55 protein-coding genes (1 of these 55 only partly in view) are annotated in these 57,671 nt (G+C 33.0%); 26 read left to right on the plus strand and 29 right to left on the minus strand.

The features are described 5' to 3' along the window. Positions 1–144 precede the first annotated feature (144 nt). The gene (locus ACM55K_RS14500; RefSeq protein WP_416851067.1) at positions 145–549 is read right to left on the minus strand and encodes a glyoxalase; all 405 of its coding nucleotides are present in this window, start codon (positions 547–549) and stop codon (positions 145–147) included. A 69-nt stretch (positions 550–618) separates the two neighbouring features. Between ACM55K_RS14500 and ACM55K_RS14505 the strand changes: the two genes are divergently transcribed. Continuing rightward, positions 619–1,002, plus strand: a complete 384-nt coding sequence (locus tag ACM55K_RS14505) for an acyl-CoA thioesterase (RefSeq protein WP_035672571.1) — start codon at positions 619–621, stop codon at positions 1,000–1,002. Positions 1,003–1,009: 7 nt separating this feature from the next. Here ACM55K_RS14505 and ACM55K_RS14510 read toward each other — a convergent pair whose 3' ends face one another. Next, complete coding sequence (locus tag ACM55K_RS14510; RefSeq protein ID WP_416850985.1) at positions 1,010–2,266, minus strand: mechanosensitive ion channel family protein; 1,257 nt, start codon at positions 2,264–2,266, stop codon at positions 1,010–1,012. Then, positions 2,259–2,543 carry a DUF3817 domain-containing protein gene (locus ACM55K_RS14515; protein ID WP_416850986.1) on the minus strand — a complete coding sequence of 95 codons (285 nt, stop codon included), beginning with the start codon at positions 2,541–2,543 and terminating at the stop codon, positions 2,259–2,261. Before ACM55K_RS14515 ends, ACM55K_RS14510 begins: the two co-directional genes overlap by 8 nt. Positions 2,544–2,689: 146 nt before the next feature. On the opposite strand from ACM55K_RS14515, the gene ACM55K_RS14520 reads away from it, so the two are divergent. From ACM55K_RS14520 to ACM55K_RS14535, 4 genes are all read left to right on the plus strand, one after another. Continuing rightward, entirely contained in the window at positions 2,690–3,217 is a 528-nt protein-coding gene (locus tag ACM55K_RS14520; protein ID WP_416850987.1) for a DUF6155 family protein, read from the plus strand. A gap of 107 nt (positions 3,218–3,324) precedes the next feature. After that, positions 3,325–4,869, plus strand: a complete 1,545-nt coding sequence (locus ACM55K_RS14525) for a DEAD/DEAH box helicase (RefSeq protein WP_416850988.1) — start codon at positions 3,325–3,327, stop codon at positions 4,867–4,869. 139 nt (positions 4,870–5,008) lie between these two features. Continuing rightward, positions 5,009–6,346, plus strand: coding sequence for a DEAD/DEAH box helicase (locus tag ACM55K_RS14530; protein ID WP_416850989.1), 1,338 nt, complete (start codon positions 5,009–5,011; stop codon positions 6,344–6,346). 352 nt (positions 6,347–6,698) lie between these two features. Continuing rightward, complete coding sequence (locus ACM55K_RS14535) at positions 6,699–7,976, plus strand: NAD(P)/FAD-dependent oxidoreductase (RefSeq protein WP_416850990.1); 1,278 nt, start codon at positions 6,699–6,701, stop codon at positions 7,974–7,976. A 13-nt stretch (positions 7,977–7,989) separates the two neighbouring features. On the opposite strand, the gene ACM55K_RS14540 is transcribed toward ACM55K_RS14535, so the two are convergent. Both ACM55K_RS14540 and ACM55K_RS14545 read right to left on the minus strand, forming a co-directional pair. Next, entirely contained in the window at positions 7,990–9,219 is a 1,230-nt protein-coding gene (locus tag ACM55K_RS14540) for a multidrug effflux MFS transporter (RefSeq protein ID WP_416851068.1), read from the minus strand. 128 nt (positions 9,220–9,347) lie between these two features. After that, entirely contained in the window at positions 9,348–10,136 is a 789-nt protein-coding gene (locus ACM55K_RS14545; protein WP_416850991.1) for an NUDIX hydrolase, read from the minus strand. 420 nt (positions 10,137–10,556) lie between these two features. Between ACM55K_RS14545 and ACM55K_RS14550 the strand changes: the two genes are divergently transcribed. The 4 genes from ACM55K_RS14550 (at position 10,557) to fucP (ending at position 15,195) form a co-directional block, all read left to right on the plus strand. Then, complete coding sequence (locus tag ACM55K_RS14550) at positions 10,557–11,939, plus strand: carbohydrate porin (RefSeq protein ID WP_416850992.1); 1,383 nt, start codon at positions 10,557–10,559, stop codon at positions 11,937–11,939. A gap of 46 nt (positions 11,940–11,985) precedes the next feature. After that, entirely contained in the window at positions 11,986–12,831 is an 846-nt protein-coding gene (locus tag ACM55K_RS14555) for a sugar phosphate isomerase/epimerase family protein (RefSeq protein ID WP_416850993.1), read from the plus strand. 61 nt (positions 12,832–12,892) lie between these two features. Further along, a complete protein-coding gene (locus ACM55K_RS14560; protein WP_416850994.1) occupies positions 12,893–13,822 on the plus strand; it encodes a carbohydrate kinase family protein in 930 nt (309 codons plus the stop codon). Positions 13,823–13,830: 8 nt separating this feature from the next. Then, positions 13,831–15,195: an L-fucose:H+ symporter permease gene (gene fucP / locus ACM55K_RS14565; RefSeq protein WP_416850995.1), complete on the plus strand. Its 1,365-nt coding sequence runs from the start codon at positions 13,831–13,833 to the stop codon at positions 15,193–15,195. Between the two features lie 218 nt (positions 15,196–15,413). Here fucP and ACM55K_RS14570 read toward each other — a convergent pair whose 3' ends face one another. Beyond that, positions 15,414–15,917 carry a DUF2911 domain-containing protein gene (locus tag ACM55K_RS14570; RefSeq protein ID WP_416850996.1) on the minus strand — a complete coding sequence of 168 codons (504 nt, stop codon included), beginning with the start codon at positions 15,915–15,917 and terminating at the stop codon, positions 15,414–15,416. 185 nt (positions 15,918–16,102) lie between these two features. Between ACM55K_RS14570 and ACM55K_RS14575 the strand changes: the two genes are divergently transcribed. Next, positions 16,103–18,019: a DUF294 nucleotidyltransferase-like domain-containing protein gene (locus ACM55K_RS14575; RefSeq protein WP_416850997.1), complete on the plus strand. Its 1,917-nt coding sequence runs from the start codon at positions 16,103–16,105 to the stop codon at positions 18,017–18,019. A gap of 2 nt (positions 18,020–18,021) precedes the next feature. Next, a complete protein-coding gene (locus ACM55K_RS14580; RefSeq protein WP_416850998.1) occupies positions 18,022–18,618 on the plus strand; it encodes a 3'-5' exonuclease in 597 nt (198 codons plus the stop codon). Positions 18,619–18,669: 51 nt separating this feature from the next. On the opposite strand, the gene ACM55K_RS14585 is transcribed toward ACM55K_RS14580, so the two are convergent. From ACM55K_RS14585 to ACM55K_RS14650, 14 genes are all read right to left on the minus strand, one after another. Next, entirely contained in the window at positions 18,670–19,161 is a 492-nt protein-coding gene (locus ACM55K_RS14585; protein ID WP_416850999.1) for a 4'-phosphopantetheinyl transferase family protein, read from the minus strand. A gap of 70 nt (positions 19,162–19,231) precedes the next feature. Next, entirely contained in the window at positions 19,232–19,480 is a 249-nt protein-coding gene (locus ACM55K_RS14590) for an acyl carrier protein (RefSeq protein ID WP_416851000.1), read from the minus strand. A gap of 94 nt (positions 19,481–19,574) precedes the next feature. After that, positions 19,575–20,894 carry a beta-ketoacyl-[acyl-carrier-protein] synthase family protein gene (locus tag ACM55K_RS14595; protein ID WP_416851001.1) on the minus strand — a complete coding sequence of 440 codons (1,320 nt, stop codon included), beginning with the start codon at positions 20,892–20,894 and terminating at the stop codon, positions 19,575–19,577. A 39-nt stretch (positions 20,895–20,933) separates the two neighbouring features. Then, positions 20,934–21,407 (minus strand): 3-hydroxyacyl-ACP dehydratase FabZ family protein, encoded by a 474-nt coding sequence (locus ACM55K_RS14600; RefSeq protein WP_416851002.1) that lies wholly within the window; start codon positions 21,405–21,407, stop codon positions 20,934–20,936. A gap of 49 nt (positions 21,408–21,456) precedes the next feature. Then, complete coding sequence (locus ACM55K_RS14605; RefSeq protein WP_416851069.1) at positions 21,457–22,509, minus strand: type III polyketide synthase; 1,053 nt, start codon at positions 22,507–22,509, stop codon at positions 21,457–21,459. Then, on the minus strand, positions 22,506–23,219 hold the full coding sequence (locus ACM55K_RS14610) for a methyltransferase domain-containing protein (RefSeq protein ID WP_416851003.1): 714 nt from the start codon (positions 23,217–23,219) through the stop codon (positions 22,506–22,508). The genes ACM55K_RS14605 and ACM55K_RS14610 overlap by 4 nt, the downstream gene beginning before the upstream one ends. Beyond that, positions 23,220–24,347 (minus strand): NAD(P)/FAD-dependent oxidoreductase, encoded by a 1,128-nt coding sequence (locus ACM55K_RS14615; RefSeq protein WP_416851004.1) that lies wholly within the window; start codon positions 24,345–24,347, stop codon positions 23,220–23,222. It lies immediately after the preceding gene. Between the two features lie 167 nt (positions 24,348–24,514). Further along, on the minus strand, positions 24,515–26,422 hold the full coding sequence (acs, locus tag ACM55K_RS14620) for an acetate--CoA ligase (protein ID WP_416851005.1): 1,908 nt from the start codon (positions 26,420–26,422) through the stop codon (positions 24,515–24,517). 478 nt (positions 26,423–26,900) lie between these two features. Beyond that, positions 26,901–28,370, minus strand: a complete 1,470-nt coding sequence (gene ilvC / locus ACM55K_RS14625) for a ketol-acid reductoisomerase (protein ID WP_416851006.1) — start codon at positions 28,368–28,370, stop codon at positions 26,901–26,903. Between the two features lie 84 nt (positions 28,371–28,454). Beyond that, complete coding sequence (gene ilvN / locus ACM55K_RS14630) at positions 28,455–28,976, minus strand: acetolactate synthase small subunit (protein ID WP_379858263.1); 522 nt, start codon at positions 28,974–28,976, stop codon at positions 28,455–28,457. A 4-nt stretch (positions 28,977–28,980) separates the two neighbouring features. Next, positions 28,981–30,675, minus strand: a complete 1,695-nt coding sequence (gene ilvB / locus ACM55K_RS14635; RefSeq protein WP_416851007.1) for a biosynthetic-type acetolactate synthase large subunit — start codon at positions 30,673–30,675, stop codon at positions 28,981–28,983. A 150-nt stretch (positions 30,676–30,825) separates the two neighbouring features. Next, a complete protein-coding gene (ilvD, locus tag ACM55K_RS14640) occupies positions 30,826–32,499 on the minus strand; it encodes a dihydroxy-acid dehydratase (protein ID WP_416851008.1) in 1,674 nt (557 codons plus the stop codon). A 272-nt stretch (positions 32,500–32,771) separates the two neighbouring features. Beyond that, positions 32,772–33,887 carry a 3-isopropylmalate dehydrogenase gene (gene leuB, locus ACM55K_RS14645; protein ID WP_416851009.1) on the minus strand — a complete coding sequence of 372 codons (1,116 nt, stop codon included), beginning with the start codon at positions 33,885–33,887 and terminating at the stop codon, positions 32,772–32,774. A 48-nt stretch (positions 33,888–33,935) separates the two neighbouring features. After that, a complete protein-coding gene (locus ACM55K_RS14650) occupies positions 33,936–35,111 on the minus strand; it encodes a 2-isopropylmalate synthase (RefSeq protein WP_081897885.1) in 1,176 nt (391 codons plus the stop codon). 154 nt (positions 35,112–35,265) lie between these two features. Between ACM55K_RS14650 and ACM55K_RS14655 the strand changes: the two genes are divergently transcribed. After that, positions 35,266–36,810 (plus strand): hypothetical protein, encoded by a 1,545-nt coding sequence (locus ACM55K_RS14655; protein WP_416851010.1) that lies wholly within the window; start codon positions 35,266–35,268, stop codon positions 36,808–36,810. 83 nt (positions 36,811–36,893) lie between these two features. Here ACM55K_RS14655 and ACM55K_RS14660 read toward each other — a convergent pair whose 3' ends face one another. Next, positions 36,894–37,184 (minus strand): putative quinol monooxygenase, encoded by a 291-nt coding sequence (locus tag ACM55K_RS14660; RefSeq protein WP_416851011.1) that lies wholly within the window; start codon positions 37,182–37,184, stop codon positions 36,894–36,896. A gap of 2 nt (positions 37,185–37,186) precedes the next feature. Further along, positions 37,187–37,780 (minus strand): NAD(P)H-dependent oxidoreductase, encoded by a 594-nt coding sequence (locus ACM55K_RS14665; RefSeq protein ID WP_416851012.1) that lies wholly within the window; start codon positions 37,778–37,780, stop codon positions 37,187–37,189. 96 nt (positions 37,781–37,876) lie between these two features. Between ACM55K_RS14665 and ACM55K_RS14670 the strand changes: the two genes are divergently transcribed. Continuing rightward, positions 37,877–38,770, plus strand: coding sequence for a LysR family transcriptional regulator (locus tag ACM55K_RS14670; protein ID WP_416851013.1), 894 nt, complete (start codon positions 37,877–37,879; stop codon positions 38,768–38,770). 207 nt (positions 38,771–38,977) lie between these two features. On the opposite strand, the gene ACM55K_RS14675 is transcribed toward ACM55K_RS14670, so the two are convergent. Continuing rightward, on the minus strand, positions 38,978–40,954 hold the full coding sequence (locus ACM55K_RS14675; RefSeq protein ID WP_416851014.1) for an alpha-ketoacid dehydrogenase subunit alpha/beta: 1,977 nt from the start codon (positions 40,952–40,954) through the stop codon (positions 38,978–38,980). Between the two features lie 172 nt (positions 40,955–41,126). Here ACM55K_RS14675 and ACM55K_RS14680 point away from each other — a divergent pair, with 172 nt between their 5' ends. From ACM55K_RS14680 to ACM55K_RS14720, 9 genes are all read left to right on the plus strand, one after another. After that, positions 41,127–42,077 (plus strand): isopenicillin N synthase family dioxygenase, encoded by a 951-nt coding sequence (locus tag ACM55K_RS14680; RefSeq protein WP_416851015.1) that lies wholly within the window; start codon positions 41,127–41,129, stop codon positions 42,075–42,077. A gap of 140 nt (positions 42,078–42,217) precedes the next feature. Continuing rightward, positions 42,218–42,547, plus strand: coding sequence for a translation initiation factor (locus ACM55K_RS14685; protein WP_416851016.1), 330 nt, complete (start codon positions 42,218–42,220; stop codon positions 42,545–42,547). A gap of 73 nt (positions 42,548–42,620) precedes the next feature. Next, on the plus strand, positions 42,621–43,487 hold the full coding sequence (locus tag ACM55K_RS14690) for a nucleoside phosphorylase (protein WP_416851017.1): 867 nt from the start codon (positions 42,621–42,623) through the stop codon (positions 43,485–43,487). 53 nt (positions 43,488–43,540) lie between these two features. Beyond that, positions 43,541–43,936: a VOC family protein gene (locus ACM55K_RS14695; protein ID WP_416851018.1), complete on the plus strand. Its 396-nt coding sequence runs from the start codon at positions 43,541–43,543 to the stop codon at positions 43,934–43,936. Between the two features lie 92 nt (positions 43,937–44,028). Next, entirely contained in the window at positions 44,029–45,153 is a 1,125-nt protein-coding gene (locus ACM55K_RS14700; protein ID WP_416851019.1) for an SDR family oxidoreductase, read from the plus strand. A 112-nt stretch (positions 45,154–45,265) separates the two neighbouring features. Continuing rightward, a complete protein-coding gene (locus ACM55K_RS14705; RefSeq protein WP_416851020.1) occupies positions 45,266–46,117 on the plus strand; it encodes a substrate-binding domain-containing protein in 852 nt (283 codons plus the stop codon). Positions 46,118–46,138: 21 nt separating this feature from the next. After that, on the plus strand, positions 46,139–47,071 hold the full coding sequence (locus tag ACM55K_RS14710; RefSeq protein WP_416851021.1) for a transglutaminase: 933 nt from the start codon (positions 46,139–46,141) through the stop codon (positions 47,069–47,071). A 201-nt stretch (positions 47,072–47,272) separates the two neighbouring features. Continuing rightward, complete coding sequence (locus tag ACM55K_RS14715) at positions 47,273–47,689, plus strand: thiol-disulfide oxidoreductase DCC family protein (RefSeq protein WP_416851022.1); 417 nt, start codon at positions 47,273–47,275, stop codon at positions 47,687–47,689. Between the two features lie 77 nt (positions 47,690–47,766). Continuing rightward, complete coding sequence (locus ACM55K_RS14720) at positions 47,767–47,895, plus strand: hypothetical protein (protein ID WP_416851023.1); 129 nt, start codon at positions 47,767–47,769, stop codon at positions 47,893–47,895. A 63-nt stretch (positions 47,896–47,958) separates the two neighbouring features. Here the strand turns inward: ACM55K_RS14720 and ettA are convergent, their stop codons facing one another. The 3 genes from ettA to holA form a co-directional block, all read right to left on the minus strand. Continuing rightward, complete coding sequence (gene ettA, locus ACM55K_RS14725) at positions 47,959–49,653, minus strand: energy-dependent translational throttle protein EttA (protein WP_416851024.1); 1,695 nt, start codon at positions 49,651–49,653, stop codon at positions 47,959–47,961. A gap of 43 nt (positions 49,654–49,696) precedes the next feature. After that, positions 49,697–49,879 (minus strand): CAL67264 family membrane protein, encoded by a 183-nt coding sequence (locus ACM55K_RS14730; protein ID WP_416851025.1) that lies wholly within the window; start codon positions 49,877–49,879, stop codon positions 49,697–49,699. A gap of 61 nt (positions 49,880–49,940) precedes the next feature. Next, complete coding sequence (holA, locus tag ACM55K_RS14735; protein ID WP_416851026.1) at positions 49,941–50,945, minus strand: DNA polymerase III subunit delta; 1,005 nt, start codon at positions 50,943–50,945, stop codon at positions 49,941–49,943. A gap of 91 nt (positions 50,946–51,036) precedes the next feature. On the opposite strand from holA, the gene ACM55K_RS14740 reads away from it, so the two are divergent. The 3 genes from ACM55K_RS14740 (at position 51,037) to ACM55K_RS14750 (ending at position 53,393) form a co-directional block, all read left to right on the plus strand. Then, the gene (locus ACM55K_RS14740; RefSeq protein WP_416851027.1) at positions 51,037–51,486 is read left to right on the plus strand and encodes a type I restriction enzyme HsdR N-terminal domain-containing protein; all 450 of its coding nucleotides are present in this window, start codon (positions 51,037–51,039) and stop codon (positions 51,484–51,486) included. A 12-nt stretch (positions 51,487–51,498) separates the two neighbouring features. Beyond that, entirely contained in the window at positions 51,499–52,485 is a 987-nt protein-coding gene (locus tag ACM55K_RS14745) for a glycosyltransferase family 2 protein (RefSeq protein WP_416851028.1), read from the plus strand. Positions 52,486–52,559: 74 nt separating this feature from the next. Then, positions 52,560–53,393: an OmpA/MotB family protein gene (locus ACM55K_RS14750; RefSeq protein WP_416851029.1), complete on the plus strand. Its 834-nt coding sequence runs from the start codon at positions 52,560–52,562 to the stop codon at positions 53,391–53,393. Between the two features lie 133 nt (positions 53,394–53,526). Here the strand turns inward: ACM55K_RS14750 and ACM55K_RS14755 are convergent, their stop codons facing one another. The 3 genes from ACM55K_RS14755 to ACM55K_RS14765 all read right to left on the minus strand — a co-directional run bounded on the left by ACM55K_RS14755 (position 53,527) and on the right by ACM55K_RS14765 (position 57,484). Continuing rightward, positions 53,527–54,147: an L-threonylcarbamoyladenylate synthase gene (locus ACM55K_RS14755; RefSeq protein WP_416851030.1), complete on the minus strand. Its 621-nt coding sequence runs from the start codon at positions 54,145–54,147 to the stop codon at positions 53,527–53,529. Between the two features lie 113 nt (positions 54,148–54,260). After that, positions 54,261–56,597, minus strand: coding sequence for an ATP-dependent helicase (locus tag ACM55K_RS14760; RefSeq protein WP_416851031.1), 2,337 nt, complete (start codon positions 56,595–56,597; stop codon positions 54,261–54,263). Positions 56,598–56,716: 119 nt separating this feature from the next. Next, complete coding sequence (locus ACM55K_RS14765) at positions 56,717–57,484, minus strand: sulfite exporter TauE/SafE family protein (protein ID WP_416851032.1); 768 nt, start codon at positions 57,482–57,484, stop codon at positions 56,717–56,719. 131 nt (positions 57,485–57,615) lie between these two features. On the opposite strand from ACM55K_RS14765, the gene ACM55K_RS14770 reads away from it, so the two are divergent. Beyond that, on the plus strand, positions 57,616–57,671 hold the beginning of the coding sequence (locus ACM55K_RS14770) for a DUF7935 family protein (RefSeq protein WP_416851033.1). The gene runs 466 nt beyond the window's last position; 56 of the gene's 522 nt are visible here — the first part of the coding sequence; its start codon is at positions 57,616–57,618; the stop codon falls past the right edge of the window.

Below are 57,671 nucleotides of genomic sequence, written 5' to 3' on the forward strand. Positions count from 1 at the left end.
TTGCGATTATTAAATCATAATTTAATTGTAATATTTACATCAATAAGGGTCTTTTTTTTAAATTATAGACAACAAATCAATTCAATTTAACATATCGTGATTTCTAAATAGCGTCTTTGAATGGACTACAATAAATAAATCAGATTATATGTCTTGATTGATCTCAAACAATTGGACTTGGTTTTTTAATCGTTCGATAAGCATACTCATCATCCTTTTGTTGATATTAGATGAATTTTTTATATACTCAGCATATTCATCGGCTGTAAATAATGCGATTATCATTCCTTTTAAAGCATTTCTAAACTTGATGTCTTTTTGAATAGCATTTTCTATAACTGATAATTTTTTTTCGGAAGTATAACCATAAAAATCAGCTTTATTTTTTACCACATAATTAATGAATGAAGCTATGAATAAATCGTTTTGCAATTTCAAAATTGGCCTAAGCACTTCATTTTGAAATGATTCCTCTATTGAAGATTGAGTAGTTACGGATCCTATTGTTTGTCCTCGGAATTCTTTTAAAAAAGTATCGCGTTCGTTCATGGTTTTTTCTTTAAAAATAAAGAAAATAGCCATAAGAAAAGTTTATTTTTGCAGATATAAAGAAAAATTATGAGATTTCACACTAGAAAATGGGTAAAACCAGAAGATTTAAACCCAAACGGAACCTTATTTGGAGGTAAATTATTAGCTTGGATTGATGAAGAATTAGCGTTGTACACCATCATCCAATTAGAAAACACAAGAATTGTCACTAAACATATGTCTGAAATCAATTTTAGAAGTTCAGCAAAACAAGGTGATATTATAGAAATTGGTATTGATGTTGTCAAATTTGGAAATTCTTCACTTACGCTAAAATGTGAGGCTAGAAACATGATGACACGAGAAACAATTATCACAATTGACCATACTACAATGGTAAGTTTGGGCGCTGATGGAAAACCAAAAGCACACGGGAAAACTGAAATTGAATTTGTTAAGGATCGTTTGTAGATTACTATTAATCCACGGAATCATTTTCAGAGCCGGATTCGAAAATTTCCAATTCGAAATATTTTACGGAAGCAATGATATGATCAAATATGTCGGACATAATATATTCATAGTTTTCAAATCGTTTGTCATGTGAAAATGCATAAACTTCAAGAGGAACACCGTGAGAAGTAGATTGTAATTGGCGACAGAGTGTAATCATATCTTTATTTAATCCTGGATAATGATGAAGATATTGGGTTATGTATTTTCTAAATAAACCTAAATTAGTCAAATTCCGACCATTGATAGCTAATGACTTATCGATTTTATTACTCGAATTAAAAGTATCAATTTCTAATTTTCTAGTATCAATATAATCTGAAATCAGTTGGATTTTTTTTAATTCGTTTAATTCTGCTTCTTCTAAAAACCGAATACTGCTTGTTTTAATAAGAATGTGTCTTTTAATACGTCGCCCATCAGAATTAAGCATTCCGCGCCAGTTTTGAAACGAATCAGAACTTAAACTATACGTAGGAATAGTGGTGGTAGTATTGTCGAAATTTCGAACTTTTACAGTAGCCAGATTAATTTCAATTACATCTCCATCTGCTCCAAATTTATCCATTGTGATCCAATCGCCAATGCGAACCATATCATTTATAGATACTTGGACACTCGACACAAATCCTAAAATTGTATCTCTGAAAATCAAAATAATTACCGCTGAAACCGCTCCTAAAATGGTCAGCAGTTCTTTTTGATCTATATCAAATAGCTTCGAAATTATAACTGTAATTCCAACCATCCAAAGCACAATCATAATAACCTGAATAAAACTATCGATGGGTTTATCGCTGTATCTTGGTTTTAGCTTTAAATAATCTCTCAACGCGTTAAAAACAGTTCGGATAATCCATAAAACTAATATGACAATATAGATCCCAACCAATTTTCCGAAAAATCCTTCCCAATATTCAAACCGCTCTAAAATTATTGGAACTGATTTGTAAATAAATAGCAACGGGATTAAATGGGCGATGTATTTTGCCGTTTTGTTGGTTACCAATAAATCATCAAACTTAGTTTTTGTTTTCTTGGCAACAATGATCATTAAAGTAACCAAAATAAGTCTGAATAGTATGTATATACCATAAGCTATTGCACATAATAAGGCAATATTTATAATCAAACTTAGGTAGCTTGAAAAACTACTCCCAAATCCTATTTTCCGTAATATAGGATATAGAAAAGTGAATATTTTTTCTATGAATTTATACATTTTTCAAGTATTTCTTTTCCATATAAAAAGTACCAAATGGAATTATTGATGCAAGACAAATAATCCCAAATTTTTTAAAATCCCAATTTTCTTTAAATTTCAATAGTATTGCCAATATAATATAGGTAATAAACAACACTCCGTGAGCCATTCCTATTGGAAATAAAAGTATTTTGTAAAGAACTAAATTTGTAGGTTTTACAATAAGCATATTTGAAAATAAAACCAAATAAGAAACCCCTTCGAGAATAGCAACAATCTTAAAAAATCTAAGCATAAAAATTAAATTAGAGTATAAAAGTAAAAAAATAGGTTTTGAAAAACTGATTTGTCCATTTATTTATGCCAAAATTAAGTATTATCATTGATTCGAGATGTATTCATTCCTAAAGTAATTTACTTTTGTATTCTTAAACTTTGATAATGAGCAAACGCGATTTAAAAAAATATTTAGCTGAACTTAATAAAGAGCAACTCGAAGAGCAGATTATCGAATTGTACGAGAAATTTAGTCCGGTAAAAGTCTATTATAATTTTGTTTTCAATCCAAAGGAAGAAACACTTTTGCAGGAATGCAAACTCAAAATTTCAAATGAATATTATCCTTTAAAAAAGGCGGGAAGACGCAACAAACCAAAAATGAGACGGTCCGTTGCCCAAAAATATATTAAGCATTTCGCACTTTTGGGAGTGGATCCTTTCATAATTGCTGATGTGATGCTCTACAATATTGAAATTGCACAAACATTCTCCTCGGAACACATTATAAAACAAGACTTGTTTTTCAAAAGCATGTATAATTCTTTTGAACAAGCAGTGATTTTCTTGATTGCAAATGGAATTCTTAATGATTTCAAAACAAGAATATTAGCCATTCACAACGAAACCATTACACAAAAATGGTACAATGAACCCGAATTCAATGCAATTATAGAGCGATTTGAATATTAAGTTTGCTGCATAATTCAATTTTATTTAAACAATCGTTTTTTTTTAATTAAAAATTGACAATTAAACTGTTTTTTAGGCGTATTTTTGCAAAAATCCAACAATAAGCAATGTCCCAAAACACTTTAGAAATAGAAATCGAAGACAAAAAAGAACTTTATGCATATCAAAAAGGTGATATTGACGCCATATTTGAACGCATAGATAATGCTCCGCCACAACATCATTTGTTATACCAATTGCCTACTGGTGGTGGGAAAACAGTAGTGTTTTCAGAAATCGTGCGTCGTTATTTATCACAACATGATAAAAAGGTGGTTGTTTTAACCCACCGAATTGAGTTGTGTAAGCAAACTTCAAAAATGTTGAAGGGTTTTGATGTGAAAAACAAAATCATCAACAGTAAAGTAAAAGAACTTCCGGATCAAAACGATTATTCTTGTTTTGTTGCCATGGTGGAAACTTTGAAAAATAGAATCAATGACGAAAAATTACATTTAGATAATGTAGGATTGGTAATCATCGATGAGGCGCATTACAATTCGTTCAGAAAATTATTAAGCTCATTCAAAAATGCCTTTATATTAGGAGTTACAGCAACACCTTTAAGTTCGAATATTAAATTACCAATGCATGAAAGCTACGATGAATTAATCGTAGGAGACACCATTAGTTCGTTGATTGCAAATGGCTTTTTGGCCAAAGCGATTACCTATAGTTATGATGTAGGTTTAACCTCGTTAAAAGTAGGAATAAATGGAGATTACACCGTTAAATCATCGGATGATTTATACACAAATATGGCCATGCAGGAAAAATTATTGCATGCGTATACCGAGAAATCCTTAGGCAAGAAAACCTTGATTTTCAATAATGGTATCAATACCTCTTTATATGTATATGAAACTTTTAGAGAAGCCGGTTATGCGATTCGTCATTTGGATAATACCAGTAATAACGAAGAAAGAAAAGATATTTTACATTGGTTTAAACATACTCCTGATGCTATTTTAACTTCAGTTGGGATTCTTACAACTGGTTTTGATGAACCTACCGTAGAAACCATTATTCTAAATAGAGCAACAAAATCGTTGACATTATATTATCAAATGATTGGTCGTGGTTCCAGGAAACTACCTAACAAAGACATTTTTAATGTTATTGATTTAGGGAATAATGCAGCACGATTTGGATTGTGGAGTGAGCCGGTAAACTGGCAACATATCTTTAAATCACCGGAGTTTTACCTGGAAAATTTACGCGATGATACGGAAATTGAGTTGTATTTCAAATACAATATGCCACCTGATGTACGCGCAAAATTCAGCAAAACAGAAGTAGTAACTTTTGATGTCGATGAAGAACATAAACTCATCATTAAACAAAATTTACGCTCAAAAGAAGTGCTTGAAAAATCGTTGGACCAGCACGCAGCCATGTGTGTTGATAATTCGGAGACTTTGCAAGAAGCTAAAGCATTAGGAAAACTGTTAGATGATGATATCGATTGTCGCATCAAACGCTATTCTAAATGTTTGAGTCAGTGTAGTAAAAATTACCGCGAATGGCTTGTTGATGATTACAAATTAAAACTGGTATTGTTAACGGGGAAAAAATATCGTGAGAAAATCATGAACGAACCGGACGAAGATTAATATTTTCTTTTCAAGGAGCTAATCCCGCTGTACACTATATCTGTTGTGGCGAACCCCGCCACAACAGGATGCCGTTTCCATCGGGGCTAAAAATTACGTTTACAAAACAATTTTTTATAAAATTATAAAATCCAAAAAAATGCCAAAGCAATTCTCTGATTTAGGAATTTCAGCCCCCATATTAAAAGCGATAAATGAATTGAAATTTACTGTACCAACAGAAATTCAACAAAAAACAATTCCGTTGCTTTTATCAAATACAACGGATTTGGTTGGACTTGCCAAAACGGGTACTGGAAAAACAGCGGCATTTGGATTGCCTATTTTACAATTAATAGATACTAATTTATCTGTTATACAAGCAGTAATTCTTGTACCAACAAGAGAATTGGGACAACAAATCTTTAAGAATTTAGAATCTTTTGCTAAATTCCTACCCGAAGTTTCTATTGCAGCAACTTGCGGAGGAATTCCAATCAAACCACAAATAGAAAGACTTACATTGCCTACACATATTGTGGTGGCAACACCGGGACGTTTAATAGATTTGATTCAGCGCAAAGCAATAAACTTAAAAGAAACCAGATTCCTCGTGCTTGATGAAGCCGATGAAATGGTTACCATATTGAAAGAAGGTTTAGACGAAATCATCGCCGAATTACCTAAAAATCACAATACTTTTTTATTTTCGGCAACCATGCCAGGAACCATAAAACAACTGATTCAAAACTACTTAAACAAAAACGTAGTTCAAGTTAGTGCTAATATGGAAACAGTAGGAAATCAAGGCATTGACCACGAATATATTGTGGTGGATCCAATTGAGAAACTAGATGTTTTGATGCATTTCTTAAATACCAAGGAAGGCGAACGCGGCATTATTTTTTGTAAAACGAAAGCCGCTGTCAATAAATTGGCTAAAAATTTAGCCATCAACCGGTTTTCATCAGGAGCATTACACGGTAGTTTATCACAAGGAATTCGAGACAGAATCATGGAGCAATTCCGTGAAGGACATATCAATATATTAGTAGCTACCGATTTAGCAGCAAGAGGAATTGATGTAAAGGAAATCTCTTATGTGGTTAATTATCATTTACCGGATGTTTATGAAACGTATGTTCACCGTAGCGGGAGAACGGCAAGGGCAGGAGCAAAGGGGCTCTCTTTAACGGTTTTACAAGCGGAAGAAGTAATAGAAATTGCTGATTTTGAAAAAGAATTGGGAATAAAATTTGTTGAATTTAAAAAACCAACCGTTGCCAGCATCGAAGAAAACAACACATTATTGTGGGCCAAACAAATCTTTAAAACCAAGCCCAATCATGATGTTGATGCGGAACTTAAGACCAAAATAAAAACAGTTTTTCATCATTTGACTAAAGATGAATTAATTGAGAAGTTATTGGCTAATTATTTGTTGCAAAACAAAAATGAACCTTTGGAAAAGCCCATTAAAAAACTAAAAAAGAAGTAAAAAATTCTTTTCTATATACATTTACAAAACCATTGCAATTGCTTTAAAAAGTAATGCAATGGTTTTTTTTTGCGAAAATTCTATATTCAAAATTGGATAAACAATACAATGATTTTCTTACAGGTAGAGCATGTAGATAAAAAAGGACACTTTTGCTCAACAAAAACAAAATAGAAACTATCAAGCTTTTCAACGCTATCGTTTTCGTTGAAAATAAAATGGAAAAACTCAGAAAACACTAGTGAAATAGCTGTTTTTTAACCCTTTTTTAGTACTAATTATTCGAGTCTCCTCTATAATTTATGTAATTTTGTAACAATTATTTTTTATAAAACTATATCAAAATTATTATATGGAAATTGTTATTATCGGAGGAGGATTTGCCGGATTAAATCTTGCTAAAGAATTAGTAAACGAAAAAGGAATTAATGTAACGCTCGTTGACAAAAACAATTATAATTTCTTCCCACCACTTATATATCAGGTTGCTACCGCTTTTTTAGAGCCTTCCAGTATCAGTTACCCTTTCCGAAAATTTTTTTCCGGTAAAAAAAATCTACAGTTCCGCATGGGAAACTTATTAAAAGTAACCCCTTCAGAAAATAAAATTATTCTCAACAATGGGGAATTAAAATACGATTACTTGGTTTTTGCTACAGGTGCTGAAACAAGTTATTTTGGAATGGAAAATGTAAAGAAAAATGCCATTCCAATGAAAACGCTGAATGATGCCATTGTGATGCGTAATACATTGCTTAAAAACTTGGAAAAAGCAGCCATTTGCAAAGACATTCGCGAAAGAAGGAAATTATTAACCATTGTAGTTGCCGGTGGTGGGCCTACAGGTGTTGAAGTTTCGGGAATGTTTGCTGAAATGCGTAAAAATATTTTGCTGAAAGAATATCCTGAATTAAGTACTACAGCAAGTAATATCTATCTTGTTGACGGAGCCAATGCTGTGTTATCTCCAATGAGTAAAGCTTCGCAGGAAGATACACTGGAGGCGCTAACCAAATTAGGCGTTGTAGTAAAATTAAATAATACAGTTACTGATTATATTGATGATACTGTATATTTCTCTAATGGTGAAACTATCCAGACCAAAAATTTAATTTGGGCTGCAGGAGTTTCGGCAAAAGTTTTCGAAGGAATTCCAGCTGAAAGTTATGGTCGCGGAAAAAGAATGGCCACCGATGCTTTTAATAAAGTTAACGGTACTGAAAACATCTTCGCCATCGGCGATACTTGTATTCAACTTACAGATGCAGATTTTCCTAATGGACATCCGCAAGTGGCACAAGTTGCTATTCAACAAGGAATAAATCTGGCAAATAACTTTAAATTAATGAACCAGAGTAAGGCGTTAAAACCCTTTAAGTATAACGATAAAGGATCAATGGCTATCATTGGAAAAAATAAGGCTGTAGTCGATTTACCTAAACCAAAAATGCATTTCAAAGGATTTTTTGCTTGGGTAATATGGCTATTCATTCACCTTATTTCATTGATAACGTATCGCAACAGGATAAAAACATTCTTCAATTGGATGATTGCTTATTTTGCAAAAGATCAATCTTTACGTATGATTATCAGACCTGATAAAAAAGTAAAATTAGAAAAACAAGAATAAATTAAACCAATAATTAATGAACTATTGCAATTCCTTCATCATGAGAAGTTGCAATAGTTTTTTTTATGGTTCGTTTTCCAAAAATCAAAATGATCAATGCCAAAATTGTTGTAACGGTCATAATCACCACCATGGGCAACATAGAGTTTTTTACAAAAACCCCTACTGCAAAAGATGCCAAAGCTCCCAGTCCTAACTGAATAGCACCCATTAAAGCCGAAGCACTTCCCGCATTTCTTGAGAAAGGAGCAAGAGTAAGTCCCGCAGTATTGGGATTTGAGATCCCTAAACAACCTAAGAATAAGAATAGCATAGCAATAGTTTCGTATAATCCCAAAAGATCATTCATTGCTAAAATGAGGAATAAAATACTAACAATGGATTGCGTAATCAATGCACCATAAATCATTTTCTCACTGGTAAATTTTCTCAATAATAATGAATTAAGCTGACTGGCGCCTATAAAACTTAACGACATAAAAGCAAATATCCATCCGTAGGTTTTAGCATCCACTTTGAAAATATCCATGAATAAAATAGGAGACGCAGCTACATAAGTAAACAATCCTGAGAAAGCGATAGCTCCGGTAAAAGCATAGGTGTAAAACTGAGGCTCTTTTACAATACTGATAAAATTTGTAATAATAGGTCTTGGTTTTAATGAAATTGAAGTGTCCGGTTTAAAAGTATTTGGCAAGCCCATTTGAGCCGCCAAAAGAATTAAAACACCCATACACATTAATATAAAAAAGACGGTATGCCAACCATAATCAGCTGTGATATAACCTCCAACTGTAGGCGCTAACATTGGCGAAAGCCCGACAACCAACATCAATAAAGAGAATACTTTAGGAATATCTTTAACAGGAAATAAATCGCGAACCATAGAAACCGATGCTACAGTGGCTGCACAACTGCCAATAGCCTGAATAAAACGCAACCCTATGAAAGTATCAATGTCAGTGACAAAAACACAACCTAATGATGCTAAAATGTAAACTAACAATCCTATAAATAAAGGTTTTTTTCTGCCAAAACGGTCTAATAATGGCCCATAAAGTAATTGTCCTGCGGAAATCCCAATGAAATAACTGGATAAAGTCATGGAAACATTGGCAACCGAAGTATTTAAATCCTTTGCAATTCCAGCAAAACCTGGCAAATACATGTCTATTGAAAATGGACCGAGCGCCGTTAACGAACCTAAAATTAGAATTAATTTTATATATTTTGTTTTTGTGATTGATTTACCGGTCATCAAATTGCTTTTTTTAATTTTTTGCAAAGGTAAATATTTAAGATGCCAATCGAACCACTTTCTTAAGTAATATTACTTTTTGAAGCCAATCTGTAATTTATTAAAACAGCGATCTAAATATTAATCAAGTAGGTTTCTTTATATATTTTTTGATAAACATCTTTACTAAACATAAAAAGTTGAGAAGGTCTTTTTGAAACTCCCACTTGTTTTTCATCTAGCTCAATAATATATTTCTTTGTTAGCAGTTTTCTCCTGAAATTCCGATTATCGATTCCATTTCCAAGTATAGATTCATAGGTGTCCTGTAATTCTTTGAAGGTGAATTTATCTGGTAAAAGTTCAAAAATGATCGGTTTGTATAATGCTTTTTCTTTTAAATCGGCATAGGCTTCATTGATTATATCCCTGTGGTCAAATCCTAATTCCGGTAAATCATTTACGGGAAACCATTGCGGATTATTTTGATTATTTTCTAAAGTAACCTCTTGCGTTTTCAATAAAAAATAATAAGCTATGGTTATCGTCCGTTGATTAAAATTTTCATTTTTGGCCCAAAGAACATCTTTTTCATTCATCAACCGATTGGGGTCTCCAAAAACTTTAAATTGTTTTTTATATACGTTATCAAGTCCTGTTAACTCCTTCAAGACTCTGGCAGCAGTTTCATCTATGGTTTCATTCTCGAACGTATGATATCCGGTTAGAACATAATCGTTAACCAGAGGTTCGTGATTTTCTTTAGATTCTAAATAACGTTTTATCAACAATACGTTTAGTGATTTTGTATTGGCGTCAAACCCAAAAACGACGCAGTCTACAGATATATTTGGAATTATTTGAGGCATCATAAGATAACAAAGAATATAATTAGTTTCTTGAAAGATTGTACTGTTTTGCACAGCCTTTTAATAGTACAAAACTAATGATTTATTTGTAATAATATATTTAGTACAATATACTTCAATTTCAACAACAAACGTCATTATTACGTTATATATTATTTATAAAAAATTAATTATTATTTATTAAAAAATCATACAATTAGGCTTAAATATATTATAAATGAATATTTATTTAATTTTTTTTATTGTAAATTAAAAAAATATAATACATTTGAAAAATAATATTCAAAATGACGCTTAATAATTAAAATCAATAATGATAATCCGAAACCAATATTTTAAACAACAAATCAATCAAAGTATTAAATACTTCAGAAGCGCTAAAAAAGAAACTATTTAATAAATCTATTAGACGTTTAATCAACTTTTCAAACACTTAATAAACCTTTTTAATTCTATTTTTTCAATACACGCCTAATGCAAAAAACAATTTTTATACTTTTTTTTTCAATAACATCAATACATACTTATTCACAAGTGGTTATAACTAATTCAAATTTTTCATTAGGAACAACGGGTCGCATTGGAGTTGGACTTTCTCCAAATGGTGAAGGGAACATGTGGAAACCTTTGAATCTTTCTGGTCAAGGTTCGTTAGGAGGCCGTATGGAGCAGGTTGACTATATCGATATATTACCAGCGATACATTTCACTCCAAAGATTATTGGAAAAGACAGTACTAACGTGACTTTCCAAATGCGTTTAGGAATGTATTCCGCTAACGGACAATTTGTGGGAAATGTAAGTACCCGTTCCAATAATGGTTTAACTTTTATCCTTCCCGAAGCTTATATCGAAGCTAGAAATATTATGGGAAGCAAATGGTCGGCTTGGGTCGGATCTCGTTTTCGCCGCTATGACGACATTCACATCAGTGATTATTTTTATTTTGACGACCATTCCGCACAAGGATTTGGCGTAAGCAATAAAAACACTGAATTGACCATGTTGATGCCAGCTTCATCTGATTCAACCGGCGTTTTCCCTTATAATTATCAAGTTACTGTTGCCGGTGCAACAAATCCAGCCATTCGCCAACGTATGGTTTGGATAGGGGAACATAGTATTCACTTGAAAAATGATAATGTAATTAAACTTTTAGGTGAATTTCATTATGTTGCTGCAAACTCAAAAAATGCTTCTAAAAATTATCCATCCGATAACGGTTGGGTTGCTGGTATTAAATACAACAATCCGCTAAAAACAGCTTTGCCTGGTTCGTTTAATCAGCTTTCTGTTCGATATGGCTCCGGAATTGCAAATGGAGGTGATAATGGAAACACTTTTACTTGGGCAACTTATGGTGCGCCTGATTTGGAAGGAAAATATAGTAATGCGCATTCCTTTACAATGGTAGAACATTTTCTGCTCAACCTTTCACAAAAATTTAGCATCAACGGATATGGTGTTTTTACAAAAAGTAAAGGGGGTTCTGCCAGTACAAATACAGATGAATACTTCAACGGAAATCAATTGTATAATCAAAAAACAGATTTTGTAGTAGGCTTTAGAAGTTTCTTTTATGTAACAAAGTGGTTGCACTTAATTGAAGAAGTACATTATGCCGTACGAAAAGATGGAGATAATCCAGAAGCCAATATGTGGAAATTCTCTTTTGCTCCAACAATAGTACCATTAGGCAAAAAAGATCCTTGGAGTCGTCCTCACATCCGTCTTGTTTACACGCTGGCTCACTACAACGATTACGCCCGAGATCATAATTATTCCCCGTACTTGCAAGTGAACCAAAAAAGTTGGGGTTCTTATATTGGAGTAAAAACAGAATGGTGGTTATTTTAAAAATTAAGAATCTGAAAAATAGAAATAAATTTAAAATTATATAAATATGCCAATATTTGGAACAACAATTTTATCATTTATCCCCGGATGGAGTACCGAAGGAGGTCGTTTTGCAATAGAAAAGACTGCGGAATATGGTTTTGAGATGCTTGAAATTATCTTACCGGCTTCATTAGATTTCGATGCTAAAACAACAAAAAAACTACTTGATAACAATGGCATTTTAGGGCGTTGCACGTTGAATCTACCAACAAACTGTCATATTCCTTTATACCCAGACCAAGCCACATCCCTTATAAAATCAGCACTTGATAAAGTGGCTGAAATGGAAGGTGATTTTTTAGGAGGTGTTTTGCATTCTGCCATTGGAACATTCACCGGAAATCCTTGTACAAAAGAGGAAAAGATAATCATTCGACAAGTATTTACGGAAGTCGCCGATTATGCGAACAAGCACAACATAACGATTGCTCCCGAACCAATTAATCGGTACGAAAGTTATGTTTTTACTGCTGCAGATGAAGTTTTAGATATGATTGAAGCTATTGGCATAAATAATATTGGATTGCATCTGGATACTTTTCACATGAATATCGAAGAAAGGAATTTCTACGATCCAATTATTCGTGCGGAAAATAGGTTGAAACACATACATATAACCGAAAGTGATCGCGGTATGACTGGTGAAGGCAACGTTCATTGGGATGATTTTTTCAAAGCTTTGGCTGAAATTAATTATCAAGGTCCTTTAGTTCTTGAAAATTTCTCTTCACAAATTAGAGAATTAGTTGGTCCAACTTCCTTGTGGAGGCCTTCTAAATACAATTCGGAAGATCTTGCTAAAGGCAGCCTGTTATTCATGAGGAAAATGGTCGATAAATGGTACCATTAATCATAAATGATACTAAAATTAATTACCTAAATATATTGTTTTACACAAAAAATAAAAAAAAATGAAAAAGAAATTAAACGGTGTTTGTTTTGGAGAAATCCTTTTTGATGTATTTCTGGAGCACAAAAAGATTGGCGGAGCACCACTAAATGTAGCTTCAAGACTAAATTCGCTAGGAGGGGAGGTTTCCGTTATCAGTGGGGTAGGGAAAGGTGTGAATGGGAAAGAATTAATAGATTATTTAAGTCTTTCTGGCATTAACACCGACGCTATTCAAATAAAGGACACTTATCCAACGGGTTTAGTCAACGTTATTTTGAATGAAAAAGGAAATGCTTCGTATGATATCAATTATCCATCAGCATGGGACAAAATTGAAACTTCAAACGAGAATATTTCAATAGTTGAAAAAGCAGACTTTTTTGTCTATGGAAGTTTATCTTCTAGAGATTCAGTTTCCAGAAATACGCTGGAACAACTTTTAGGTGTTGCCAAATATAAAATATTTGATGTGAATTTAAGAGTGCCACATTATACCAAGAAAAATGTTTTGGATTTATTGCACGCAGCTGATTTTATAAAGTTTAATGATGATGAGTTAAATGAAATTTGCGAGGATTTAAATTCAAATAAAAAGTCATTAGAGCAAAATATTAAATTCATTGCCAAGAAAACCAATACAGATACTGTATGTGTTACTTTAGGATCTCATGGAGCGGTGTTGTATTGTAATGATACATTTTACCATAATTGTGGATTCAAAGTAAATGTAGTTGATACTGTGGGTTCCGGAGATTCTTTTTTAGCTTCATTAATCATAATGTTACTCAATGGAGAAGATCCTCAATATGCCATTAATTTTGCCAGTGCTGTTGGCGCTATTGTTGCTCAAAACGAAGGAGCTAATCCCGTAATTTCACAATCTGAAATAGAAGATTTTTTATGTGGTTTTGAGCAAGTAAAAGAATCAAATACATTTTTAATTAAATAAACAAAACAATGAATCAATTCAAAAAAATCCCTGTAGTCAGTAAAGAATTTGTTTTCCAATTTATAATAATAACCATATTATTTGCCCTTTGGGGAATTGCTAATGATTTAACGACACCGATGGTTTCTACTTTCAAAAAAGTGATGCCAGAACTATCAAACACACAAGCATCATTAGTGCAATTTGCTTTTTATTTTGGATACTTCTTTATGGCATTACCGGCTGCGTTATTCATTAGAAAATACAGCTATAAATCTGGAATAATATTAGGACTGCTATTATATGCAACAGGTGCTTTTTTATTTTATCCGGCAGCACATTATCAAAGTTATACGTTCTTTCTTATTTCATTATGGGTAATTACTTGTGGTTTAGCCTTCCTTGAAACCACCTCAAATCCTTTAATTTTGTTCCTTGGTAATAAAGAAACGGCAACACAACGTTTAAATTTAGCACAAGCATTTAACCCAATTGGAGCAATAACGGGATTGGTTATGGCTCAGTTTTTAGTGATAAAAAAAATAAAATCAGATGATTACACACAAGAAGCCTATAAAGCTTTAACTTCAAATGAGTTATCCAGTATTAGAGAAAATGATTTGAGTGTTATTAGTATTCCGTACATTGGATTAGGAATTTTTGTCTTAATAATTTTAATCATTATTATTTTAACAAAAATGCCTAAAACGGCTCACGAAGATAAAATGTCTATATCGGAATCTTTCAAAAAGTTATTTGCCAATAAAAATTATAAACATGGTGTTATAGCGCAGGCTTTTTATGTTGGGGCACAAATTATGTGTTGGACTTTTATTTTTCAATACGTAGATAACATCAATAAAACATTTGGATTAGAATTGACTGCCACATATTACAACATAACTGCCATGATTTTATTTTTATTAGGCAGATGGATTGGAACTGGTTTGATGAAAAGCATAAATCCGTCAAAAATATTAATGGTATTTGGTATTGGAGGAGTAATTTGTGCAGCTGGGGCAATTTTATTACAAGGCATGGCTGGATTAATTTCTTTAGTATGTATTTCTATTTTTATGTCTATTATGTTTCCAACTATTTATGGCATAGCACTAAAAGACATGGGAGACGAAGCAAAAATTGGATCTGCTGGTTTAGTTATGGCTATCGTTGGTGGTGCATTGATGCCTGTTATACAAGGAAGTATTTTGGACTTAGGAGGTTCAGGATTTTCTGATATTAAATTATTTGGGTATATTCCTGAAGTAAATTTCTCCTTTATATTGCCTTTAATTTGTCTATCAGTTGTAACGTATTATGGCTATAGTACTTTTAAATTGTCAAAAAAGAGTATAATCAAAAAGGCTAGCGTAATTGTAGACGCAATACTTTAACTTGATTAGACTTTTTGATTTTGAAAAGAAACGAACAGTAATGATACTGTTCGTTTCTTTTTTGGTTTTAAATATACTATATTTACAATGTCATTATTTGAACTATAATTTATATTATGTAAAATAGAATGTTTAATAAATCTTGTATACAATTACTATTAAATACAAAAAGCATTACCTTTCAGTAATGCTTTTTGTATTATAATCTTTTAAAAAAATTATTTAACAGAAAATGGTATGTTCCAATTTTCCCAACTTAAAACAATATTGTCTTTATTTATTGTGTAAACTAATTTTTCAGCGGTGGAATTAGCAATTTGCTGTTTTACCGTAACTCTTAATTGATCTTCTTTATCATTATATTTATAAGCTCCCCATTGTTTCACTACTTTATTAAAAATGATGACACATTCTTTTTCATTTGGTAAAACAAAAAAAGAATATTTCCCTGCAGGTAATTTTGATCCTTTAATAGTAAGCTCTTTGTCTGTTTCAAAAGTGCTCGCTTCATTTGCGCCAGCGCGCCAAACTTCATTAAACGGAACTAATGTACCCCAAATTTGTCTTCCTTTGACTGAAGGACTGCTGTAATTAATACTAATTGTAGCTCCATTAATTTTCCCAGTTGCAACAGCTGCCGGGCTAGCTTTCTCTTGAGCATTTAAAAAATTAACAAACAATAATGTAAAGGCCAAAAAGGGTATTTTTTTAAGTAATCTCATGATTTAAAATGTTTTAGTTATGATTACAAACTTAAAATAACTTTATTTAATTTATTATAAATTCTTACTAATTTTAAAAAAAAAATAAGGATTGTATAAAATATTTGTTTTACTATAAAATTGACAGTCTTGTAATTATTTAATTTGCTATTTTTACAAACAATACTTTATTTATTTGCCTAACTATGAATACAATTGCTGAACACATTGCTGATTTTTTAAAGGAATACCCACCATTTAATCACTTGACGTTTGAAGAACTATCTGAAATAGCTACAAACATTCGCGTTGTAAATTTAGAAAAACATAAAATATTATTTCAAGTAAATGATGTTTTACATGATAGTTTTTATGTTGTTGCATCAGGAGTTATTAATCTATCTGTCATAGCAGATGCTGAAGAAACCCTATTGAATAAATGCAATACTGGTGACATCTTTGGTTTGCGTCCATTTTTTGCCAAAAACAATTATATGATGACGGCAAAAGCAAGAGAAGAAAGTATTGTTTACGCCATTCCCATAGCTACTTTTCGTCCTTTTGTCGCCAATAATTCTGAAGTTTTAAACTTTTTATTAGAAAGTTTTGCTGTAAATACGCGTAATCCAAAAGATAAAGAAAATTTAATAGGAAAACTTATTTCTGACAATGTTTTCTATTCTGATCAGCAATCTGAAATGCAATATTTTCAATCCTTATCCTATAACATTTCTCCATTAAAAACAACAGTTACGGCTATTGTACAAGACGTTGCGCAATTGATGACTGAAGCTTTAAAAAACAATATTATCATATGTGATAATAATATTCCTTTAGGAATAATTACAGATACGGATATGCGTTCAAAAATTGCCACTGGACGATTTCCGATCACAATATCCGTAGATAAAATAATGTCATCGCCCGTGATTACAGTTGTAGAGAATGTTTCTCTGGCAGAAGCTCAATTGCTTATGTTGAAACACAACGTAACTCATTTATGCGTAACGCAAGATGGAACTGATAAATCTGCTTTAAAAGGAATAATTTCTGAACATGATTTAGTAGTCGCTCAAGCTAGTAATCCTGGAGTTTTGATTAAAGAAATAAAACGTTCTCAAAATCCAAAAGAACTAAAACAAATACGGGAACGTTTGACGGATCTGATTCAGACTTCCCTTTCTAAAAATATACCGCTTTCTCATGTTTTCAATATTGCGAGTGAAATCAATTTGGCCATCATTAAGCGTTCCGTAGAACTATCAATTTTAGATTTAGGCTCACCTCCTGCACGTTTTGCTTGGTTGAGTATTGGTAGTCAAGGAAGAAAAGAGCAGTTATTATTAACTGATCAAGACAGTATTTTAATTTTTGAAGATGTCTCTGCAGATAAATACCGTGATGTGAAAGACTATTTCCTTAAACTTGCAAAAAGAACCACAGGCACACTTGAAAAAATCGGTTATGAATACTGCCCAAATGGTCATATGGGAAGTAATATGCTATGGTGTAAGTCTTTGACTGACTGGACAAAACAATATGACAGTTGGATGAATACTCCCGGTGAAAACAGTAATGATTTAAGTAGTATTTTCTTTGATTATGAAATCACTTTTGGAGAACAAAAAATTGAAGATGCTATAGGAAATATAGTATCAAAAAACGCAAAAAATAATACGCTGTTCTTTGATTTCCTGGGAAATGATGCGTTAAGAAAAAACGCTCCGTTAAGTTTTTTCAAAAAATTCAATGTTGAAGAAGAAGGTCCACATAAAGATAAATTTGATATAAAAACGCGCGCTTTAATGCCGTTGATCGATGGCGCTCGTTTATTTACATTGCATTATGATTTGAGAGGAATTAACAATACGTATCAACGATTCAAGCAGTTAGCAATTATAGATTCCAAACATTCCGAGATTTATCTTAATTGTGCCGATGCCTTTTTGACACTATCAAAATTTAGAACATTAGAAGGTTTAAAAAATGATGATTCAGGCCAATTTATAAATTTGCATGAATTATCAAAAATTGATAAGGAAAAACTGAAAAATGCTTTCGCTCCAATGAGAGAACTGGAAGAATTAATTAAAAGTAAATTTCAACTCACTCAATTTTCATAATTATGTTAGACTGGCTGAAAAATTTAAATAAAGAATACCCTGAATTTTGGAAAACCTATTTGGCTAAATTTGATAAAAAATCAACTCGTTTTGTAGTTCTATCAACAGAAACTTCAGGCTTAAATCCTGTAAAAGATGTTATTTTATCAATTGGTTCTTTTGCTGTAGTTGATAATAGTATACTTATTGGTGACAGTTTTGAAACCGTTTTATTGCAATATAAATTTTTACATGATAACGGTCTTTCGAATGAGTTTATAGTCGAAAGTAAAATGAAAAAACTTGGGGAAGCTGAAGCGATACAAACTTTAATAGAATATATTGGAAATGCCGTTTTAGTAGGACATCATATTGATTTTGATGTAGAGATGATTAATGCAGCGCTAGAAAGATTAGATTGCGGCCGATTAAAAAATGAAGCTTTGGACGTTGATGTTATGCATCGCAAACTGAATGATATCAATGACAAACAATTTTCACTAGATGAACTTTGCACTGCATATAATATTCCTAAAAGTGACCGGAATTCTTCTGCTGAGGATGCTTATAAAACCGCTTTGTTATTTTTGAAATTAAAATCTAGACTGGGGATAAGATGATTTATTCCCTTAGTTGTCAATAAAAGCTTTTAAAATAAAATCTTAATTTATTTAATCAAACAACATTACACCTTCCCAAAACCTTCCATGATGACTGATCGAAACAGGTTTTTCAATTTTGGTTTGCTCATCAATTATAAAAGGAATTGCGTTTATTTTAATGATTTCAGTTTTAGAATTTAAAGTCTTTATTTGATTAAAATATTCCTTTTTTACAACTGCAATAGTGTGTATAAATTCATCCGAAACTATAGTTTGTGTGTAATATGTGATTTCATTACAAATAACCGTTCCTATAATTTCATTTTCAAAATAGCAAATCAACTGCAGTGGAATAAATGCCCTGATTTGAGTTTCTCTGTTATAGATTTTATAGGCAGCTTCTTTCCTGCTCCATAAATTCCAAACCATAACTTCTGGATTTATAGCATTAGAAATTAACAACTGCTCTTTTGTAGTAAAAATTTTATCTAAAAAACCTTTCCGTTTCCAATTGCTTTCTTTTTTGGCTAAAGCCAAATCTACAATGTCATTTCCAATCATCTATGAGCTATTTTTTTTAACACAAAAGGCACAAAATAGATTGCATTTTAATGTCGCTTTCAATCATTTTTTAGGATAATTTGGCATCAATAATTTGCATAGCTGCTTTTACATTTACCATCTGTTCCATAGATTCATTATCTATTATTATATTGTATTTTTCCTCAATATCAAGAATTACATCAACTAGATTTGCGGAATTAATCTTCAAATCATTGATAAAATCAGTATCTTCAGTAAGTGCATCAAATGCCTCTTGGTTTTGAATATAAGGCTTTACAATAGCTTTTAATTGCTCGATTGTTTCTTGTTTATTCATAGTTTTTTAATTTTTTTTAGCTCGTAAAGACTTAAATCGAAGTTGTTTGTTTTTATTTAGCTTAATTTACAAATAGATTTTTTACAAATAACACTTATGTTTTCGGCTTCGGCTCCATTCCTTCGGTGAAGGGCTGAGGATGGGATTTCCATCTTTTAAAAATCACACAACCGTTCACATCGCCAAAACCAAAACTGGCTTTTGCAATAATATCCAATTCTTTTTCAACCAATTGTTTTGGAATTCTTGATTCATCAATCAGAGCGGTAATCTCATGGTTTAAATCTTCACAATTAATATTTGGGAAAACAAATCCTTCATCCAATTGCAATACTGAGGCGACACTTTCTATACTTCCCGCTCCTGACAAACAATGTCCTACCATTGATTTCAATGAGTTTATATAAGGAAAATCTTTGCCTTTCCTTCCTAAAGCTTCACTCCAATTCTGGATCTCCAAACTATCTTTTGATGTGGCTGTTAAATGTCCGTTTATAGCGTCAATATCATTAGCCGAAATTCCAGCATTTTCAACAGCATTTTTGATGCACTTTTGAACGGCTATGGGATTTGGAGCGGTCATCGTTCCTAAACCGCGTTGGCCACCAGAATTTACATTTCCACCCAAAACCTCTGCATAGATTTTAGCACCTCGTGCCAATGCACTTTCTAAATCTTCCAAAACTAGTGCCCCTGCTCCACTTCCAGGAACAAATCCTGAAGCACTTTCTGACATTGGTCTTGAGCCTTGTTCCGGATTTCCATTATGTTTAAATGTACAGACTTTCATTGCATCAAATCCACCCCAAATATAGGGACCAGAATCACTCGTGCTTCCAGCCAAAATGCGTTTTGCCTGCCCTGATTTTATACGCTCATACGCCATCAAAATACTTTCAGTTCCTGTTGTGCATGCCGAAGAATTGGTCGTGACTTGATTTCCTAATCCTAATTTCCCGCCTAAATAAGCACTCACGCCACTATTCATAGTTTGTGCCACGGCTGTACTCCCTAATCGACGGGTTTGAAAATCATCGATTTTATAAATGCTTTCGCGAAATTTATCAATTCCAGAGGTTCCTGTTCCAAAAATAGTTCCGCTATCCCAATCCGGTTCTTCATTGATTTCCAAAGCTAAACCAGCATTTTTCCAAGCATCAATCCCGGCAATAACACCATATAAAATCCCTGTTGAATTGAAATTCCTCAACTCTAATTCCGAAAAATAGTGTAATGCTAATTCAGTCGAAATTTCAGGTTTCCCCGAAATCTGACAAGAAAATTGTAATCTTTCTAATTCTGGATCATGTTTGATTCCCGAAATTCCGTTTTTTATGGCATGAGTAAAAGCATCAAGTCCTACTCCATTTGGAGCAACAACACCAAGTCCAGTAATTACGACACGTTTTTTCATATAAAATTCAATTTTAATGGTAATGAAAATTTCAATAGATTAATCCAATTCGGTTTTGGCTCCCTCTCCTTTGGAGAGGGTTGGGGTGAGGATTATTCCCGCTATTGTCCCCATACAAACCATTTCTTCTCTTTCATTTTTCATTTTCACTTTACATTTTAATTTCCCAAATCTAAAATATATTTTTTCTGAAATTACAGTCACTTTTTCATTTGGAAAAACAGATTTTAAAAACTCTATTTCGGTTGATGTTAAAGCAATTGAATTCATTTTATTAAATGAATTATCTAATAAAAAAATCCCCAAACAAACTAACCCGATTTGTGCCATAACTTCAGTTAAAATTACTCCTGGAGTAACTGGATTTTCTTTAAAATGCCCTTTATAAAAATCTAAAGTTGAATCAAATGTATAAGTACCTTCCACTCCATTTTCATTGATATTGATTATTTCATCAACAAATAGAAAAGGTTTAGAATAGGGTAATTTAGCTATGATTTCTTCTTTTGTCATATTTTACTTTTTCATTATTTCTCGTTAATCGAAATGATAAGATTGACTACTAAAACTGTAACAAAACCCGTTGTGCCGAAAATCCTGGACCAAAACTCAACATTAATCCTTTCTCTCCTTTTTTAGGTTTGCTGTCCATAATTCGTTCTAAAACATATAAAACCGTCGCACTTGACATGTTCCCATACAATCGCAATACTTCTTTTGTGTCATTAATGTTTTTTCCTAAATCAGAAAATAAAGCTTCTACTGTTTGAATAATTTTTTTTCCACCTGGGTGAAAAATCAAATGATCAACATCCTCCATTTTTAAATTATTTTTCTCTAAAAATGGATGAATAATATCCGGAAAATGTGATGCAATAGTTTCTGGAACTTCTATATCCAATACCATTTGTAAACCTGAATTAGTCAACTTAAATCCCATCATATGGATATTATCATAGAAATGATACATTTCTTCGGCTAGAATTTCTGGACCTTCCTCATCCTCATGAGAAGAAAGCAAAACACAAGCCGCACCATCGCCAAAAATAGCTGCACTAACAATATTAGCCATCGAAAAATCATCTAATTGAAATGTAGCTGTTGGACTTTCAACCGCAATTACCGCTGCCCGTTTTCCAGGATTAGCCTGCAAAAAATTTTTAGCGTAAATAATTCCTGAAATCCCGGCGGCACAGCCCATTTCAGTTACTGGAAGCCGAACTATATCTTGACGCAATTTTAATTTATTAATCAAATAAGCGTCCAATGACGGAATCATAATTCCAGTGCAACTCACCGTAATAATATAGTCTAAATCTTCCGGATTCCAATTGGCTTTCTTTAAAGCTTTTTCTAATACTTTTTCGCCTAAATCGATAACTTCGCGAACATAAATATCATTTCTTTCTTCAAAAGAAGTTTCAGTAAAAACGGCAATTGGATCCATAATTGAGTACCGCTTATCGACAGCTGCACCTTCAAATATTTTTTTTACTTTCCTAATGAAACGTTCGTCTTGTCCTACTAACCAAGCATCCAAAAATGGAATGATTTCTTCGGTTGTTCGGGAGTATTTTGGTAATTGTTTTGTAACGGCTTTTATTTTTACACTCATATTTTCGAAATTATCCATTGGTAGCGAAATGCCCATTTCCACTGAATTTTATAGTTGCTAAAATTTAATTTTTCAGAAAAACTAACTAGTTCTTCTTTTTTAAAACCTCGTAAAATTGAAATTAATCCATCTTCCCGTGACATATCATTTAATCTAAAAACAAAACATAATGCCTCAAATAAACGATAAGCAACAGCACTCCTTTGTAGATCATTTATAACAATCCCAATATTCGAATTATTATTAAAAACATGTAACAAATGAATAATGTCATCGTCTTTAAAATGATGTAATGTCAAAGTACACAAAACAATATCGTATTTTAATTCTTCAAAAGATTTATCAAATATATCTTCGCATTGGTACGATATATTAGAATACTTTTCAGATAATTTTCGTGCATGCATAATAGTGAAATTATTAGCATCTATGCCTATTAATTGAAATTTCAGATTGTTTTTTAATCCAAAATCCGCTAATGTTCGTAACATATCACCATTCCCACAACCTACATCTACTATTCTAATTTCTTTTGATTTAGAAATATCCTGAATCAAACTCTGAACACCTCGTAAAGTTAACTGGTTTCCTCCCAAAAGCTGATTGATTTGGGCAATTTTATCTAATGCATCCCGTAAGATTTCTCCTTCCATTGCAAAATCATCCATCGTTTCAGGCTGATCCGTTCTGTATTTGGTGTTTATAGACATCTATGAGTTTAAAATTATAGATTTTCCATGCGTTTTTTTTATAATTTTTGGCAATAAAAACGGAAATGTGATCAATATACGCATTAATACACTTGAGAGTTTTTGCTTTTGCAAAAGATTCGATAAAAATCTCCCTATTTTTAATCTTTGACTAAAATTAGAACTCCATTCCTTACTATATTTTTCTTCTAATTCGTTTCTGGATTTAATTTCATTATTGAAATATTTCTCCACTAATTCCGAAACAATTTTAGCACTATGAATAGCCATTGCCATTCCATTTCCACACAAAGGATGAATTAATCCGGCGGTATCTCCAATCATTAAAACATGATTTTCAACCGCTTGTTTTTTTTCGAAAGAAATTTGGCTTATCGTTAATGGTTTTTCGAAAAGCAAATTACTTTTTTCGAAAATTGTTTTTAAATGTAGGTTTTGAGTAACAACTTTATTTTGATATTCCTCCACGTTTTTAAACCGTTTGAAGGTTTCATAATCTGCTAAATAACAAATATTAATTACATCATTTTCAACTTTTGAAACCCCGCAATAACCACCTTTAAAGTTATGTAATCCCACCAAATCACTTGGGAAATTTCCTGAATAATGTCCTTTGACAGCCAACCATGGTGATTTCTTCTGAAAATTGCGATTTAGTTTTTGATCAATAATAGAACGTTTGCCAAAAGCTCCAATTACAATTTTAGCTTTTAAAATAATTTTATTTGAAGTTGTTACAGTAAATATTTCATCCTCAAAAGCGATGTCTTCAACTAAATCTTGAATAATTTCACAACCATTAGCAATTGCTTTTTTATATAAATATTCATCCAAGATATAGCGACTAATTCCAAATCCACCAAGAGGTAAAGTACTTTTAATTTTCTTTCCGCTGACAGTTGAAAATTCAAGCTTTGTGATGGCTGTAGGATATAAATCAGCTATTTTTAAATCCAGCCAATTGAGATAGGGTAAAACTTCATTAGAAATGTATTCGCCACAAACTTTATGTTTTGGAAATTCATTTTTTTCTACAACGGTTATTTGAAATCCAATTTTGGATAAATGAATTGCAGCAGTTAATCCTGCTAAGCCACCACCAATAATTAAAACTTCATTATTTTTCATAGAGAAGTAAATTTATGGATTTGTTTGGGAACACAACTATATTATCGAATATAAAACTTACATAATTATATACTTTAATAAACTGAAACTCTTTTCTTTTTTAGAGTCAATTAAACAATATAATTCAAAAAAAAAAGCTGTTTTATTACAAACAGCTTTTAATTAATCTATAATTTTCCTTCTTTTATTTCTTCAACAATTTCAGGATTTAATAATGTTGTAGTATCTCCAAAATTTGAATAATCTCCTTCGGCTATTTTACGTAGAATTCTACGCATGATTTTTCCGGAGCGAGTTTTTGGTAAACCGGAAACAAATTGAATTTTATCCAGTTTAGCAATTGGACCAATGTGATCCGTTATGTGTTGATTAATCTCTTTAATAAGATTTTCTTTATTTCTAGTTTCTCCGGTTTCTTTTAAAATTACAAAACCATATAAGGCATTTCCTTTGATATCATGAGGAAAACCTACAATGGCTGATTCAGCAACTGCCGGATGTTCATTAATAGCATCTTCAATTGGAGCCGTTCCCAAATTGTGTCCTGAAACGATAACCACATCGTCTACACGACCCGTAATCCTGTAATATCCTACTTCATCACGCAAAGCACCGTCACCAGTGAAATATTTCCCTGGAAAGGTAGTAAAGTAAGTATCTTTATATCGTTGATGATCACCCCAAATGGTTCTGGCAATTCCAGGCCATGGAAATTTAATACACAAACTACCTACAACTTGATTGCCTTCAATTTCATTGCGTTTTTCGTCCATTAATACCGGTTGAATTCCAGGTAATGGCAAAGTAGCATAAGTAGGTTTTGTTGGAGTAACAAATGCAATTGGAGAAATCATAATTCCACCCGTTTCGGTTTGCCACCACGTATCGACAACTGGACATCTTTTATCTCCAACATGGTCATTGTACCAGTGCCAAGCTTCTTCATTTATTGGCTCACCTACTGAACCGATTACTTTTAATGATTTTAAAGGAAACTTTTGCACGTATTCTAAGCTTTCTTTTGCCAAAGCACGAATAGCCGTTGGCGCCGTATAAAATTGAGTTACTTTATGTTTCTCGATGATTTCCCAGAAACGACTAAAATCGGGATAAGACGGAACTCCTTCAAAAATTACAGTTGTTCCACCATTTAATAACGGACCATATAGGGTATATGAATGTCCGGTAATCCAACCTATATCAGCAGTACACCAAAAAATGTCGTTTTCTTCATGATTAAAAACATTTTTAAAAGTATAAGCGGTGTAAACCATATATCCTGCGGTCGTATGTACCATTCCTTTTGGTTTACCGGTAGAGCCTGAAGTATAAAGGATAAACAATGGATCTTCGGCATCCATGATTTCAGCGACATTATTATCTGAAGCTTCATCTAGAAGGCGTTGCAACCATTGGTCACGTCCATCTTTCATATTTACGGAAGTATTGGTTCTTTTTACCACCAAGACAGTTGATACACCGGGACAGTTTACTAATGCTTCGTCAATAATTGCTTTTAAATCAATGGTTTTGTTACCACGATAACCACCATCTGAGGTAATGACCATTTTACAATCGCTGTCATTTATTCTAGTGGCTACAGCTGAAGATGAAAATCCTGCAAAAATAACGGAATGTATGGCTCCGATTCTGGCGCAAGCCAAAGTGGTTATAGCCAATTCAGGTATCATTGGTAAATAAATACAAACACGATCTCCTTTTTTTATGCCTTGCTCCCGCAACACATTTGCCATTTTACAAACACGTTGGTGTAATTCATTATAGGTTATATGTAATGCTGTTTCTGTTGGATCATTCGGTTCAAAAATAATAGCCGTTTTATCACCTCTTTTAGCAAGATGTCTGTCAATACAATTTTTAGTCATATTTACTTTAGCTTCAGTAAACCATTTTATTTCGGCTTCAGCCATATTAAAATCGACAACTTTATCCCATTGTTGGTACCAAGTGAAATTTTCTTCTGCTATTTTACCCCAAAATTTTCTTGGCTCACGAACTGATTTATTATAATGTTTAAAATATTGTTCTAAATTATCAATTTTATAGTAGCTCATGTTTTTTAATTTTTTATAAAAGTATTAAATCTCTTTCTATTCTTAAAATTATTTAAATTATAAATTCCTATGTTAAATTAAATATTAAACAAAAAAATACGTTTTTTAATGATAATTTATTTGTTTTTTGCTATTTATAAGAATTGGGATTAAAACAAAAAAAGCGAGATAGAATTTCTACCTCGCCTTTTATCTCAACAAAAATTTAACAACAAATAATTTTACTAATAAAAAATGCATTATTGTAACATCAATTGAAGCCTCTCAAAATCTAATTTAGACATTAAAAAGTATCTAATTCTGTTTTAGAAAGGAATTACTTCACTTAACTTTCAAATCGTTTGAAGTTAAGTGAAAGTAATATGCATCCATATCTCTTTTTTCTTTTAATAAGTGCTTACTAATTCAAAATATTATGGATTCAAATGATATAATGCAAATCCCAACACACCCTCATGTGTGTAATTCCTAATTTTTATTATCCTATTTTTTTCATAGCCGTCATAGATTCTCTCAACCACTCTCCTACTTCTTCAATAGGGTGTTGACGAATACTTTTATTTACCGCAATAAGAACTGCATTATCTACTCCGTTAGAAGTTGAGAACGGTTTACCAATTACGTTTGTATCTACAGTTTTCATATAATCAACCAATAAAGGTTTACAAGCATGGTCAAATAAATAACAACCATATTCTGCAGTATCCGAAATGATTCTGTTCATTTCATATAATTTTTTTCTTGCTACTGTATTAGCAATCAAAGGCAATTCATGTAAAGATTCGTAGTAAGCTGATTCTTCAATGATTCCTGATTGTGTCATTGTTTCGAAAGCCAATTCTACACCTGCTTTAACCATGGCAATCATCAAAACGCCATTGTCAAAATATTCTTGTTCTGAAATATGAGCTGCTGTTGGAGCCGTTTTTTCAAAATTAGTTTCTGCAGTTGCAGCTCTCCAAGTCAATAAATTAACATCATTATTGTCCCAGTCAATCATCATGTTTCTTGAAAATTCTCCAGAAATGATATCATCTTGATGTTTTTGGAATAATGGACGCATAATATCTTTCAATTCTTCCGAAATTTCGTAAGCTTCGATTTTTGCAGGATTAGAAAGACGATCCATCATGTTAGTAATTCCACCATGTTTCAAAGCTTCAGTTACAGTTTCCCAACCGTATTGAATTAATTTTGAAGCATAAGCTGGCTCGATTCCTTTTTCAACCATTTTGTCGAAACATAAAATTGAACCTGTTTGTAACATTCCACAAAGAATGGTTTGTTCTCCCATTAAATCCGATTTTACTTCAGCTACAAATGAAGAGTTCAAAACTCCTGCTCTATGTCCTCCAGTAGCAACTGCATATGCTTTTGCTTGTTCAAAACCTTCATTGTTTGGGTCATTTTCAGGGTGAACCGCAATTAAAGTTGGTACACCAAAACCTCTTTTATATTCTTCACGAACTTCAGATCCTGGACATTTAGGAGCACACATAATAACCGTGATGTCTTTACGGATTTGCATTCCTTCTTCTACAATATTAAAACCATGAGAATACGCTAATGTAGAACCATTTTTCATCAACGGCATGATTGCTGTTACTACAGCTGTATGTTGCTTGTCTGGTGTAAGGTTACAAACCAAATCAGCAGTTGGAATTAATTCTTCATAAGTTCCCACTTTGAAACCATTATCAGCAGCATTCATATAAGAAGCTCTTTTTTGTGCAATTGCTTCTGCACGCAATGCGTAAGAAATATCTAAACCTGAATCTCTCATGTTCAAACCTTGGTTCAAACCTTGAGCTCCACAACCTACGATAACTACTTTTTTTCCTGCTAATGCTGCTATACCATTTGAAAATTCTGATTGATCCATGAATTCGCAAACGCCTAATTGCTCTAATTGTAATCTAAGTGGTAATGAATTGAAATAATTTGCCATCTTTTTTTATTTAATGATTTTAAAATTTAATAATTGAAATTTTGATTGATACAGTAACATTATAAAGTGTTACTGCAATGAGTTCTATTTAAGCTCTTCTAATAACGTTGATATTTCCATTTTTTCTTTGGAAACAGATATTCTTCCTGAACGCACAAACTGCATGATTCCGAAAGGTTTTAATTTTTCATATAATTCTTCAATCTCAGAACGTCTTCCTGATTTTGAAATTACAAAAAAGTCTCTTGATACGGTAACGATTTCTGAATGACTCTCTTTTATAATATTTTGTATTTGTCTTTCATCAAATAACAAACTTGAATTTATTTTGAACAAAGCACTTTCCAAGAAAATAGTTTCTTCATCAACATGATAAAACGCTTTGATTACTTCGATTTGTTTTTCGATTTGACCTACAATATTTTGCACCCATTTTTCAGTTGTATCCACTACAATGATGAATCTGGAAACATTTTCTATTTCTGATTCGGACACATTTAAACTTAAAATATTGATATGGCGTTTCAAGAATATTCCTGATATTCTGTTTAATAAGCCAACGTTGTTTTCTGAATAAACAGAAATGGTGAATGTTTTATTTTCCATAATATTAACTTAATCGCATATCAGAAACCGATGCTCCTGTTGGAATCATTGGGAATACGTTATTTTCTTTTTCTACCATAACTTCAAGGAAATAGGATTCTTTTGAAGCCATCATTTCAGCAACAGCAGCATCTAAATCTTCTCTTTTGGTTACTTTTTTAGCTTTAATATAATAGCCTTCAGCAATCGCTATAAAATTAGGATTGGTCATTTCCGTAGAAGCATATCTTTTGTCAAAAAACAATTGTTGCCACTGACGCACCATTCCTAAAAATTCATTGTTCAAGACTACAATTTTTACAGGAACTTTAGTTTGAAAAATGGTTCCTAATTCCTGAATAGTCATTTGAAAACCACCATCACCAATAATAGCTACCACTTCACGTTCTGGCATTCCCATTTTGGCACCAATAGCAGCTGGTAAAGCAAATCCCATAGTTCCTAAACCACCAGAAGTTACGTTACTTTTTGTCGAATTGAATTTGGCATAACGACAAGCAAACATTTGGTGTTGTCCCACATCCGAAACCATAATTGCATCCCCTTTAGAATGTTTATTAATCATTTCGATAGTTTCACCCATAGAAATTCCTTCTTTCTTAGGTTTTAACTCCTCATTGATAACCGCTTCCAATTCAATTTTATACATTTCCTTGAACTCGTTGTGCCAAGATTCGTGTGTATTATTTTTGATAAAAGGAAGTAAAGCAGTCAGAGATTCTTTGACATCAGCTAAAACAGCAACTGTTGTTTTTACATTTTTATCTATTTCCGATGGATCAATTTCAAAGTGAATTACTTTGGCTTGTTTCGCATAAGTAGCTAAATTTCCTGTAACACGATCATCAAAACGCATTCCAAGCGCAATTAAAACATCACATTCATTTGTCAATAAATTAGGACCATAATTTCCATGCATTCCTAACATTCCCACATTTAATGGGTGATCTGTTGGCAATGCCGAAAGTCCTAAAATAGTCCAAGCAGCAGGAATTCCTGATTTTTCAACTAATGCTTTCAATTGTTCTTCGGCTTCACCAAGAATAATTCCCTGACCAAAAACGATATATGGTTTTTTTGCATTGTTGATTAGTTCCGCAGCTTCTTTAACTTTTTCAATGTCTAAAGTTGGCTTTGGGTTGTAACTTCTGATGCTGGTACATTTTTTATAACTAAATTCAATTTCGTCAAATTGCGCATTTTTTGTGATATCAATCAATACTGGACCCGGACGACCTGATCTTGCAATATAAAATGCTTTTGCAATGATTTCAGGTATTTCATGTGCCTCGGTAATTTGATAATTCCATTTGGTTACTGGAGTCGAAATTCCGATAATATCTGTTTCCTGAAATGCATCTGAACCTAATAAATGTTTCCCTACCTGACCGGTAATACAAACCATTGGTGTTGAATCAATTTGGGCATCAGCAATACCGGTTACAAGATTTGTTGCTCCGGGACCTGAAGTAGCTATTGCCACACCAACTTTTCCTGTTGCTCTTGCAAATCCCTGAGCGGCATGAGTTGCCCCTTGTTCGTGACGTACTAAAACATGCTGCAATTGATCTTGAAATTTATATAATTCGTCGTAAACTGGCATGATGGCACCACCTGGATAACCATAAACCAAGTCTACTCCTTCTTCTAATAAGCATCTAATAACGGCTTCTGCGCCTGATATTTTATTTGTTCCCATGGGTACGTTTATTATTTTTTCTCATCCCTCCCGAAACTTCGGGGCTCTCCAAATAGAGAAAGCTGAGATTGATATAGTATTCTTATTTTTTACTTTCAAATAAAAGTCCAACCCTATTTTATTATTATTTCCCTTTCGGGAGTTAGGGGATTATTTATCGGTTACACATCCTTCAGAGGCACTTGAGACCGAACGCATATATTTAAGTAACACTCCTTGTTTAATTGGTGATTTCGGCTGAACCCAGTTGGCTTTACGTTTTGCCAATTCTTCGTCAGATATTTTCATATTGATCGTGTTTTTCACAGCATCAATTGTAATAACATCTCCATTTTCTATCAATGCAATTCCACCACCTTCATAGGCTTCCGGAGTAACGTGACCAACCACGAAACCGTGAGAACCTCCAGAGAAACGTCCGTCAGTAATCAAAGCGACAGTACTTCCTAAACCAGCTCCCATAATGGCAGATGTTGGTTTTAACATTTCAGACATACCAGGGCCACCTTTTGGACCACAATACCGAATAATCACTACGTTTCCAGGCTTAACTTCACCACCTTGTATTCCTTTAATTACATCTTTTTCATTTTCATAAACTACTGCTGTACCTTCAAAAAACTCTCCTTCTTTTCCGCTAATTTTAGCGACACAACCTTCTGAAGCAATGTTTCCGTATAGAATTTGAATATTTCCAGTAGCTTTTAATGCTTTTTGGATTTCATGAATTACTTCTTGACCATCATGCAAATCAGGAATTGAAGCTAAATTTTCAGCTATTGTTTTTCCTGTTACTGTCAAACATTCACCGTGTAAGAAACCTTCTTTTAATAAATATTTCATTACTGCTGGAACACCTCCTACATTATGTAAATCTTCCATTAAGTATTTACCACTTGGTTTCAAATCGGCTAATAATGGTGTTTTATCGCTGATATCCTGGAAATCTTTTAATGTTAGTTCAATACCTACAGCGTGAGCCATTGCAATTAAGTGCATTACCGCATTTGTAGAACCTCCTAAAACTGCTACCATCGTAATTGCATTTTCAAATGCTTTACGAGTCATAATGTCTCTAGGCTTAATATCTTTTTCTAATAATATTTTGATTGCTTTACCAGCATCAGCACATTCTTGTTTCTTTTCCGGACTCAAAGCAGGATTAGAAGAACTGTAAGGTAAACTCATTCCTAATGCTTCAATTGCTGATGACATCGTGTTAGCAGTGTACATCCCACCGCAAGCACCTGCACCTGGACAAGCATTTTGTATTACTCCTTTGAAATCTTCAGGTGTAATAGAATTGCTGAATTTTTTTCCTAATGCTTCAAAAGCAGAAACAATATTTAAGTCTTCACCTTTCCATTTTCCTGGGTGAATTGAACCTCCGTAAACCATAATAGAAGGGCGATTTACTCTACCCATAGCCATTAAGGCTCCTGGCATATTTTTATCACAACCTGGAACGGCAATCATACCATCATACCATTGCGCTCCCATAACAGTTTCAATAGAATCTGCAATCACATCACGAGAAACCAAAGAAAAACGCATTCCATCATTACCATTAGAAATACCATCACTTACACCAATAGTATTAAAAATCAAACCCACTAGATCTTCTTTCCAGACGCCTGTCTTAATATCTTTAGCCAAATCGTTTAAGTGCATGTTACAAGGATTCCCATCGTAACCCATACTCACAATTCCTACCTGCGCTTTTTTAAGATCCTCTTCTGTCAAACCAATTCCGTAAAACATCGCTTGAGAAGCGGGTTGTGTTTCGTCTTGAGTGATTGTTTTGCTGTATTTATTTAATTCCATTATATGATTGTTTCTGTATTTTTTAAAATTTATTCCAAAAAAAAACCTTCCAAAATAATTGGAAGGTTTTAAATATTTTTTTAATTATATCTATAACATTCCTACTGCATATGTGATTACCACATTGACATTAATAATTGAAGAAATAATAGTTACGATTTTCATTTTTTTTATTTGCTTCAAAAGTATGAAAAACAAATAGAACAAAAAAATAGAACCTTAAAATTATAAGCGCTTTTCAATTATTAAATGCACTTTTGATCATTGTTTTGTTAAACAATAGTCGATTGTCCTATTTGGACATTGTCACTTTTAAAATATAAATCATCTTTACTTAAAATGACATTCGAAATAAAGTCTCCAACTTCATTGGTACCAAATTTTGAATCTGCTTTCAAATCTATTGTCACCACATTATATTCAATCGCTTTTTCTACTGCTTCATACACTTTTTTAGCTTCTTTATGAAGTCCAAAATGTTCTAAAAGCATTGCTGCTGATAATATTGAAGCAATTGGATTAGCTATATTTTTTCCTTTTGCTTGCGGATAAGAACCATGAATGGGTTCAAAAAGCGCATTTTTATTTCCTAATGATGCCGAAGCCAATAATCCTATAGACCCCGTAATGACACTAGCTTCATCGGATAATATATCTCCAAATAAATTTTCGGTCAAAATGACATCAAATTGTTTTGGATTTAAGATGATTTGCATCGCAGCATTATCAACAAAAAGAAAATCCAATAGTACATCAGGATAATTTTCGCTCACTTTTTTGACAACTTTTCGCCATAAGCGAGATGTTTCAAGCACATTGGCTTTATCCACCATCGTTACTTTTTTACGTCTGTTTTGTGCCGCTTTAAAAGCCAAATGAGTAATTCGGGTGATTTCTTCTTCTGAATATTCACATAAATCAGAAGCTATTGTACCAGCATCATTCAATTTTTTCTCGCCAAAATAAACACCTCCAGTAAGTTCTCTGAAAATAGTAAAATCAGCACCTTCGATTATTTCTCTTTTTAAAGGAGAAGAATCTAATAAGGAATTATATGGTTTTATAGGTCGGATATTTGCAAAAAGACCTAATTCTTTTCTCAATTTTAATAAGCCTTGCTCCGGACGAACTTTAGCGCTAGGATTGTTGTCGTATTTGGGATCACCAATAGCGCCAAACAAAACAGCATCTGTATTGAGGCAAAGGTTAAGCGTTTGTTCCGGAAGAGGGTTTCCAGTTTTATCTATTGCAACAGCTCCCATAAGAGCATCTTCAAAAACAAATTCATGATCATACACTACACCTATAGCATGTAAAGCTTTCTTTGCCTGTAAGGTCACCTCTGGTCCTATTCCGTCTCCTGGCAGTACTGCTATTTTTAAATTCATGGTTTAGTTTTTATATAAAAGGATACTATTATGTAAATAGTGCTTTTATTAGTTTCTTATTAAATCACTTTGTATTTTACAAGCTTCAATAATTTGATGAATATCATCATCTAAAACTTCTTTTTTGATATCAGCAAATTTTAAGAACTCAATATAAACTACATCCAATTGTACTTTAGTAAGTTCATATCCTACTTTTTTTGCTCTGTATGCCAATGCTGCTCTACCACTTCTCGCAGTAAGAACTATTGAAGACTCATTGACACCTACATCCAAGGGATCCATGATTTCATAAGTTGCTCTGTTTTTAATCACACCGTCCTGATGAATTCCTGAACTGTGTGCAAAAGCATTAGCACCAACAATCGCTTTATTTGGCTGTACCATCATACCCATACTTTCAGAAACTAAACGACTCATTTCGTTCAACTGTTTCGTATTGATATCAGTGTATAGATTTAAATAAGGATGTTGTTTGAAAATCATTACTACTTCTTCAAGTGCAGTGTTTCCGGCTCTTTCTCCTATTCCATTAATCGTGCATTCTATTTGTCTTGCTCCGTTTACTGCACCTGCTATAGAATTGGCTGTTGCCATCCCTAAATCATTATGACAATGACAAGAAAGAATGACATTTTCAATACCTTTTACGTTTTCTTTTAGGTATTTTATTTTTGCACCGTATTCTTCAGGTAAGCAATACCCGGTTGTATCAGGAATATTAAGTACCGTAGCACCTGATTTTATTACTTCTTCGCAAACTCTTGCCAAGAAATCATTATCAGTTCTACCGGCATCTTCAGCATAAAACTCTACATCTTCAACATACGATTTAGCGTGTGAAACTGCAAATTTTGCTCTGGCGATAATATCTTCTCTAGTAGTATTTAATTTATGTATTATATGTGAATTTGAAGTTCCGATTCCAGTATGAATACGCGGTTTTTTAGCATGTTTTAAGGCAGCTGCAGCAACATCAATATCATTTTTTACTGCTCTGGTTAAACCACAAACAGTTGCATTTTTTACAATCTTACTAATTTCAGAAACAGACAAAAAATCACCTGGACTAGAAACAGGAAAACCAGCTTCAATAATGTCAACACCCATTTCGTCTAAGCGATTTGCTATAACGAGTTTTTGATTGGTATCTAATTTACATCCTGGGACCTGTTCTCCATCTCGTAAAGTGGTATCAAAAATTTGAACTTTCTCTCTATTCATTTTCATTTATTTAATGTAATTTCACATCTCGATAACAAATTTATATTTCATTACTTTAATATAAAACTCATTTTAACGAAATATACTGCTTATAAAGAGAATTAATACTTTATAACTAATTGATTAACAACAAATTAAGCTACAATATATTACAATGGCTAACCATCAAAAAGATTTCTTATTTGTATTAATAAAATCCCTTTCAAAGTCTGAAAAAAGACAATTTAAGATTTTTGCGAGCCGCCTCGAGACAAGTTCAAATACAAAATTCATCGAATTATTCAATATTTTAGATAAATCAGAAGTATATGATGAAAAACTAATTCTGAAAAGTGGTATTATTAAAAAAGTACAATTATCCAACCTAAAGTCATATTTATACAAACAAATTTTAGTAAGTATTCGATTGAATATTCCAAGTCAAAATATTCGGTATCAACTAAGAGAACAAATTGATTTTGCGGCGATACTATATAATAAAGGCTTGTACAAGCAAAGCTTAAAAATCTTGGATAAAACAAAGATTCTTGCTTTAGAAAATGACGAAAAACTCATGGCGTATGAGATTGTAGAATTTGAAAAACTGATTGAATCACAATATATTACGCGAAGTATTCAGGGACGCGCTGATGAGTTAGTTATTCAGGCGAAGGAGTTGAATTATCGCAATACTATTTCCAGCAAATTATCTAATTTATCACTGCAACTGTATGGTATTATGCTCAAAACAGGTTATGTAAAAAGTGACGAAGAGTATAAATATATAGACGACTATTTCAACAAACACATTTCTAAATTCGACGAGAAAAAATTTGGATTTCGAGAAAAATATTGGTTTTACAATGCTAATCTTTGGCATAGTTTTTTAGTGCAGGACTTTTTAGCGAGCTATAAATATGCCTATAAATGGGTTAATCTTTTTTATGATAACCCCAATATGATTTATCTAAATCCGGTATTTTTCCTTAAAGGAAATCATTATTTGCTGGAGTCATTATATATGCTTAAATACAAATCAAATTTTAAAAAATATTTGGTTTTATTAGAAGAAACTATTAGCGATCCTCGTTTTCCGGTGAATGATAATATTGCTTCTTTATCATTCTTATATCTATATAATAACAAATTAAATTATCATATTTTAGAAGGTACTTTCGCCGAAAGCGAGTATTTAATTCCTGAAATTTTAGAAAAATTAAAACTTCACAGTGAGCATCTTGATGAACATCACGAAATGTTGTTTTATTATAAAATAGCTTCTATTTATTTTGGTAACGAAAAATATAATGAATGTATCTTTTATTTAGAGAAAATCATAAACAACAAAAATCTTTCGATGCGGGAAGATTTAATGTGCTTTTCTCGAATTCTTTGTCTGATAGCTCATTACGAATTGGGTAAAGATTATTATTTGGAAAACCAATTAAAAAACACCTACAAGTTTTTATTGAAAATGAATGACTTACATGAGGTTCAAAAGGAAATTATGCGATTCATGAAAAACCTAAACTCCATTTATCCTGGTGATATCAAAAAAGAGTTTATAAAAATGAGAGAGCGATTTATCGAATTGGAAAAAAACACCTACGAAAAAAGAGCCTTTCTTTATCTTGATATTATTTCTTGGCTGGAAAGCAAAATTGAAAACCGAAAAATCAGTGATATTATTAAGGAAAAAGCGAAATTGAGTAATAGGTAATATAAACGGTTTTGGAAATAAGAAATCCTTTTAACTAGGTTCCTTGAATAGTTTTATTCTCAGGAACCTATTTTATAATTTTATTATCCTAATTTCTCCGTTTTATAAAGAATTGGAGTTTCCTGTAAAAGTGATTTTGAATTTTCAAAAAACGACTGAAGATACAATTGTTGATTATGATTATCCAATCCGTTTTGATTTTCCCAAATTTCATGGAAAATAAAGGTATTGGGTTGGTCCTTACTTTGATGCAAATCATATTGAATACAAGCTGCTTCTTTTGTGGAATTTTGTACTAAATCAAGTAAAAGAGATTTTAATGTTTCTATACTTTCTAGTTTACTTTTTATAATTACCGTTAGGTTTATTTGCATAATTAATTTAAAAATAGTTGTGTTAAATGGTTTTGATACAATTTAATGTCATTCTCTACATCGGCATTCTTTTCAATATCATGAAAATGCATACTTTGCAATGGCTTCATTCCCGTAAAAGCATTCATTCTGTGAAAACCAAATAAGGGTCCTTCATCAACACTTTTCTGTTCAAAAAATTCTCCCGGCAAAGTAAAAGCTTCTTTTGGAGCATTCCAAGATGTGGTTAACATATATTTTTTGCCATGAAGCATTCCGCCAGTTCCGTAATTAATCGTAGGATTTTCCGAAGATCGTCCATCACTTTTGTAAATCCCTTTTGCATGACCTTCGGTGAAAACCACATCAATGTATTTTTTAAATCCGTGAGGCAACTGAAACCACCATATTGGTGTGTGATAAATTATTACATCTGCCCAAACAAATTTATCAACTTCTGCAGCAGGATTGTAATCGTCATTGATATTTGTGGTTTTTATTTCAAAAGCTTTATTGTTTTTAAAAAAATTCAACGTTTCATTCGAAATGGTTTCATTAAATCTCCCTCCGGAATGGCCGAACTTTTGTCCACCATTTATTATAAATATTTTTTTCATGATCTCTGTTTTTAATTTGATAATGCAAAGTTAGAACGAGAAAGTCTATTATTAAAATAACTTAATTCATACCTTTGTATCATAATTATAATAGTTATGGTGAATTTAGAATGGTATCGCACGTTTAAAACAGTTTATAAAACAGGAACGTTGACTAATGCAGCTGAAGTGTTATTTATTTCCCAGCCAGGTGTGAGTTTGCATTTGAGTTCATTGGAAAATTATGTTGGGTATAAATTATTTGACCGAACAGGCCGCAAAATGGTTCCGACAGAAAAAGGAAAAGTGCTTTATAACTTTATAATTGAAGCATTGACCAAACTGGAAGAAGCCGAAAAAAACTTTCAAAGAAGTACTGAAAAAAACACACCAACCATCAGCGTGGGAATGTGTTTTGAAACTTTTCAAATTACACTGGAACAGTATATTTCAACCTTGCCATTTAATGTTATTATTCAATTTGGTGAATATCCTGAAATGGTGGAAAGCTTGGAAAAAGGAATTTTAGATTTAATTATTACACCTCAGATGGTAATTAAAAATACGATCGAATATCAGGCATTTTCATCAGAAACTATTGTACTTGTTGGCGGTAGCGAAATTGATGATTTAGAATTCAATTCGATAGAAAAAAATGAAAATATAGAAGAAATCGAACTTTGGTTAAAACAACAAAAATGGTACGGAACCACCGGAGATATGGAACATTTGCGCCGTTTCTGGCAGTTAAATTTCAATAAATATCCTGATTTCAGACCTAATTATATTGTTCCAAATCTAAATTCAATAATCCGTTGTTTGAGCAGTGGAAAGGGATTGGCAGTGGTGCCTGATTTCCTTTGTAGAAAAGAAATTGACAACGGTTCCATTAAACTGATTTGGGAAGGAAATAATCCACTAAAAAACACGCTTTATTTCGCCACCAGAAAAAAAACAATGTATCAGGATGAAATAGCTTTGATTAAGAAAATATTCTTGGAATTGAAATAAAACTTGCCATTCAAAAAATAAAAGTTTAATTTTATAAGACACTTAAATTCAAACTTATGAATAGTTTCTTTAAAACAATACTGGCAGGTTACGGTGCTAAGAAATTAGGTTGTGGCTGTTTCGGAACAATCATTATTTTTATAATACTCTATTGGCTATTAGGTTATTTTTAGAATTCTAAAAACAGCCTATTCATACGTTTAAAACTTAATATACCAAAAGTTGTTTCAAATCATTTTCGAATCTGCCTTTCGGCAAATATTGATCTTCCAAGGCTTTTGTAAACGGAATTGGTGTATCTAAACTTGCCACTCGTTTTACAGGCGCATCTAGATATTTGAAACAATTTTCCATTATCATTGCCGAAATATCGCTGGCAATTCCGCCAAACATACTGTCTTCTTGATAAATAATCACTCTTCCTGTTTTCTTTACCGATGCAAAAATAGCCTCGGTATCCAAAGGTTGTAAAGTTCTCAAATCTAACAAGTCAGCTGAGATTTCAGGATTTTTTGCTAAAGTATCCAAAGCCCAATGTACCGCAGCTCCAAACGAAATAATCGTAACCTGATTTCCTCCTTTCAACAAAGCCGCTTTTCCTAATGGAATCGTATAATAATCGGTAGGAACGTCTTGGTAAACGCTTCTGTACAATTGTTTGTGTTCAAAGAATAATACTGGATTAGGATCATTGATAGCAGTATTTAAAAGCCCTTTGGCATCATATGGAAATGCCGGATAAACCACTTTTAAACCGGGAGTTTTGGTAAACCAAGCTTCATTGGTTTGCGAATGAAAAGGTCCGGCTTGTGTTCCTCCGCCGCAAGGCATTCGGACTACAACATCGGCTTTTTCTAACCAACGGTAATGTGATTTGGCTAATAAATTTACAATTGGATTAAAACCTGTCGAAACAAAATCGGCAAACTGCATTTCCACAATCGCTTTGTATCCATTAATCGACAATCCCATTCCCGCCGAAACCACAGCACTTTCACAAATTGGCGTATTGATAACCCGCTCTTTACCAAACTGCGCTACAAAACCATCGGTAATTTTGAAAGCACCACCATATTCAGCAATATCCTGACCCATGATTACTGAGTTTTCATGGCGCTCCATCGATTGTCTCAAACTGGCAGAAATGGCATCAATAAAACGAATATTTTCTTTTCCCTCAGATGGTTTAACTTGTTCGAATGTATATGGTTTATAAACATCATTTAATTCTTCACTTAAAGAAGCTTCAATCTCAGGTTCTGCATTGGCAACAGCCAGGCTTTCGTCAATTTCCTTCTTTATTTCAGCATGTAAAGCTGTATCAAAATCGGTTGTAAGAATGTCATTTTCAGACAAGTATTTTCTATAATTCTCTACCGGATCTTTAATCGCCCATAAATCCATTAATTCCTGCGGAACGTATTTAGTACCACTCGCCTCTTCATGCCCGCGCATTCTGAAGGTTTTGAATTCCAATAAAACAGGACGTGGATTTTCTTTCATCGAAGCTTTCAATTCGGATAACAAATTATAGACTTCCAGAATATTATTACCATCAATAATATGGCTTTCCATTCCGTATCCTTTTCCTTTATCGGCTAGGTTTTCGCAACGGTATTGCTCATTAGTAGGTGTCGAAAGTCCATATCCGTTATTCTCTATAACAAATAGTACCGGCAATTCCCAAACCGAAGCAATATTTAAAGCTTCATGAAAATCGCCTTCACTGGTGGCTCCTTCGCCCGTAAAAACCGCAGTAATTTTTCCGTTTTTCTTGAGTTTATTGGCCAAAGCGATTCCGTCAGCAACACCTAATTGTGGTCCCAAGTGGGAAATCATGCCTATAATCTTATATTGTTGTGTTCCAAAGTGAAAACTTCGATCACGACCTTTGGTAAAACCATTGGCTTTGCCTTGCCATTGCGAAAACAATCGGTACAATGGAATATCTCTTCCGGTGAAAGCACCAAGATTTCTATGCATTGGCAAAATATATTCATCTGAATCTAAAACAGCAGTAACTCCAACAGAAATAGCTTCTTGTCCAATTCCAGAAAACCATTTGGATACTTTTCCCTGACGAATAAGTATCAACATTTTTTCTTCTATTAGTCTTGGCTTCAGTAATCTTTTATATAAATCTAATAATTGATCGTCAGTAAGATTTTTTCGGTCAAAGGTCATTTTTTCTTTTTTAATGTATGGCTCAAAGATAGAAAAATATAACAGTTTGATGTTTTTTTGTTATATTTTTTTAATTTGTTTGCAAATTTTAAAATTAAGATATAAAATTATTCTTTACATTTGTATCTGCAAGGTTTTTGACCTTCAAGTTATTAAAAAATATTTTAAAAGTATGCAAAACATTCCTAGTGTTGACTTGCGTGATTTCCTTTCGGACGACCCGAAACGTAAACAAAAATTTGTAAATGAAATCGGAAGTGCATTTGAAGATATTGGCTTCGTAGCACTCAAAGGGCATTTTTTAAACGACCAATTGGTTGATGAATTGTATGGTGAAATCAGAAATTTTTTCTCTTTGCCTTTAGAAACAAAGCGTAGTTATGAAATTCCTGGAATTGGCGGACAAAGAGGCTATGTTTCTTTTGGAACAGAGCATGCCAAAGGCAGAAAAGAAGGAGATTTAAAAGAGTTTTGGCACTTTGGACAATATGTGTCCAAAGATTCCAAATATGCTTCAGAATACCCTGAAAATGTTGAAGTTAAAGAACTTCCCCGTTTTAATATTGTAGGTAAAGAGGCCTACCAAATGTTGGAAAAAACAGGAGTTTATGTTTTAAGAGCTTTGGCTTTACACTTGGGCTTAGATGAATTTTATTTTGACCAATATGCCAAAGAAGGAAATTCAATCTTAAGACCTATACATTACCCGCCAATCACTTCTGAACCTGCAAATGCCATTCGTGCCGCTGCTCATGGCGACATCAACTTGATTACCTTATTGATGGGAGCACAAGGAAAAGGATTGCAAGTACAAAGTCACGATGGTGAATGGATTGATGCCATTGCTGAACCCGATGAATTAGTAATTAATGTGGGTGATATGTTATCGCGTCACACTAACAATAAACTGAAATCTACAATTCATCAAGTGGTAAATCCACCAAGAGAATTGTGGGGAACATCCCGTTATTCTATTCCGTTTTTTATGCATCCGGTGAGTGATATGAAATTGGATTGTTTGGAGAACTGCATTGATGCGGAACATCCCAAAAAATTCGAAGATATTACTGCAGGAGCTTATTTATACGAACGTTTAGTAGATTTGGGACTTATTAAAAAATAAAACTTAAATTTACGTCAAAATACTAAAAGACATTGAGTGTATGCTTAATGTCTTTTGTTTTTTACTCTTTAGAAATTAAGAAAATGAACTCCGTATTCTTAATTTCTAAATGGTTTTAAATAAAAATTAATTTTAAAATTATGGACTTAAAAGACCAATTAAAAAACCTTTTTCCGGATCATGAGCCATCACCTGAAGAAGCAATTGAACAAGTTGCTCACGAATTATACGTTCAAAAAGAACCTATGATTTGCAAATTCGAAAAACGAAAAGGAAAAGCTACCACTATAATTGAAGGCTACGAAGGAACAGACGAGGATTTTAAAATTCTGGCTAAGGAAATCAAAACCAAATTAAGCGTTGGTGGAACTTTCAAAGATGATTCCATCATTATACAAGGCGATTATCGGGATAAAATCATGACTATTTTAAAAGAAAAAGGCTTTAAAGTAAAACGTGTTGGAGGCTAAAAAAAGTGTTCAGTGTTCAGTAATTAGTATTCAGTTGAGCAACTTGAAACATTAAACCTTAAACAAAAAAACAATGATACAATCATCAGAATTAATATTAAATCCAGATGGTAGCGTATACCATTTGAATTTAAAACCGGAACATATTGCGCACGATATCATCTTTGTAGGAGATCAAAATCGGGTCGAAAAAATCACACAGTTTTTTGACAGCATCGAATTTTCTACTCAAAAAAGAGAGTTCAAAACGCAAACCGGGATTTTCAAAGGGAAACGAATTACCGTGATGTCAACGGGAATTGGTCCAGATAATATTGATATTGTCATGAACGAATTAGATGCTTTGGTTAATATTGATTTGAAAACGCGTCAACCAAAAGAAAATCTTACTTCGTTAAACATCATCCGTATTGGAACTTCGGGTTCTTTACAAGCTGATATTCCTGTGGATAGTTTTGTATTGTCTAAATTTGGATTAGGCTTGGACAACATGCTCCGCTCCTATTTGATTGATGAAGTTTCGAATATTGAAATCGAAGATGCTTTTGTAAAACATACCAATTGGGATTTGCGAAAAGGAAAACCGTATGTGATTTCGTGTTCTTCGACACTGGAAAAAATGATTGAAAGCGACAAAATGCATAAAGGAATTACCGCAACTGCCGGAGGTTTTTACGGCCCACAAGGTCGTGTGTTACGTTTGAATATTCAAGATGAAAAGTTAAATTCTAAAATGGATAATTTTGAATTTGGTGACCACCAAATCACAAACTTAGAAATGGAAACCGCTGCTATATATGGACTTTCGGCTATTTTAGGACACAATGCATTGTCATTAAACGCTATAATTGCCAATCGCGCTTCGGGAACTTTTAGCGACGATCCTTATAAAGCGGTCGATGAATTGATTGCGTATACGCTGGATAAATTGAGTAAATAGCTTTTGATTTAAGAATGCATATTAACGATTTTTGATCTCAGATCTATAAAAACATGAACTTACGTATTGCAAGACACACCGACGATTTAGAAAAAATAGAAAATTTTTATGTTAACATTCTTGGTTTTGAACGTCTTGGAGGTTTTCAAAACCATAACAATTATGATGGTGTTTTTATTGGAAAACCAAAACTAGAATGGCATTTTGAATTTACACAATCTGAAGCAAAAGCCGATCATCATTTTGATGAAGATGATATTTTAATATTCTATCCTGAAACTATTTTAGAATATAACAGTCTAATAAATAACATTTTAGAAAACAATATTTCAATCATAACTTCAAAAAATCCATATTGGAATAATCCCGAAGTTTCGAGAGGAAAAATGTTTCTTGATCCTGATGGATTTCGAATTATTATTTCTGATTTGAAAGCAAAAGGTTTATAATTATTGATTGTCTATTTCAAAAACTCGATGCGACTTTAAACCTGAAATATTTAGTATTTAAAACTATCTTTGCTTTTACAACAATACCAATAATGAAAATAATACTTACAGGTGCTACAGGAGTTTTAGGTTCTCATATTATGTATGAAATTCTGGAACTTTTTATCAACAATAAAATTGATGGAAAACTTTTTCTTATTGCAAGAAATAAAGGAAAGAACTCCGCTTTAGATAGAATAAACGAACTCTTATCCAGTAGTTACACCCCTAAAATTGTAAAAGACAAAGGCATAGAAAAACTACACCAATACATCGAAATCATTGATACGGATTTGGCTTCAATTCAGGATACTTTTTCGAACCAAATTAAAGGTGCTTATTTTATTCATTCGGCTGGATACGTAAATTTATCTACCGATGAAGAGCAACGAGAGAAAATTTTTGATGAAAATACTACAATCACAAAATCACTTTTCAGTATATTTCATCCCTTTATAAAAAAGTTCATATATATAGGAACCGCTTTTTCATCAGGAATCAGAAATGGATTAATTGCTAATGATTTTCATAGTTTAAGTTTCAAACCAGAGCATCGTAATGCGTATGAAAATGCCAAATTCCACTCGGAAAATTTTATAGCCCAAGAATGTAAAAAAATAGGTTTACCCTTTCAAATTCTGCGTCCAAGTGTGATTGGAGGTAAAATGTTAGGAACCGAAAATCAATATTTCATTCCAAAATACATGGTTTTTTATCTGTTGGCAAAATTCTTTCACTTTACTTCCCAACGAAAAGGCGAACAAGAAAATGTCCGTTTTATTGTCAACGAAGACACGGTTTTGAACATTATTCCAGTCGATTATGTGGCAAAAGTGATTGTAAACACCTTCGAAAGAGCCGATATTGAACAGCTCAATATTGTAAATACTAAAAGTTTTAATATGGTAAATGGATTGCGATTGATTATGAAGGAAGTGGGGTACACCAATTTCACTTTAATCCAAAATCCGTTAGATTTCAAATACAAAAACACCATCGAAAAACTATATTATGAAAGCATTGGCAAGCATTTAAACCCTTATTTTACAGCAGCTGCCAACGAATACGATACCACTTTATTGAACTCTATTCTGGAAATACCAAAACTGGATCAAGAAGCGTTTACTAATATGATTCGTTACGCGAGATTGAATAATTTCAAAGATATTAATGTGTAATTTTAGGAGCTAATTCCCGCTGTACACTATAATCTATTGCGCCGAAACCCGGCACAATAGGATTTCCGTTTCCATCTGGGCTAGTTAAAACGATCGACGATAAAAATCAAAAATGACAACAATAAAAATAGCTGGAGTTCCAGAACATTTTAATCTTCCTTGGCATTTAAGCATCGAAAACGGATATTTCGAAAAAGAAAATATCGATTTGCAATGGACAGATGTGCCCGAAGGAACCGGAAAAATGTGCCAAATGCTTCGTGATGGTGAAACTGATATTGCTGTAATCCTAACCGAAGGAATTGTAAAAGATATCGTTGCCGGAAATCCAAGTAAAATTGTGCAAGTCTACGTAGAGAGTCCCTTAATTTGGGGAATTCATGTAGCTGCAAACTCTAATTACAAAACGTTAGCTGATCTGGAAAATACCAAAGTAGCAATTTCCAGATTAGGTTCCGGTTCGCAATTAATGGCGTATGTTAATGCCGATAACCAAGGTTGGAAAACTGATAATCTTCAGTTTGAAATTATAAATACGATTGATGGCGCAGTTGAAGCTTTAACCAGTGGAACTGCTGATTATTTTATGTGGGAACGTTTCATGACAAAACCACTTGTTGACAAAGGAATTTTCCGCAGAATTGCTGATTGCCCTACGCCTTGGCCTTGTTTTGTAATTGCCGTTAGGAATGAAATTTTGGAAAAACAACCCGATATTATTTCTAAAATTTTAAAAATCATCAATCAAACTACTCAAGTATTTAAAGATATTCCGAGTATTGACAAAACTTTAGCATCAAATTACAATCAAAAAATTGAGGATATACAAGAATGGCTGTCTTTAACACAATGGTCCCAAAAATTATTAACTGAAAAAATGTTAAACAAAGTTCAAAATCAACTATTTCAACTTAAAATTATCGAGAAAAAAGGTACTTTTGAGGATATTGTAAAAACAGTCTAGATTGCTGTTTTTATTTTTACTATGATAAAAATAAAAGAAATTAATTTTCAAGGTATCAAACAGAAATTCCAGGTCAAAAAACCTTGGGATGACGTTATTATTTTTGTTTTGAACATATTGATTGCTATACCCGTTTTTATAATTGTACATCAAAATCTAATTAATCCGAATTGGTTTCTGAATATAGACAGAGTCGTTTTGTTTCTATTGATTATCGTTGTTATTCAAATCATTCTGAGATTCTTAAGAACGATTATTCTATTTTGCATCATCTTGTATTTATTAATTTTGATTTATGGTTCTACTATTGGAAACTATGGTTTTAACAGCGTTTTTGAAGATTACAATTCAATGATGTATTCCATGTCTGACAATGCATATCCTCAAGATATAATCATTGCCAAACTACTTCCGTTTCCTAATAAATCAAAAATAATTAATGCTATTGAGTACCAAAATCCAAAAATTAGAAATTTTTCGATTATGGCTACCTCAAAGCATTTCAAAAACTTAAAAGGATATTCTGATTACAGAACCATTATTCAATGTTTTGCAGTATTTAAAGAAATAAATCACCGATGGAACTATGTAAGTGATCCAAAAGAAGGTGATTATATTGCAACTGCTAGTGAATCCTTGCTATACTTTTCAGGAGATTGTGATGATCATTCCATTTTAATGGCAGCAACTATAAAATCGATTGGTGGAACACCGAGATTAATTCATACTAAGGGTCACATTTATCCAGAAATATTAATTGGTTCTCTCGTAGATTTAGAAAAAGTAAACTTTCTAATTAAAAATGTTCTGTTTGCAAATGAAAGCAATGAAAAACAACTTCATTATCACATTGACGAGCGAGGACAAGTTTGGTTAAACCTTGATTACACTGCTACATATCCCGGAGGCCCCTTTTTATCCGAAGAAATCCTGGGCGCATTAACATTGGATTAATCACTAAAAAAATAGGTACCGTATAAATTCTAAAAAAGGTTTATGGGTGCGTGATACCATAGTATAAGAGAAGCAAATAAAAGCGGGTTCAAGAGAAGCAAAAAACACTTTAATTTGTTCTACGAACCCAACTTGGAACTATTTATTTGAAGAAATTAAAAATATAATGACGAAATAACTTTCGCAAAACAAAACAAGAAAATGCTAAACCTCCCTAAAGATAAAAAAATAATCCTGTTTGATGGTGTTTGCAATCTCTGCAATTCAACGGTACAATTCATCATTAAACATGATAAAAAAGATATTTTTAGGTTTGTGGCTCTTCAATCTGATTTAGGTCAAGAAATCATTAAATACATTGGAATTGATGCTAAAAACATTGACAGTATAATTCTCTACCAGCCCGGAATCGCTTATTATTATAAATCGGAGGCAGTATTAGAAATTGCTAAAAATTTAGGTGGGATTTATTATTTTGGAAGTTTATTTTCTATTTTTCCTATTTCCTTTACTAATTACATTTACGATTACATTGCTAAAAATCGATATGAATGGTATGGAAAAAAGGAAGGCTGTATAATTCCTACAAAAGAACTTCAAGCTAAGTTTTTAGAATAAAATTATTAATTATGATAATTATCATGCGTTACTTTTAACAGTAATTCTATATTTGACCAACCTTAAAATTTGAATTTATGAAAGACACATTGCTCTTTTCTTGGGATAACGGTTCATTCATAATGATTGTCGTATTCGGTTTGGTAATAATAGGATTAGTTGCCGCTGTTTTAATTATGATGAATTCTGATGAAAAAAAAGAATAGCACAAAAAAGAGGATGCCTATACGGACATCCTCTTGATGAAATTACTATCTTATGGAAGTTTATTAACTTCTGATTAATTTTCTGTATTTCAATCGTTTCGGAGTTAAATCACCACCCAAACGTTTCTTCTTATTCTCTTCGTATTCAGAAAAACCTCCTTCAAAATAATATACTTCAGAGTTTCCTTCGAAAGCTAAAATGTGTGTACAAATTCTGTCCAAGAACCATCTGTCGTGAGAAATTACCACCGCACAACCTGCAAAATTTTCCAAACCTTCTTCTAATGCACGAAGCGTATTAATGTCCAAATCATTCGTAGGCTCATCCAGTAAAAGGACGTTTCCTTCTTCTTTCAAAGTCATAGCAAGATGCAAACGGTTACGTTCTCCTCCTGAAAGTGTGGATACTTTTTTGTTTTGATCGCTTCCTCCAAAATTAAATCGGCTTAAATAAGCTCTGGAATTCACCTGTCTTCCACCCATCATAATTAATTCCTGACCATCACAAAAGTTTTCCCAAATTGATTTATCAGGATTTATATTAGAATGCGCTTGATCGACATATGCAATTTTCACGGTTTCTCCAATGGCAAACTCCCCTGCATCAGGTTTTTCTTCACCCATAATCATTCTGAAAATCGTTGATTTACCAGCTCCGTTTGGCCCAATAATCCCAACGATACCAGCTTGAGGCAATGTAAAGTTCAAATTATCATATAGTAATTTATCACCATAGGCTTTTGCAACACCCTTAGCTTCGATTACATTGGTTCCTAAACGAGGTCCGTTTGGAATATAGATTTCTAGATTTTCATCTAATGCTTTTTGATCTTCATTTAGCAGTTTATCGTAATTCTGTAAACGTGCTTTTTGTTTTGTTTGACGGCCTTTAGCTCCTTGACGAACCCAGTCCAACTCCCGTTCTAAGTTTTTTCTACGTTTAGAAGCTACTTTTTCTTCTAATGCCATTCTGCTTGATTTTTGATCTAACCAAGAAGAGTAGTTTCCTTTCCAAGGAATACCTTCTCCTCTATCTAACTCTAAAATCCAACCTGCAACATTATCCAAGAAGTATCTATCGTGAGTTACAGCGATAACTGTTCCTGAATATTGAGCTAAATGTTGTTCTAACCAAAGTACACTTTCCGCATCCAAGTGATTCGTAGGCTCATCCAAAAGCAAAACGTCAGGCTGTTGTAACAACAAACGACATAAAGCCACACGGCGACGTTCACCACCAGAAAGATTTCTAATTGGAGTATCAGCATCTGGAGTACGTAACGCATCCATCGCTATTTCTAATTTAGTATCAATTTCCCAAGCTCCAAGCGCATCAATTTTATCTTGTAATAAAGCTTGACGATCCATCAATTTTTCCATTTTATCGGCATCTTCGTAAACTTCTGGAAGACCAAAGCTATCGTTGATTTTATTGAATTCGTCTAATACTGCCATTGTTTCAGCAACGCCTTCTCTTACAATTTCAATAACCGTTTTACTATCATCTAAAATAGGTTCTTGTTCTAAATAACCCACGCTGTAACCTGGAGCAAAAACTACATCGCCTTGGTAATTTTTATCAACACCTGCAATAATTTTTAATAAAGAAGATTTTCCTGAGCCATTTAAACCCAAAATACCAATTTTAGCTCCGTAAAAGAAACTCAAATAGATGTTTTTAAGTACAGGTTTATCTGCTCCTTGATAGGTTTTACTCAATTTTGACATTGAGAATATTACTTTCTTATCGTCTGCCATTTTTTTTAATTTAAAATTTAAAATTCAACATTTAAAATATATTTTATAGTCTGCCTTTAAGCGAACTAAAAACCCACGCATTAGCCAAAAAGCCAACACCTACGGCTGCAAATCCCCAACCCGCTACGTCATCATATCGGAAAGCGCCTAAACCTATAAGCAACAAACCCATTATAATCATTATTAATGTCGCCCAACCTAAGATAGTATTTTTATTCATTCCCATATTTAGGTAAATTATATTTTATCCCGAAGTTTCGGAGTGCAAATATCGGTAATTTTAGTCGCTAATTAAATATTTTATAAAGCATTTCTCTTAATAAATCCGATTGTGACAATGCATTAGCGCCAACACCTTTGCTTTTTACATCAATATCTCTTAAAGCCCCAATAATTTGACTCACTTTTTTCATCGGATAATTCTTCAAAGCCACATCATACTCTTTCAAAAAGAACGGATTAACACCTAATACCGCTGCCACATTTTTTGGATTTTTGTCTTTCAATCCATGGTATTTCAGCAATTGAATAAAAAATCCAAAAACCAAACTCGTTGTTACCACCATGGGATTGTCTTTTGGATTTTGGGCGAAATTTTCGGCAATGGTATAGGCTTTTAATTGATTGCGCTCTCCTAATGCTTTTCGTAATTCAAATACATTAAAATCTTTACTGAAACCTATGTTTTCCTCGATATGCTTTGGAGTTATTGCACTCCCGACGGGCAAGATAATCTGTAATTTTTCGAGTTCATTATTAATTTTGCTTAAATCCGTTCCCAAGAATTCCACTAACATGGCATTTGCTTTAGGTTCAATCGCATATTTTTTTCCTGCTAAAACACGTTTTATCCACTCGCCTACTTGGTTTTCGTACAATTTTTTACTCTCATAAACGACACCATGCTTCGCTAATAGTTTTGTTAGTTTTTTACGTTTATCTAACGTTTTATATTTGTAACAAAAAACCAAAACGGTTGATGGCATCGGGTTTTCAGCATAACTTTCCAATTTATCAATCGTCCGAATCAAATCCTGTGCTTCTTTTACAATCACCACTTGGCGTTCTGCCATCATTGGATACCGTTTTGCTGTTGAAACTACATCTTCTATTGATACATCCCTTCCATATAAAACGGTTTGATTAAAGCCTTTTTCCTCTTCGGTTAATACTTTTTCTTCAATATAATCGGATAATTTGTCAATATAATAAGGCTCTTCTCCCATCAAAAAATAGATGGGTTTGATGTTGCCGCTTTTTATATCATTTACAATTTTTATAACCTCGTCCATTTCTTTGTGTTTAAAGTTTGAAGTTTAAAGTTTGTTGCTTCGAATGAAACTTTAAACTTTAAATTTTAAACTTATTTAATACTTTTGCTTTATGCAAAAACTAAATTTTCAACTTTATAACTTTCGGTTCAAAAATAGCGAAAATAAAGTCTCCATTTTTGATGAAATAAGGAAAAAATTTATCATTCTTACTCCCGAAGAATGGGTTCGTCAGCATGTAGTCCAGTTTTTATTGGAAGAAAAAAAATATCCAAAATCATTGATAAATGTAGAAAAAGTTCTAAAAGTCAATGGCTTGCGCAAAAGATACGATGTTGTAGTTTTCAATCCTGATGGTTCTATTTTCATTTTAATCGAATGTAAAGCCCCTGAAATAAAAATTGCTCAAGCGACTTTTGACCAAATTGCCCGCTACAATATGACGATGAAAGCCCAGTTTTTGATGGTGACTAATGGATTGAATCATTACTTTTGCCAAATGGATTTTGAAAATGAAAAATATCAGTTTTTACCTGAATTACCAATGTATGAAATCCAATAATCAAAACTCTAAATGAAAATAGCTGTTGTCATACTCAATTGGAACGGAGTACAATTATTAGAACAATTTTTACCTTCGGTACTGCAATATTCACCCGAAGCTACTATATATATTGCAGATAATGCTTCAACAGATGATTCCATTTCATTTGTATTGGCTAATTTTCCTTCGATCAAAATTGTAAAAAACGATACTAATTTAGGTTTTGCCGGCGGTTATAATGAAGCATTGAAACATATTGATGCTGAAATTTACGCTTTAGTCAATTCCGACATTGAAGTTACTGAAAATTGGCTACAGCCAATCAGTAAAACTTTCGAAAACGAAGCCGAAACGGCCATTATCCAGCCTAAAATATTAGATTTTAAGCGTAAAGAATACTTTGAATATGCTGGTGCTGCGGGAGGATTTATAGACCAATATGGTTATCCGTATTGCCGAGGACGCATTTTTGAAACTTTAGAAAAAGATAATGGACAATACGATAATAACTGTGAAATATTCTGGGCTTCTGGAGCGTGCTTTTTTATTCGAAGTTCGGTTTATGCAACATTAAAAGGTTTTGATGCTGATTTTTTTGCCCATCAGGAAGAAATTGATTTGTGCTGGCGTGCAACCAATAAAGGATTTAAAATAAAATACAATTCGGAATCCGTTGTTTATCATGTTGGTGGAGCCACTTTACAACAAGGAAATCCAAAGAAAACCTATTTGAATTTTAGGAATTCATTATTGATGTTGACTAAAAATTTACCTAAAGATAAATTGTACTGGATTCTGTTTTGCAGAATGATTTTGGACGGAGTTGCCGGATTGCATTTTCTTTCACAAGGCAAATTCAGTCATTTTCTAGCGATATTAAAGGCACATGGTTCCTTTTACAAATTGTTTTCGAGTAATTTACACAAAAGAGACAAGTTTCAAACTGAAAAATACTATAATACGAAAAGCATCGTTTTTTCTTATTACATTAACAGTGGCAAGGTTTTTGTTAAATAATTTTAACATTAATTTATGTATAATTTCTAACTTTTAAAAACTAAATTTACAAATCAAATCTTTAAAAAAAAATTATGAGAAAAATAGTAATTGCACTATCAGTATTGGCTGTTTTAACTTCTTGTGTTTCTAAAAAGAAATACACCGATTTAGAAGCCAGAAACAAAGAAACCCAAGATTTATTGAATTCTGCTACTGTAAAATTAAATTCTTGCTTAGAAGAAAAAGCGGGACTTTCTGCAACTGTAGCCGGTTTAAAAGAACACAATCAAACACTGATCAGTACGTCTAAAGACATGACGGTATTGACCACTAAAGGGGCAGAAAATATTGAGAAAGCTTTAGAATCTATCAAAGAAAAAGATTTGAAAATCAGTAGAATGCAAGATGCATTAACTAAAAAAGACAGTGTTACACTTGCTGTTGTTACTAGTTTAAAAAGTGCTGTTGGAATTTCTGACCCAGATATCGAAATAAATGTTGAAAAAGGAGTTGTATTTATCTCTATTGCAGACAAATTGTTGTTTAAAACTGGAAGTTATGATGTAACTGACCGAGCAAAAGCAGTATTGGCTAAAGTAGCTAAAGTTGTTAATGACAAACCTGATTTTGAATGTATGGTTGAAGGGCACACTGATAGTGTTCCTTATATTGGAAACGGTGTTTTACTTGACAACTGGGATTTAAGTGTAAAACGTTCTACTTCTATAATTCGTGTATTAACGAATCAATTAGGTGTTAAACCAGAACAATTAATTGCTGCGGGAAGAAGTTCTTATGTTCCTTTAGTTGCTAATGATTCAGCTGAAAACAGAGCTCGTAACAGAAGGACTCGTATCGTTGTATTGCCTAAAATCGATCAATTCTATGAAATGATTGAAAAAGAAATGAAAAAACAACAAAAATAAAAAGTATTCAGTGAACAGTAATTAGTGTTCAGTTTATTTAATAAGAAAACGTCCCGATTGCTCGGGACGTTTTTTTATGCAAATTTTTTCACGAAGATTTTTAACATTCTTAATCTGAAATCTATACACTCGTTTACAAAATATCCAAACTTCCTTTTCCTTCCCTTACCACAATAGGTTCATCTCCGGACAAATCAATAATAGTAGAACCCATATTGTCACCATAACCACCATCAATTACCAAATCAACTAAGTTTTGCCATTTCTCGAAAATAAGCTCTGGATCTGTAGTGTATTCTATCACATCATCATCATCGTGGATTGAAGTGGAAACAATTGGATTACCTAATTGACGGACAATTTCCAATGCAATCGAATTATCAGGAACCCGAATACCGACTGTCGTTTTCTTTTTGAATTCTTTAGGTAAGTTATTATTCCCAGGTAAAATAAAGGTATACGGTCCTGGCAAAGCCCTTTTTAATAGTTTAAAAGTTGCAGTATCAATTTGTTTCACATAATCGGATAAATTACTCAAATCGTGACAAACGAAGGAAAAATTAGCTTTTTCCAGCTTGATTCCTTTTATCTTAGCGACACGTTCTAGCGCTTTGGTATTCGTAATATCACATCCCAATCCGTAAACGGTATCCGTTGGATAAATCACTAAACCACCATCTTTTAAAACCTTAACAACTTTGGCAATCGCCGCTTCATTTGGTTTGTCTGCGTATATTTTTATAAATTGAGCCATGAGATTGAAGATTTTTGATTAACGATTTTTGATTTCCTGATTTAAAATTTTAGACATCTAGTTCTAGATTTACTCCAACTGTCACTGAACACTGAAAAACTGACGACTGAATACTATCCTATAATATCCAATTTTGCAAATCGTAACAATAATTTCTTGATTCCGCCGATTTCAAACTTAATTTCGGCTTTTTTATCAGCGCCAACACCTTCTAAGTTAATGACTTGTCCTTTTCCAAAACGCTCGTGCATAACCACATTTCCCGCAACCAGTTTATTATCAAATAGATTCGCACTTCCAGAAGAAGATGCATTACTAGTAACTGGCTTCAATTTACGAATATTTATATCCGATTTGGGTTCGTTATCGGTAACCTGTTTTGGAGGTGTACTTCCTATTGGTTTTGCCAAACGCAATTTGGATTTATCCACATCACCAAAAATATCACTGTCAATCATTGGTTTATAACGGTAATTATTTTCGGGCGGTGTCATATATTCTAAATACTGACTGTCAATTTCCTCAATAAAACGCGAAGGTTCACTATCTGTTAATTTTCCCCAACGATAACGGGATTGTGCATACGTCAAATAAGCTTGATGCTCCGCACGTGTTAAAGCCACATAAAATAAACGACGTTCCTCTTCCAGTTCGCTTCTGGTACTCATACTCATGGCACTCGGAAATAAATCCTCTTCCATTCCTACCACAAAAACATGAGGAAATTCCAATCCTTTAGCTAAGTGAATCGTCATCAATGCTACACGATCTTCATCACTGGTATCTTTATCTAAATCCGTCGCTAAGGCCACATCCTCCATAAACTCAGATAATGCACCTCGAGCGCCATCAACTTCTTTTTGACCTTCGGTAAAATCTTTGATACCATTTAATAATTCCTCAATATTCTGGATTTTAGCCATTCCCTCAGGAGTCGCATCTTTCTTTAATTCTTGAACCAATCCCGTTTTTTTAGCAACGTGATCAGCAAGATAAAAGGCATCTTGGTTTTCATTTATGGCTTGAAAACTCTGAATCATAGTTACAAAATCAAGTAGTTTTTGCTTCGTTCCCGAATTCAGTTTTAAGTCTATTTTTTCGATATTTTGCATTACCTCAAATATCGAACGCTTGTAGTGATTGGCGGCAATGGTTAATTTTTCGATAGTAGTATTCCCAATTCCACGAGCCGGATAATTGATTACTCGCACTAAGGCTTCTTCATCTTTTGGATTGATAACCAATCGCAAATAACACAATACATCCTTCACTTCTTTCCTTTGGTAAAATGAAAGTCCACCATAAATTCGGTATGGAATATCTCTTTTTCTCAAGGCATCTTCCATCGCACGAGATTGTGCATTGGTACGATACAAAATAGCAAAGGCTCCATTAGGTAACTGGTTTTGCATTTTTTGCTCCCAAATGGTACTGGCTACAAATCGGCCTTCCTCGTTATCGGTTAAACTGCGGTGTACTTTTATTTTTGGGCCAAAATCATTGGCTGTCCAAACTATTTTATCAAGCTTGACTTTGTTTTTATCGATGATGGTATTGGCCGCTTCTACAATATTTTTTGTCGAACGGTAATTTTGTTCCAATCGAAAGGTTTTCACCCCCTCATAATCTTTCTGGAAATTCAGGATATTATTGATGTTTGCTCCACGAAAGGCATAGATACTTTGTGCATCATCCCCTACCACACAGATATTCAGAAATTTATCAGACAACGCTCTAACGATCAAATACTGTGAGTGATTTGTATCTTGGTACTCATCCACCAATATGTAACGAAAACGGTTTTGATATTTAGCCAAAACTTCCGGAAAACGAGTCAACAACTCATTCGTTTTCAGTAGCAAGTCATCAAAATCCATTGCTCCTGCTTTGAAACATCGATCTACATAATTTTGATAAATTTCCCCCATACGAGGTTTTTTAGACATGGCATCGGCTTCTTGCAAATCAAGATCATTGAAATAGGCTTTAACTGTAATCAAACTATTTTTGAAATTGGAAATCCTGCTTAAAACCTGTTTGGGTTTGTACACATCTCTGTCCAATTGCATTTCTTTAATAATTCCTGAAATTGCACGAAGTGAATCTTGGGAATCATATATGGTAAAATTCGAAGGATAGCCCAAATGTTCCGCTTCTGAACGAAGAATTCGAGCAAAAACCGAGTGAAAGGTTCCCATCCAAAGATTTTTAGCTTCGCCAGCACCTACAATATCAGAGATACGCTTTTTCATTTCTCGAGCTGCTTTGTTAGTAAAAGTCAGAGACAAAATACTAAACGGATCTACTCCCTGATTCATCAAATAAGCAATTCTTATGGTCAACACCCGCGTTTTACCAGAACCTGCTCCTGCAATAATTATCATAGGACCGTCTTTTTGTAAAACGGGTTCGCGTTGCGCTTCGTTAAGTTGATCGATATATTTATGCATGGAAATTTTTAAATTATATTATGCAAAAATAGCGATTTTGAATGAGGTTTTAAGTACCAAAAAACAACAATTGGCTAATTCATTTTACGATTCATTTTAATACGATATTCTTATATTTATTATTTAAAAAACACATCGTAAGCAAATCGGATTAAAGTACCGATTACAACAACTAAAAAGAAAATTCGAATAAAACTGTTTCCTTTGTTTATGGCTAGTTTTGCCCCAATCCATCCGCCAAAAGCATTACTTACCGCCATTGGTATTGCTACTGCCCAAATAATTTTACCTTTCAAAATAAACAGGCAAATGGAACCAAAATTAGTCGACAGATTCACCATTTTGGCATTTGCGGAAGCGTGCAAAAAATCAAATCCCATGATAGCGATAAACGCCACCACTAGAAAACTACCCGTTCCCGGACCAATAAACCCATCATACAAACCCACTATAAAACTGATTGCAATCGCATTTAAGATTTGTGTTCTGGGCGAATGCGTTTTTTCAATATGTTGCCCAAAATTCTTCTTTGCGTAGGTATAAACCACTAAAAATGAAAGGACAACCAGCAATAATGGTTTCATGAAATCATTACTCACATACGTCAATAATGTAGAACCTAAAAATGCCGAAGGAAAAGCCAACAACATCATAATTCCAAGCAATTTCCAGTTCATATCGACCTTTTTAAGATATTGATAGGCTGCAAAAGAAGTACCGCTGAAAGCAGGAACTTTTAAGGTCCCAATAACTGTTGAAACTGGCAAATTAGGTAATAATATCAACCCCATAGGCGTTTGTATCAGTCCGCCACCGCCAACAATTGCATCTATAAATCCTGCGGCAAAAGCAGCTAAACAAAGTAAAACTAATACGTACGTTTCCATTCTAATAATCGATATTAAATATTCTTGTATAAATGGTAAAAATACTATTCGAATTGATTTATTGCTAATAAAATCAAGTTGATTTGTAGTCAAAAAAGTATATTTTTGCTTCTATAAATCTTAAAAGCAAAATGGAATCAATACCAATCATAGAATTATTAAGTTATACTTTACCGGCTGTTGTTAC

Source organism: Flavobacterium arabinosi (assembly GCF_048158725.1).
Taxonomy (GTDB): Bacteria; Bacteroidota; Bacteroidia; order Flavobacteriales; family Flavobacteriaceae; genus Flavobacterium; species Flavobacterium arabinosi.

What these genes read in the sequence shown, in the direction of transcription:
- ACM55K_RS14760 (WP_416851031.1), bottom strand. Translation starts at nt 56,597, where the DNA reads ATGCATAAATATATCGATCAACTTAACGAAGCGCAACGCGAACCCGTT.
- ACM55K_RS14560 (WP_416850994.1), top strand. Translation starts at nt 12,893, where the DNA reads ATGAAAAAGAAATTAAACGGTGTTTGTTTTGGAGAAATCCTTTTTGAT.
- ACM55K_RS14595 (WP_416851001.1), bottom strand. Translation starts at nt 20,894, where the DNA reads ATGAAAAAACGTGTCGTAATTACTGGACTTGGTGTTGTTGCTCCAAAT.
- ACM55K_RS14555 (WP_416850993.1), top strand. Translation starts at nt 11,986, where the DNA reads ATGCCAATATTTGGAACAACAATTTTATCATTTATCCCCGGATGGAGT.
- ACM55K_RS14710 (WP_416851021.1), top strand. Translation starts at nt 46,139, where the DNA reads ATGATAAAAATAAAAGAAATTAATTTTCAAGGTATCAAACAGAAATTC.
- ACM55K_RS14745 (WP_416851028.1), top strand. Translation starts at nt 51,499, where the DNA reads ATGAAAATAGCTGTTGTCATACTCAATTGGAACGGAGTACAATTATTA.
- ACM55K_RS14610 (WP_416851003.1), bottom strand. Translation starts at nt 23,219, where the DNA reads ATGTCTATAAACACCAAATACAGAACGGATCAGCCTGAAACGATGGAT.
- ACM55K_RS14680 (WP_416851015.1), top strand. Translation starts at nt 41,127, where the DNA reads ATGCAAAACATTCCTAGTGTTGACTTGCGTGATTTCCTTTCGGACGAC.
- acs (WP_416851005.1), bottom strand. Translation starts at nt 26,422, where the DNA reads ATGAGCTACTATAAAATTGATAATTTAGAACAATATTTTAAACATTAT.
- ACM55K_RS14520 (WP_416850987.1), top strand. Translation starts at nt 2,690, where the DNA reads ATGAGCAAACGCGATTTAAAAAAATATTTAGCTGAACTTAATAAAGAG.
- holA (WP_416851026.1), bottom strand. Translation starts at nt 50,945, where the DNA reads ATGGACGAGGTTATAAAAATTGTAAATGATATAAAAAGCGGCAACATC.
- ACM55K_RS14665 (WP_416851012.1), bottom strand. Translation starts at nt 37,780, where the DNA reads ATGAAAAAAATATTTATAATAAATGGTGGACAAAAGTTCGGCCATTCC.
- ACM55K_RS14670 (WP_416851013.1), top strand. Translation starts at nt 37,877, where the DNA reads ATGGTGAATTTAGAATGGTATCGCACGTTTAAAACAGTTTATAAAACA.
- ACM55K_RS14535 (WP_416850990.1), top strand. Translation starts at nt 6,699, where the DNA reads ATGGAAATTGTTATTATCGGAGGAGGATTTGCCGGATTAAATCTTGCT.
- ACM55K_RS14750 (WP_416851029.1), top strand. Translation starts at nt 52,560, where the DNA reads ATGAGAAAAATAGTAATTGCACTATCAGTATTGGCTGTTTTAACTTCT.
- ACM55K_RS14505 (WP_035672571.1), top strand. Translation starts at nt 619, where the DNA reads ATGAGATTTCACACTAGAAAATGGGTAAAACCAGAAGATTTAAACCCA.
- ACM55K_RS14530 (WP_416850989.1), top strand. Translation starts at nt 5,009, where the DNA reads ATGCCAAAGCAATTCTCTGATTTAGGAATTTCAGCCCCCATATTAAAA.
- ACM55K_RS14765 (WP_416851032.1), bottom strand. Translation starts at nt 57,484, where the DNA reads ATGGAAACGTACGTATTAGTTTTACTTTGTTTAGCTGCTTTTGCCGCA.
- ACM55K_RS14515 (WP_416850986.1), bottom strand. Translation starts at nt 2,543, where the DNA reads ATGCTTAGATTTTTTAAGATTGTTGCTATTCTCGAAGGGGTTTCTTAT.
- ACM55K_RS14575 (WP_416850997.1), top strand. Translation starts at nt 16,103, where the DNA reads ATGAATACAATTGCTGAACACATTGCTGATTTTTTAAAGGAATACCCA.
- ACM55K_RS14600 (WP_416851002.1), bottom strand. Translation starts at nt 21,407, where the DNA reads ATGACAAAAGAAGAAATCATAGCTAAATTACCCTATTCTAAACCTTTT.
- ilvD (WP_416851008.1), bottom strand. Translation starts at nt 32,499, where the DNA reads ATGGAATTAAATAAATACAGCAAAACAATCACTCAAGACGAAACACAA.
- ACM55K_RS14685 (WP_416851016.1), top strand. Translation starts at nt 42,218, where the DNA reads ATGGACTTAAAAGACCAATTAAAAAACCTTTTTCCGGATCATGAGCCA.
- ACM55K_RS14525 (WP_416850988.1), top strand. Translation starts at nt 3,325, where the DNA reads ATGTCCCAAAACACTTTAGAAATAGAAATCGAAGACAAAAAAGAACTT.
- ilvC (WP_416851006.1), bottom strand. Translation starts at nt 28,370, where the DNA reads ATGGCAAATTATTTCAATTCATTACCACTTAGATTACAATTAGAGCAA.
- ACM55K_RS14570 (WP_416850996.1), bottom strand. Translation starts at nt 15,917, where the DNA reads ATGAGATTACTTAAAAAAATACCCTTTTTGGCCTTTACATTATTGTTT.
- fucP (WP_416850995.1), top strand. Translation starts at nt 13,831, where the DNA reads ATGAATCAATTCAAAAAAATCCCTGTAGTCAGTAAAGAATTTGTTTTC.
- ilvN (WP_379858263.1), bottom strand. Translation starts at nt 28,976, where the DNA reads ATGGAAAATAAAACATTCACCATTTCTGTTTATTCAGAAAACAACGTT.
- ACM55K_RS14740 (WP_416851027.1), top strand. Translation starts at nt 51,037, where the DNA reads ATGCAAAAACTAAATTTTCAACTTTATAACTTTCGGTTCAAAAATAGC.
- ACM55K_RS14695 (WP_416851018.1), top strand. Translation starts at nt 43,541, where the DNA reads ATGAACTTACGTATTGCAAGACACACCGACGATTTAGAAAAAATAGAA.
- ACM55K_RS14550 (WP_416850992.1), top strand. Translation starts at nt 10,557, where the DNA reads ATGCAAAAAACAATTTTTATACTTTTTTTTTCAATAACATCAATACAT.
- ACM55K_RS14605 (WP_416851069.1), bottom strand. Translation starts at nt 22,509, where the DNA reads ATGAGTGTAAAAATAAAAGCCGTTACAAAACAATTACCAAAATACTCC.
- ACM55K_RS14500 (WP_416851067.1), bottom strand. Translation starts at nt 549, where the DNA reads ATGAACGAACGCGATACTTTTTTAAAAGAATTCCGAGGACAAACAATA.
- ACM55K_RS14700 (WP_416851019.1), top strand. Translation starts at nt 44,029, where the DNA reads ATGAAAATAATACTTACAGGTGCTACAGGAGTTTTAGGTTCTCATATT.
- ACM55K_RS14655 (WP_416851010.1), top strand. Translation starts at nt 35,266, where the DNA reads ATGGCTAACCATCAAAAAGATTTCTTATTTGTATTAATAAAATCCCTT.
- ACM55K_RS14690 (WP_416851017.1), top strand. Translation starts at nt 42,621, where the DNA reads ATGATACAATCATCAGAATTAATATTAAATCCAGATGGTAGCGTATAC.
- ACM55K_RS14510 (WP_416850985.1), bottom strand. Translation starts at nt 2,266, where the DNA reads ATGTATAAATTCATAGAAAAAATATTCACTTTTCTATATCCTATATTA.
- ACM55K_RS14650 (WP_081897885.1), bottom strand. Translation starts at nt 35,111, where the DNA reads ATGAATAGAGAGAAAGTTCAAATTTTTGATACCACTTTACGAGATGGA.
- ACM55K_RS14660 (WP_416851011.1), bottom strand. Translation starts at nt 37,184, where the DNA reads ATGCAAATAAACCTAACGGTAATTATAAAAAGTAAACTAGAAAGTATA.
- ACM55K_RS14615 (WP_416851004.1), bottom strand. Translation starts at nt 24,347, where the DNA reads ATGAAAAATAATGAAGTTTTAATTATTGGTGGTGGCTTAGCAGGATTA.
- ACM55K_RS14715 (WP_416851022.1), top strand. Translation starts at nt 47,273, where the DNA reads ATGCTAAACCTCCCTAAAGATAAAAAAATAATCCTGTTTGATGGTGTT.
- ACM55K_RS14730 (WP_416851025.1), bottom strand. Translation starts at nt 49,879, where the DNA reads ATGGGAATGAATAAAAATACTATCTTAGGTTGGGCGACATTAATAATG.
- ACM55K_RS14720 (WP_416851023.1), top strand. Translation starts at nt 47,767, where the DNA reads ATGAAAGACACATTGCTCTTTTCTTGGGATAACGGTTCATTCATAATG.
- ettA (WP_416851024.1), bottom strand. Translation starts at nt 49,653, where the DNA reads ATGGCAGACGATAAGAAAGTAATATTCTCAATGTCAAAATTGAGTAAA.
- ACM55K_RS14590 (WP_416851000.1), bottom strand. Translation starts at nt 19,480, where the DNA reads ATGAATAAACAAGAAACAATCGAGCAATTAAAAGCTATTGTAAAGCCT.
- leuB (WP_416851009.1), bottom strand. Translation starts at nt 33,887, where the DNA reads ATGAATTTAAAAATAGCAGTACTGCCAGGAGACGGAATAGGACCAGAG.
- ACM55K_RS14755 (WP_416851030.1), bottom strand. Translation starts at nt 54,147, where the DNA reads ATGGCTCAATTTATAAAAATATACGCAGACAAACCAAATGAAGCGGCG.
- ACM55K_RS14580 (WP_416850998.1), top strand. Translation starts at nt 18,022, where the DNA reads ATGTTAGACTGGCTGAAAAATTTAAATAAAGAATACCCTGAATTTTGG.
- ACM55K_RS14675 (WP_416851014.1), bottom strand. Translation starts at nt 40,954, where the DNA reads ATGACCTTTGACCGAAAAAATCTTACTGACGATCAATTATTAGATTTA.
- ilvB (WP_416851007.1), bottom strand. Translation starts at nt 30,675, where the DNA reads ATGGGAACAAATAAAATATCAGGCGCAGAAGCCGTTATTAGATGCTTA.
- ACM55K_RS14585 (WP_416850999.1), bottom strand. Translation starts at nt 19,161, where the DNA reads ATGATTGGAAATGACATTGTAGATTTGGCTTTAGCCAAAAAAGAAAGC.
- ACM55K_RS14705 (WP_416851020.1), top strand. Translation starts at nt 45,266, where the DNA reads ATGACAACAATAAAAATAGCTGGAGTTCCAGAACATTTTAATCTTCCT.